Source organism: Rossellomorea oryzaecorticis (genome assembly GCF_038405515.1).
GTDB lineage: Bacteria > Bacillota > Bacilli > Bacillales > Bacillaceae_B > Rossellomorea > Rossellomorea oryzaecorticis_A.
Genome location: NZ_JBBYAF010000012.1, coordinates 57,672 through 100,731 on the forward strand (window position 1 = coordinate 57,672; position 43,060 = coordinate 100,731).

The window sequence follows — 43,060 nt, forward strand, 5'->3', positions numbered from 1 at the left end:
TGAATCCCATTTCACCTATGGCTGTATCATTTATGTACATATGCCTGACACCGAAAATCATCGAATGCGACATCACACCCTTCATCGAGGCCCTTGCATGATAGCCAACAAAAAAAGCACCTTGGAACGTCTCATCCAGCCCTTGTACCATAGAGAATGGCTTTACGCCGCCAGATATCAACTTCGTTTCAGGGTGCAGCTTTTCAATCAACAGATTGTTCATTTGAGAATGGCTGTCATTGACCAACACATTGCTGCAGCCGCTGTCAAAAGAAGCCTGGATGACAGCATTGGCTTCTTCTGTCATGATGATTCTTCCTCGTTCGTAATTATGCTTCGTCGAATCCACATGAGTATGATCAACCAAACCCGTGATTCCTTCCATATCCACTGACATGTAGATATTCATATACATATCACCTCCTTTACGAATTAATAGTTTAAATTTTCTCACTATTATAGGTATTATTTCAGAATATTTCAATAACATTTCAATTAAAAAGGAATATATTCCTAGATTTTAATAATACAGGAAATTAGACTTACTTATTTTATGTCTTCTGTTTGGATTGAGTAATTTGGAACTATGTTGTTGTGGAATAACACTCTAGGTTACCTGCATATTTTTGTTTTCTTGGTCATTCTGATTCCTTATACTTAGTTGAAATGATCATTTCCATAATTTATACAACGCATCTTTTCTCCTATGAAACAAAACTAAAAAACACTATATAAAGACGAACAATTTCAGTGTAGTCTCTTAATACCGCTAATGATTTCCGTGCAAGACTTCGCTTTCCGCGGGTAGCCCGTGAGCCTCCTCGTCGCGTTCGCTCCTGTGGGGTCTCACATAAGCTACTCTTCCCGCAGGAGTCTTCGTCTTGCACTCCAATCAACCGCTGGAAAGTGCTAAAATCACTTTACATATTAAAAAAAACTAAAAACCCGAACTAATTCGCCTACTGAAAAGCAAATTAGTTCGGGTTTTACTTAGACTAAAAAACTTTTGTCCCAGCCTCAAGCCCAACAATGTTTCTACGAAGCCTTTTGTTCTTTAAATACAATTTGCGACTCCCTTTTTCGGACCGTATTGAAAAATACATTCAGGACAATGGCTGTCAGGCTCCCTGCCACGATTCCATTATCCGTCAGGATCCTGATGCCCGATGGCATTTGAGCAAATAGTTCGGGAACCGCTGTGACTCCTAATCCCATCCCGATTGAGCATGCAATGATCAGCAGGTTTTCCTGGGAAGAGAAATCCACATGACTGAGCATCTTAATGCCATACGCGATGACCATTCCGAACATGGCGACCATTGCACCGCCGAGAACAGGTGCCGGGATGATAGTGGTCAATGCCCCTATTTTGGGAACAAGCCCGAGGATCACAAGGAAGAATCCGGTTAAATAAATGATGTGATTTTTCTTTACTCCCGAAAGCTGGATAAGTCCAACATTCTGTGAATAGGTGGTATAAGGGAAAGCATTGAATATGCCGCCGAGGACGATGGCCAACCCTTCCGCCCGGTAGCCTCTTGCCAAATCCTTTTCAGCTACCTCTTTTTTACATATATCTGCTAAGGCAAAGTACACACCTGTTGATTCGACTAGGCTTACCATCGCCACCAGAATCATCGTCAATATGGCCGAAAGTTCAAATGTCGGCATCCCGAAGTAAAAAGGCTGAGCCATATGGAACCATGCAGCGCTTCCTACTTCACCGACATCGACCATCCCCATAAAGGATGCAGCGACAGTACCGATCACCAAACCTGCCAAAATCGAAATTGAGCGGATGAATCCTGTGAAGAACTTGTAAAGAACTAAAATGATCAAAAGTGTACCGAATGCCAATGACAGATTCGTCAAGGAACCGAAATCTGCACTGCCCTGACCGCCAGCCATATTGTTCATGGCCACGGGAATCAGGGTGATCCCGATGATGGTCACAACCGAGCCCGTAACGACAGGGGGAAAAAATCGAACCATCTTGCCAAAGTACTTACTGATAAGAACCACGAACACCCCAGAGACAAGGATGGAGCCGTAAATGGCTGATATGCCGTACTGACCTCCGATGGCAATCATCGGACCTACGGCTGTGAAGGTACAGCCCAGCACGACAGGAAGGCCGATACCGAAGAAGCGGTTTTTCCATACTTGGAGAATCGTTGCAATCCCGCACATCAAGATATCAATCGACACAAGATACGTGAGCTCTTCCCCTGACAGACCCAATGCCCCTCCTACGATTAACGGAACAATGACAGCTCCTGCATACATGGCCAATACATGTTGAATTCCCAAGGATACGTTTTTCATGATAGATTCGCCTCCGCTGCTTTATCTTCTTTAAATTTAATACGCCCAGCTTCCAAAGACTCGATTTCTGCCAATGAATCAACCCGGTAGCCTTTCTGTCGGAGGTTTCCCCCTCCATCCTGAAAGGATTTTTCTATGACGATACCAACACCGGCAACCTCCGCACCGGCTTTTTCTGCAAGGTCGATTAGGCCCCAGGCAGCCTGTCCATTTGCTAAAAAGTCATCAATGATAAGAACTCTATCACCTTCATGTATGTATTTGCCTGATACAGAAATTGTATTCTCTTCCTTCTTCGTGAAGGAATACACCTTTGAAGTGATCAATCCTTCCGACTGTGTAAGGGATTGGCGTTTGCGTGCAAAAATCATCGGAACCCCAAGCTTAAGTGCAGCCATCAGTCCCGGAGCAATACCCGAAGATTCAATGGTCAATACCTTTGTAATCGATTCATCCCCGTATCTTCCAGCGAATTCTTCGCCAATTGCATCCATCAATTGGGGATCTACTCCATGGTTTAAAAACGAATCCACTTTCAAGACAGAATCCGAAAGTACGACTCCCTCTTCACGAATTTTCTTTTTTAATAAATCCATTTATTCCTGCTCCCTTCAGACTCGTTTCTGATATAATCCTAATAAAAAAACCTAAAGACCATCGTACTCATAGACTGAGTGAACAATGATCTTTAGGTATAGTGAAAAAGGCAAAGAAAGCCACACAAATATCCCTGTAATCCATCGCTCACCCATAGTCGAACGATTTACGGTCATTCGGTAGAAACTTGCAGGCCTTATCCCCGCGATTATATGAGTGAATGTTTAGTTGATTACCGTTAGTATAAAGGGTATGTATGTGGTTGTAAAGAAAAACCCCATACATTCTAATGAAAATTTAAGTTTTTGTTCGTGTTTTAACCATGATTACTTTCCTGTTATTTGATTGCACACCTATTAGGACCGATTTCCATTTCACGCTGCTTGTCATCATCAGGGGTTATCTTACCCATATTGGTTTCCCTGATTTCCTGATATGCATTCGGCTGGGGTGGAAGGTCCTCACTGACTGCTTTCCTGAACTCACTTTCATACTCGATGTTCAAACCATGATTTTCTTTGTACAAAACCCCCAGCTTCTCAGCGACGCTGCCGTCTTCATTCATTTCCTTAATCGTCATGAAATGGGCCGGAAGCACGGTTAAGTCAGCGTCTAAAGGCTTATATTTCTCATACAAAGTGTTACGCAGATCATCAGCCCAGTCACCGGCTTTACCTGCAAGATCCGGACGTCCAATCGAGTCGATAAACAAGATGTCGCCCGTCAATAAATAAGAGTCATCAATTATCAGGGAGGTACTGCCGATGGTGTGGCCAGGAGAATATAATGGATGGATGGTAATCACTGCATCGCCAATTTCGATGTCATTCCCTTCTACCAGCGGGGTGAAGTCAAATGTCACTTCCTCAGCATCCTTAGGAGGAAGAAAATACTCACCACCGGAAGATTCGGCCAATTTTCTGCCTCCGGAAATATGATCCGCATGCAGATGGGTATCAATCAGGGCTTTGATTTTCTGGCCTTTTTCATTTGCAAAGTTTTCAAATACTTCTGTCATTCTGGTTGTATCCACCACAGCCGCTTCTCCATTAGATTCAATAAAGTAGGACAGACAGCCTTTCCCTATTCGTACAAATTGATAAATCGTGCCGCCACTCTTTAAATCACCGACTTTGATCGGCTCTAAATGTTCACTCCAAGCTTGCATGCCGCCCTCAATGGAATAAACATTATCATAGCCGTGTCCGGCAATTTGTTCCGCTGCTTTTTTTGAAGAGTTTCCTTTTGAACAAATCACATAGATTGGTTCATCTTTTGGTAAATGATCAACAATAGGATCAATACCGTCCACCAATTCAGTATAGGGGGTATTGAGAACTTCAATAGATCTCCCTTCAACTTTCCAATCATTAAAATCTCCCTTTTTTCGGACATCAAGAATGAACGCTTTTTCATTTTTTATGACTTTTTGTGCTATTTCTTTTACTGATATTGATTTTACAGACACGAGAAAAACCTCCTTGATGGTAAATATTCCTGAAACGTTATGTTGTGCAGACATCAGCAGAAACCAAATTTTTTACCAGGGAACAAAAGTTGAAATAAAAAAAAGGAATGCATATAAAAGTAGCATTCCCTTTAACCATGGCATTATTAAAATCTATTCTCACAAAAATCCCGCTTTCATTTAAAATTCCTCACTCTTCGGCAATTTCAGATGTGTGATATAAACCGGTGTCCAATTCCCCGGTCACTTTACTCGTAATTAATCCCGATGTCATGGCCCCGCTGACATTCACAGCAGTCCGCCCCATATCAATCAGCGGTTCTACAGATATCAGAAGACCTGCAAGCGCGATGGGAAGGTCCATGGCAGATAATACGAGAATGGCGGCAAAAGTGGCTCCTCCACCGACACCCGCAACTCCGAATGAGGATATGGCTACTATCAGGATAAGGGTCGAAATGAACGAAGGAGTCAATGGATTGATCCCGACAGTCGGTGCAATCATGACAGCAAGCATGGCAGGGTAGACTCCTGCACATCCATTTTGGCCAATCGACAGTCCGAATGATCCAGAAAAGTTGGCGATCCCATCTGAAACGCCCAGCTTTTTCGTCTGAGTATGAATGTTCAACGGCAGGGTACCTGCACTGGATCTCGAAGTGAAAGCAAACGTTAAAACGGGAAATACTTTTTTCACATACGTTACAGGGTTCAGTCCTGAAATTGTCAACATAATCAGATGAATGACAAACATGATGAGCAATGCAATATAGGAAGCCACTACAAATTCACCCAGCTTGGTGATGGCATCGAAATCACTTAAAGCCACCGTCTTTGCCATAATCGCCAACACCCCATATGGAGTAAGCCTCAATACCAATGTGACGACTCTCATGACAACGGAATAGACGGAATCGACCATTCTTTTAAAAAACGAAGCAGCTTCCGGATCTTTTCTTTGAGCTCCAAGATAAGCGACTCCTATAAAAGCAGCAAATATGACGACTGCAATCGTTGACGTAGCACGCTGACCTGTAAAGTCATAGAACGGATTCGCAGGGAGCAGTTCGAGTATTTTCTGCGGGTAGCTCTGTCCTTCCAGGGCCGAAGCCCGTTCTTCCAGCTGTTCCCCTCTAGCCGATTCTGCGTCACCTTGTTCGATCTGGATGGCTTCCAGATCAAATGCTGCAGTCGTCGCAATTCCTACAGCCGCCGCAACGGCCGTCGTTCCAACCAGCAGGCCGAGTATCAACACAGAAATCCTCCCCAGATTGTGGGATTGTTTCAGCTTAGTAAAAGCAGAAATGATCGATATAAAAACCAGAGGCATGACAATCATTTGCAGAAGCTTTATATAGCCGCTGCCAACGATATTATACCACTCGATCGACTGAAGTAAATTTTCATCACCGGGATCATACAACCACTGCAGGATGAAGCCAAATACGATGCCGAGACCAAGAGCAGTGAACACCCTCTTAGAAAACGAAACCTTCCTTTTTTGTAAATAAATTAAAACACCAATAAGAACAATAAACATCAGAAGATTCAACAACACGACCCAAACATTCATCATAAAACCTCCTTTTTCCGGGATGTAATGACTTGCTGGCCAAAGGCTTAATGTATTGTATGATGCATATGAACAAGATATGATGGAAAAAGCCCGCCACTCTAACGCGTTAATGCATCGAGGGACGGGCCTTCTTGATCATTCAACTGAAATAGCGGTGATAGAGTGATTTTGCTTCCGTTACATCTTTTGTTCCATGGATGAGTGCGCGCCCGTCCCGAAATAGGACAATACGATGCTTGCCCGTTTTACAGGCAATAAGATATGCATTCTTCTCGACACGTTCCATGTGGTATTCCATCTGGTCTGCCAAACGTTCAAGGTCCACCGCTTCCGTTCGTGCTGGACGGATCTGGACAGCATCCCTTCCGCATAATACGGCCGATTTAAGCTGGTTTTCATATTGAAGGTATGGGTAGCGGGGGTTCTCACCGCAAGAAGGGCAGTTCGGTTTCTTCAACGCACGGACATTGACAGAGCTGTGTTCATTTCTCCACACATCGAATGATGTAAGGGTGTGACGGACTGCATTCAAGTCCCCTGTCAATATTTTTAATGCTTCAGAGACTTGATAGGAAACCACCATTGATACAGCAGGTGAGATGATTCCTGATGTATCACATGTCATACTTTGAGAAGGAATGGTCTCCATCATGCAAGTCAGGCAAGGTGTCATCCCGGGGATGAAGGTATGGGTAATTCCATAGCTGCCTGCGCATCCGCCGTATATCCATGGTATGTCTCTCTTAAAAGATACATCATTGATCAGCAGTCTGGTATCAAAGTTATCTGTGCCGTCAATGATGAGATCCACGTCTTTTGTCATTCTTAGTAAGTCATTAGGCCCGACATCCATGATATGTGCTTCGATTTCAACTTCTGAATTGATTTTTCTCAATTGTTTCTTAGCAGCAGCAGCCTTAGGGAGCCGCACTGATGCATCCTTCTCAGTGTATAGCTGCTGCCTTTGAAGGTTGCTCCATTCCACATAATCACGGTCAGCAATCGTCAGTTTACCGACTCCTGCCCTGACAAGTGCTTCTGCGTTTCCTGCACCAAGTGCTCCCGCCCCGACCACAAGCACATGCTTGGAAGAAATACTTTTCTGGCCGCTTTCTCCAATCGGGGCAAATAACTGTTGTCTGGAATACCGTTCATTCATCAGCTGACGATACCCTCCATCGGGCTGCTTGCCGAAGCATAAGGCTTTTTGGGGATCCTGCCTGCTTCAAACCCCAATCGTCCTGCTTCAACAGCTAGCTTCATCGCACCCGCCATTTTAATGGGATCTCCCGCTGCGGATACAGCGGTGTTCAATAGTACACCATCCGCACCAAGTTCCATTGCATAGGCCGCATCCGCAGGAGAACCGATGCCTGCATCGACGATCACAGGCACTGTTGATTGCTTGATAATGAACCGTAAATTGATAGGATTTACTATACCCTGCCCTGAACCGATGGGAGAAGCACCCGGCATGATGGCGTGAGCACCCGCTTCTTCCAATCTTCTTGCAAGCACGACATCATCTGACGTGTATGGAAGAACCGTAAACCCTTCTTTCACAAGTTCTTCCGTCGCCTTTAATGTTTCAATAGGATCGGGAAGGAGTGTTTTCCCGCATCCGATGACCTCCACTTTGATCATGTCACACAATCCTGAAGCCCTTGCAAGTTTTGCATGCCTTACCGCTTCCTGTGCGGTTTTGGCCCCAGCTGTATTGGGAAGGAGTGAATATTTTTCTTGGTCCAGCTGTTCCAGTAGGTTTGGCTGACTTTCTTCAAATATATCCATCCTTCTTACAGTAAACGTCAGAATTTCCGTTCCTGATTCCTCTACTGCTTTTTTCTGTGTGTCAAAATCAGGATATTTACCTGTCCCCAGTAATAACCGTGATTTAAACTCATATTTTCCTATCTTTAACACTTCATCCGCCTCCTACGAAATGAACGAATTCAATAGAATCCAATTCTTTGATAGTCTTTGTGTCATATTTTTCTTTCTCTGTGATATTCCCATTCACTTCTACAATGAGAATACGTTCACTCAATGAATAGTGATTCACAAGGTCTGTTAAGGTCGACAGTGTATCTGGAATTTGTACAATCTGACCGTTAATTCTTACTTTCACTTTTCAACATCCTTTCATCAATATCACCCAGCCTGAAGAGAGGGGATATTTCCTTTCCTTCCATCAATTCAGCCATCATGATCCCTGTCAGGGGTGCCAGCAGAATTCCATTCCGGTAATGTCCTGAAGCGACCGACAGACCTTTCCAACCTGGCACTCTCCCTATTTTTGGAGCAGTCCCTGCCGTTTTCGGCCTGACTCCGGCCCAGGCTTTTTCCCAACGCCCATATATAAGATCCGGGAGAAGTTCAATGGCTTTATTCATTAATCCGTTGAGTCCCCCCACTGTAATCGATTCATCAAACGTATATGGGTGTTCAGTGGCACCAACCAAAAGGTGATTCCCTTGTTTTGGAACAAGATAACAGCCTTCTGTGAAAATCGTCCTTTTAATTTTTGGAGCTTCCAGAACGACAGAGAAACACTCTCCTTTGACAGGATACCCGCTGATATCGACCCCTGCAGTACTCAAAATCTCGCCGCTCCAGGCTCCGCCCGCGACAATGACCTCACTCGAGTAATAGGTATCATGCCGCGTCATGACCCCGTTGCAGCTGCCGTCGTCCCGAAGTAAACCGATCACTGGGGAGAAATCTTTCAGTTCTGCACCCAGCCGCACTGCAGAACTTGCCAGTGAAAGAGTGAGCTTCTGTGCAGACACATTACCGTCTTTGTCTGCATAGAGTCCTCCCTTATTCCGCTTTGATAATCCTGGTTCAAGTCTTGACACTTCTTCTTCAGGAAGCCACACTGCATCTTTACTTACATCTGCCAGCCTCAGTAAAGCGCTTTGATCCGAATCAGTGAATGCGAGCTTGATCATTCCATTTTGAGTGAATTCAAAGTCAATTCCGCTTATTTCCCGTAATTCTTGCGAGAGTGCAGGAAACATATCCCGGCTCTTGATGGCAGCCTTCAATAGTTCTTCATTGTCATTGAACTCAGTATGAACACCGAGCATCCCGGCAGCAGCCGAAGAAGCCTTATGACCGATTTTGCCCTTTTCGAGGATCAGCACCTTTTTCTTTCTTTTTGTTAATTGATAAGCGATTGAGCATCCGATCACTCCGGCTCCTACAATGATGACGTCATAAACCTTTTTCAACATTCCTCACCCCTGTCAAGCTGTATTCGATATTCTTTTGCCGATCTTACCGGATCCATTGCAAGGAATATCCCGGATAGGACGGCTATACCGGCAGCACCTGAATCGATGATATCCTCTACATTTCCTGGTTTTATGCCACCGATTGCTATGACAGGGACATTGACGGCATTGACTAGTTCCTGGATTTTCATCGTTCCCGTGCCTGGCTTGCCTGCTTTGGAGGGGGTGATGAATACATTACCATATAAAAGGTAATCCGCTCCTTTCTCCTGTAGATATATCCCTTCATCTATCGAGTGAACGGATGCCCCAATTGTCATGAAAGGGAACTTCTTTTTAACCTCTGAAGCTCTTAAACTATGGTGAGAAAGATGTGCACCTCCAGCCCCTTCTACAACTGCAACATCCACTCTGTCGTTGACGATTATCCTGTCTGCCGGAAAGCCTCCTCGTACTAATTTTCTTAGCGCCGTATCTATTTCGCGTGCTGTCCAGCTCTTTTCCCTGATATGTAGAAAATCGACGTACGGCTCAATAGTCAAGGAAATGCGGATCATTTCTTCTATTCCTTGTTGACCGGTTGTAATAGCGTGAAGCTGCTTCTTCATTAAATCGCCTCCTTCCTAACCCTGATAACGTACATCCTCAACAGGAAAAATCGGATATGTACCCGAAGCATAGTAACTGATCATCACCATGGCCATGATCACTACTAAAAACAATCCATCTACCTTCGAAAAACCGATGTGGTAGAAATATGTCCTCTTCCCGCTGCCGGAGAAGCGTTTAGCCTCCATGGCCACAGCAATCCGATGCGCACGCCTGATGCTTTGTGCAAGAAGCGGAAGAGCGTAAGACCGGAATGTGAAAAAAGCTCCGCCTACACCATTTTTGTGATTAACCACCCGGACTTTCACCGCATTGCGGATGGTTACGAATTCTTCTGCAATGATCGGCAGCAGCCTGAACCCCGCCATGAAGCTGTAAGCGTATGCAGGTTTCAGTTTCAATTGCTGCATCAATGAATAGAACAGCATGACCGGACGGGTGGAAAGCGTGAACAACAACCCCAGCAAAGCAAAAACGAAGGCCCTGAAACCTATGTGGAGACCCCGGTAAAAGCTTTCTTCTGAAATCTGGATGAGTCCCCACTTCACCCAGATGACGTCTCCTTTACCAAACATAATCATCGAAGATGCCGTAGAGGCGAACACAAGGATGAAAGGCAGCAAAAGGAGGGATTTGACTTTCACATTATGACCGGAGAACAACCAGAATAATAAGAAGGAAAAAGCAGTTAAATAAACAAGCATATTCAATCGATGGATCAGCAAAATCAAGATAAACAAGATGACCATGATGATGAGTTTGAGGCTTGGATTGATTCGATACAGCCACGTCTCCTTCGAGACGAAATCGAAGTTCATAGGATCCCCTCCTTGGCTTCATGCGGTCTGTAACACAGTTCATCCTTCACCAATTCACCTTCTTCGATCGTCCATATCCTGTTGGAAACGAACCTTGCAATATTCTCATCATGCGTCACCATGAGTATGGTAGAACCATGAAGCTGGAACTCCTTCATCATCTCCAGCAGCTGAAAGGTATTTGCCGCATCCTGTCCGAACGTGGGCTCATCCAACAGAATGATATCCTGACTGATTGAAATCGAAGCAGCAACACTCAGCCGCCGCTTTTGCCCCATGGATAACTGATATGGATGCTGATGGCGATGTTCTTCCAGATTGAACCGGTGCAGAATGTCTTTTACTTTTTCCTCCATCAATTCACCGCTGCTATTTTTCTGTTTCAGGCTGAATTCAATTTCATCAAAAACGGAGTTAGCAACGAATTGAAACTCAGGATTCTGAAAAACGAATGTACAACGTTCAGGAGTTTTTTGTTGTTGAACCTCATGACCAAATAGTTCGTATCTCCCTGTCGTTTTAATAAATTGCATCAAACCGTGGAGAAAGGTGGACTTACCTGCCCCATTCCTTCCCAGGATCGAAATCCATTCCCCTTTTCTGACAGAAGCACGGCCGATCGTTAATTTAGGATGTTTATTAAGATATCCCTTGAAATGTTCAAGCTCCATGGCCAATTCGCCCGGCAGCTCATCTTTAGTCGGAAGGGGAAATGACTCTATATACTCCTCCCATGCTCCCGGATACCATACTCCATCTTCCTTGATGACTTCTTTGTTTTCTTTTATAACTTCTTCAGGTTTTCCATCGGCAAGTATTTCTCCATGCTTGTTAAAGAGGATGATCCGGTCGACTAAGTCGACTACGTGCTCCAGTTTATGTTCAACGATCACCACCGTTTTATCCTTGCTGATATGTTTGATCGTTTCCCAGATTTCCACTGTACCTGCCTCATCCACCAATGCAGTTGGTTCATCTAAAAATAACGTGTCCGGCTCCATCGCGAGTACTGCTGCAATGGCAAGCCGCTGTTTCATTCCCCCTGACAGTTCGGAAATCCGGGTATGCGGATGCGGCAGGCATAATCCCACTTTCTGCAGGAGCCTCCGTATTTTATCCTCCATTTGTTCTCTGGGTACATTCAGGTTTTCAAGGACAAATGCGATTTCCTCATCCACATAAGGCATGCAGAACTGTGCATCGGGATCTTGAAATACATATCCCCAGGAGGAAGGATAAGTAATGGCGGATGCTTTCATGGGTACCTCATAAGAATGCGGGATCAAGCCGGCACATACATTGAGCAATGTGGATTTGCCGCATCCGGAAGGACCAAGCAGCAGGACCTTTTCCCCTTTACCGATTGAGAGTGACAGATCTTTAAATATGAAATTTTTTTCACCTGGGAACTTCAACCTCAGTTTTTCAATCTTCAATTCCATCCACTCCTATCTGTCAAGAGCTTCGTAATCTTCCTTTTCTGCCGGTCTGACAAGGTTTGTCACCCCCGTTTGCTCTAAAGATTTCACAAGATAGAAAGCCCCCACTCCCGCAATCAGTACAGAACCCAGCAATCTTGCCCCCAAAAATAAAACTAGATTCCAAACTGCAAGATCTCCGATATAGCCTTTGTACATATCCATCAAGATTGAACCGATTGCAGACATCACGGCAGCCAAGCTTATGATAAAGAGGCTGTTTCGCTTGTATCCTGTAACGAAAAAAACGGTTTCAGCAAACAGCCCTTGAATGATACCGAACAGCAGCACCTCAAGTCCCCACTCCGACCCCATGAGGAATTCCCCGGATGAAGCGGCAATTTCAGCGAGCAGTGCGACTCCCGGCTTACGGATGATCAGGAAAGCGACTGTCGCAGCCATGAACCACATCCCATAAATGAGCTGATCAGCATGCAGACCGAACGGCTTTATCATGTTGTACAGCGGTCCCCAAATTTTATAAATGACACCGAATCCGATTGAGAGGACAACCGTAACAAGAATATCCGTCAATCTTAACTTAGTCATTTAATTCACCTGCTTTCCCGCGTGTAACAGATGATGTTCAAACGGCCATGTCTCCAAGGAATAGGCCATTTCCCAAAATTGAAGTTCGTATATGCTGCTTATCATAAACAACTCTTTCATATTGGCTTTTTCTTCATCGGATGCCTTTTCTGCTAACTGGTCCAAACGATTGATCTGCTCTTTTACCAGTTCCCCGAACCACTCTCCGCCGTAAGCGGCAATCCACTCGCGGTAAATGGTCTCATTTGGAGAACAACATTTCAGACGCTCACCGACTTCATGGTATAGCCAATAACAGGGTAGAATTGCCGCGAGGATTTCACGAAGCCCTCCAAATTGTGCTGCCCTGTACATATGAGAAGTATACGCATATGCGGTCGGAGCAGGCTTGAACCGCTTCTTTTCTTCCTCTGTGATACCCAATTGGACTGAAAACGTTTCATGCAGGGATAATTCTGCTTCATTTGTACCCTGGGCGTGGGCTGCCATTCTTGAAGTCGTATGTAAATCTGGTGCTTTAGCGGCACCGTGCGCCTGAACCCTGGAAAAATGAGATAGATAATAGGCATCCTGCTGCACATAGTAGCGGAATTTCTCAAGTGGAAGTGTGCCGTCCCCTATCCCTTTTACAAAAGGATGATTGAAGCTTGCTTCCCAAATCTCATTCACTTCTTTCCTTAATTCTTTTGAAAATGTCATCATTGACTCTCCTTTTCCACGACGACCCATTTACAAGGGGAACAAAAAAGCCACTTTCCATTACGCAAAAAGCGAACAGAAAGTGGCTTGAAAAGGCAGTACATCAGAGAAGATATGTAACCTTCAAACACCACTTCCCTACGCTGGTCTCAACCAGATCAGGTTCAAAGGGTCTTAAAGTTACACTTTAATCTCAGCCTAAACGAAAGGCACCCCTAGTGGATCGTCATATGTAATTTTGAATTCGATGTAATCGTAACATGTCATTTTTTCTTGTCAATCTTTTTTTTCATATCCCAATACCCCGCATAGTTAAAAAAACCAACAAATACGGGTATCAGAAGCTCGATTTTTTTCTGAATGTTTTATGATAGTGTATGTTGTTATTTAAACCAGCCTTTTTCTTTGGAGTGAGTAATGGCTTCGATTCGATTTTTCACTTCTAGTTTATCGAGAATGGTTGAAATATAGTTTCGTACAGTACCTGTCTTCAGCATAAGCTCATCAGCTATTTCCTTCGTATTCTTTCCATCAGCCACAAGTTCAAGGACTTCTTTTTCCCGATCAGTCAAAGGATTTTCTTCACTGTACATATCATCCATCAGTTCAGGGGCATAGATCCTTTTCCCTTCCATGACGAGGCGGATCGAGCTTGCAAGTTCTTCACTCGGGCTGTCTTTTAATAAATAACCTTTGACACCGGCTTTTATTGCCCGCTGGAAATAGCCTGAACGTGCGAAAGTAGTCAGAATGATGACTTTGCAGCTTTCTCCTTTTAATTCTTCTGCTGCCTCCAGCCCGGTCTTCTCGGGCATTTCGATATCCATCATGCAAATATCAGGCTGCAGGCGGCGGACCAGTGACACGGCTTCTTCACCATTGCTTGCCTTACCAACAACCTCCAGATCATCCTCTAAATTAAGCAATGAGCCTAAAGCTCCAAGCATCATCCGCTGATCTTCTGCAATTACAATGCGAATCACGTCATTCCCTCCCTATCTGTTTGATCACTTTAGGAACTCTCATAATCAATGTCGTTCCATTATCAGAAATGATTTCGAGTGTTCCATTTACAAAATCGAGACGTTCTTCCATCCCTCTTAATCCGCTTCCTTTAGACAAGTCCTTGTCCTTAAGTAAACCGATGCCATTATCTTTTACCTTTATCGTCAACTCATTTTCATACTCATCAATGGTTATTTCGCATGTATCAGCTTTACTATGCTTTACGACATTTGTGACCGCTTCTTTTAGACACATGCTTAAAATATTTTCAAGAAAGAGCGAAGTATTCGGTAAATTGGATGCATCTTCTATAATCAATTCTATTTCTGCGGCTTTTAGGATCTGCTTAATCCTGACAATTTCATCTTCCAAACGGATGCCCCGCATTTGAGATACCATCGTGCGTACCTCTGTCAATGCAGTTCTGGCTGTCTGCTGCACGTCTTTCAATTCCTCTTTTGCCTGCTCGGGGTCTTTATAAATCAATTTTCTGGCTAAGTCACTTTTTAAGCCTATGAGAGACAGCTTTTGTCCTAATGTATCATGCAAGTCACGTGCAATCCGCTGTCTTTCCTCCTGCTTCACTAGCTCTGCGATCCGCTTATTAGCATCCTCAAGTTTTTCTTCGAGCCACCCTTGTTTATTGCGATTGTAGATATTAAAAGGCAGCAGAATCACACTGATCCAAATAATCAAGATAAACGGTATTTGAGAAAGGAATAGATCTTCCTGCTCAACAAATTTATAATTTATGGAAGCGGTTGTAAGCACTAAATGAATGATATACAGTGTCAAGAAAGCAATCCGGTTTTTTATATTACCGTTATAGTAAGCAATATAAAATGCAAAATAAACAAAATTAAACTGAATCGTCATCGTTATGGAAATCGCGATTAAAAAGGATGTCCATAAATAAACAGGCCATTCCTTGGACAGGAACGCAAGCCTCAAAAAGATAAAAAATAAAACAGTCAGTGTAATCCCAACAATGATTTCAATCGTTGAAGAAGATTGAAAGATAAAATAAAAAGGCAAAATACTGATAATACTCCATATATACGGGGAAATCCCTGAGCTTTTCTGAATTTTGATTAACTTATCTGGAAGATGCACAATCGATACCTCTTTTATATAAACATTTGATGTTATCTTACCATATCCCTTATCAAACTTATGTATAAAAAGCGCATACAAGTCCTTCGAGGAACAGTATACGCTTATATTAATTAAGCTCTTTTCTCATGGCGTTAATATTTCCGGTTTTGAATCGCGATCTGTTTCAACATAAGTTCATGGGATTTCTTGATGATATCTGTCAAAACATCACCTTTGTATATTCTGCCTATCTTCGTTTTTTCTTGATAATATTCTACAATTTCATCTAATTGCTGAACTGTTTCTTTTTCAATTCTAACATTCAACTGAATTCTATTACTGGTACTCATTCGCTGTAAAACCCTCCAAGTTTCTAGTGCTATAACCTGCTAGCATTTATCTATCATCATTATATCATACACTATCAATATGATACACTACCTATGTTATCAACGATTTCAGTGCAAAACAAAAAAATCTCTTTATTATTTGGACTAATTAAATTATTATAATTTTAGTTTTATACTTCCATGAGATACATTCATTTGAACCTGAAAGGAACTTGATATTATGAAAAAGAAAACTTCCTTAGTAATGTATCTTAGCTTATATCTCATATTCATTTTAGTTATTGTAAACATTTCTCAAAATGAAAGCCGATTATTATTTTCTTTCATCCTTCTTTCACCTCTACTTGCTTTATCACTCTTGGGATTCATGCATCTGTCTACCTCCCCTGATAAGACAGGAATCTTTCATGAAAAAGACAGCGAAAGTCCATATAAAAGATTGATAGACAATCATCCAGATGGCATCCTAATTCACGAAAAAGGAAAAATTTTATATGTGAATCCTATTGCTTTAAGTTACGTTGGGTATGAAGAGAAAGAGGTATTGGGTAAAACGCTATTGGATTTCACACCTGCTTCTTCACACGATAAAATCCTTCGAAGAGAAAAAGAGATTTACTCATCCAGTCAAGAAATACTGTATGAATTAACAGAATATGAACTTACCACTAAAAAGGGAGAGCCCTTTTTTATAGAATCCAAAGCGATCTCATGCCAGTTTAACGGTAAACGCTGTGTACAGCTGGTACTTAGGGATATAAATAAGCGAAAAGAACAAGAAGAATACTTGAGGGCATCCGATAAATTGGCTGCGGCAGGCCAAATGGCTGCCGGGATTGCACACGAAATCCGTAACCCCCTGACAAGTATTAAGGGGTTTGTGCAGATGCTTCGGGAGTCACCTGAAAGCACTCACTATTATGAGGTGATCTTGAATGAAATTGACCGGATAAATCAAGTGACAAATGACTTTTTATTTCTTGCCAAACCTCAGGGGAAGAACTTCATCACCAATAACTTAAATGAATTGTTATATGAGGTAATTGAGCTTATGGAGCCCGAGGCTGCACTGCATAATATTAAATGTGATCTCGCACTTCGTGAAGAAGATAATCTGATATTATGTGATAAGAATGAACTAAAGCAGGTATTCATAAACCTTATGAAAAACTCTATCGAAGCTATGCCTTCAGGCGGTCTTATTAGCATCAATATTATTAAATATCAACATACACTTACAGTGAAAGTTAAAGATACCGGCAACGGAATTCCTAAAGACAAATTAGCACATATTGGTCAGCCATTCTTTACATTAAAAGAAAAAGGGACCGGCCTTGGCATTATGACGACGTTGAAAATCATAGAAAATCATAAAGGAAATTTCAAGATCGACAGTATAGAGAATAGTGGAACCACTATCACTATTACTTTCCCCCTGGTCAATCATCACAAACTGCATAGTCGACCTGCCAGCGTGTAAAACATGCCTTATTATAGAATAACCCCATCAACCTTACCGCGGCCAATGGGGTTTTATTCATTATTCTTGAGTAATATGTGTTTTGCAATAATCCAGGAGTAAAACTTCTTCATCCTCTTCTAATTCAAAATCAAGGATCGATTCAGTATTTCTCTCTATGATTTGATGCTGTACAATTCGAGTTTCAGGACCATTAGGAACATAGATTGCTTTTATATATAACCCTTGCTCCGAATGGAGCTCATCATCTTCAGGGACTTCAATTGAAAGCAGTACTTCATAACGGCTCCCCACCAAAATACCTGTAGGATCTTTAAGTTCTTCCACTGTATGACCAGTAATAATCATTTAAATAATATCTTCCTTTCGCTTTGCATATCCCTCAATTATACACCTGTTCAATAAAAATGAAAACCTGCTTTACCTTTTTGATAGGAATCGAACTTATCCTTCGCTATAATGATAGGCAAGAGAACGTTTAAGGAGCGACTGAGATGAATAATAAAGAGATTGAAGACAAGATCATTTCTAACTATCAAAAAGATGAGAACATGATGATTCTCGTTTTTGCCCAGTGGTGTGTAAATAACGACCTTGACCCGGCAGAAGTCTATAAAAAAGCCTATCCTAAACAAGGGAACAATCCCGCACTTCAGCAAGGAATCGACCTGACGGTGCCAAAAGAAGAATCTGAAGAGATCCCTGACTCCACACTTCTTGGGGTACTTTCATTATTCGGCAATACAGACCTTGCAATGGTGGTATCAGAAGAAATAAACAAAGAAGCAAAAAGAAAAAGATAACCCGCGGTATAAGCACCTCCTTAAAAATGGAAGTGCTTTTCCTTTATTTCTTCTCTGCTGTTTCTTCGATCAGTTCTAAGAGGTATACATATATATTTTCAATCGCATCCCTCAAGGACATATCCTCCTTATATGAAGGAAGATCATTTATCGAGATATTCACATCCCATAATCCATCCTCGCCATTAAAGAGAAGATCATACGATTTCTCTCCTTGCAGGGTACGGTCAAGAAAAGCTTCCATTTCTTTACGGTATTTTTTTTGCAGTTTCAACCCGAACATTGCGTCATAATTGCCGAATACATCATCTTTTTCCAGCGTCAGCCCATCGATTCGAATCGCATCGAACCAATCCGCCTCAAGGAAGATATATTCATTTTTGTGAGAGTTTAAATATCCCAAGAGCTCCTTCAAAAACGAAACAGATTCTTTCTTAATCAGTTCATCAGTTTCTTTTTCGCACCGCTCGATTGATAATTCATCAAAGCTCAGCTTTTCTTTTCTCATATTTGTCCTCCTGTTCATAAAAATCCAATTCCAAGTATACCGGACAATGATCACTTCCCAAAATACTGGAATGAATATCAGCATCTATTATACAAGATTCCATCCGCTTGGATAAAATGAAATAATCAATCCTCCAACCGATGTTCCTCTCCCTTACCTTGCTCATATAAGACCACCATGTATATGATTCGTCTTTCTCAGGATATAAATACCTGAAAGAATCAACAAAACCTGATTCAAGAAAAAGAGTCATTTTCCCTCTCTCCACATCTGTGAATCCGGAATTTCCGCGATTGGAGCGGTCATTCTTGAGATCTATTTCCTTATGCGCAACATTCAAATCCCCACATAAGATTACCGGTTTTATCCCATCAAGTTTCAGGAGATAGTGTCTTAGATTATCTTCCCATTCCAGCCTTTCATCCAGTCTTGATAAATCTCTTTTTGAATTCGGAGTATATATATTTACAAGGTAGAAGTGATCAAACTCCAGCGTAATGATTCTGCCCTCAGGTTCCCGTTCATCCTCCTGAAAACCATATGAAACAGAGAGGGGCTTTATTTTAGTGAAAACCGCTGTACCTGAGTACCCCTTTCGTTCTGCGTAATTCCAGTATTGCTCATATTGGGGAAGATTCAATTCTATTTGTCCTTCTTGCAATTTCGATTCCTGAATACAGAATATATCTGCATTTACCTCATTAAAATAATCCAGAAACCCTTTTTTTACACATGCTCTAATTCCATTCACATTCCAAGAAACCAACTTCATCGTAATTCAAAAAACTCCTTTAACTATTAAAATTCCTTTTAATATAGTAACATAACAGAATTAAATTTTATTATTATATTGATATAACATCATGTTTTTGGATTATTATATTAGAATAATTTCGATATTTTCAAAAAGAAACCATGCAAATTACTTTCCTTTGCATGGTTTCCCTTATTATTATTTAGATTTTTTGGAACGGAATACCGTTTTATTACTTGATTTCTTTGATTTGGGAACGCTTTTCTCTTTTCCTGCTTTTTGTGATGATTCTAATGATCCTTTTGAAACCTTTTGTTTACTACTCTTTCCTGGACGCTTACTGTAAAATCCTTCGTCCTTTATATTTTGTTGATCATCACGTTTTCTTTTTGAGTTTTTTTGTGCTGAAGAAGACCCTTTTCTTTTATTTTTTTTCTTTTTGGAAGTAGAATTCTCTTTATCTTTAAGGGATATTGTATTCCCTAGATTTTGTTTTTGAATTCTTGTTTGTAAATCACTTTCGATCTTGTCGAGTAAAGGTCTGTCTTCAGATGTGTAGAGAGTATATGATAACCCTTCAGCACCCGCTCTTCCTGTCCTGCCTATTCGGTGGGTATATGTTTCTGTGTTTTCCGGAATATCATAATTGAATACATGCGATACGCCTTCAATATCAAGTCCCCGTGAAGCCACATCGGTTGCAATCAGCAGCGGGACATCACCTTTTCTGAAAGCATCCATAATTTCTTCACGTTTTTCCTGTGGAATATCCCCATGAAGCTCACCTGCATGTATCCCTTTTGATTTTAGTACTTGAAATAACTTTGAAACCCTGCGCTTAGTACGGCAGAAAACCACCGCTTTTTCCGGCTTGAATGCTTCCACTAATTGAATAATCGTTTCTTGTTTTGCTTTATCGATTGTGAAAATCGCATATTGATTAATCGATGAAGGGGCTGCTTTTTCATTGATTTCGATTGTCTCTGCATTTTTCATATATTTATTTGAGAGCTTTTTAACAGGTGCAGGCAGGGTAGCAGAAAAAAGCATCATCTGCCTTGACGAAGGGGTTGATCTGATTATTTCTTCTACTTTATTAAGAAATCCGATTTGCAGCATCTGATCTGCTTCATCTAAAACAAAAAACTTCACATGGGAAAGGTCAAGATTCCCTCGTTTGATCTGATCAAGGATTCTTCCGGGTGTCCCCACGATAAAATGAGGGTTCTTCTTCAGTTCTTCAACTTCTTCTTCATGACTTTGTCCACCGTACATGGCTAGGACGCCAGTCTTCTTTTGTTTTTTGGTCAGCTGTTTTAGAACATCTGCGATTTGAATGCCAAGTTCTCTTGTAGGGGTAACGATAATTCCTTGAATATGGTTACCCTTCATTTGACTTCTTTCAATTATAGGCAATGCAAATGCATATGTTTTTCCTGAACCGGTTTGTGCTTTTGCCATTACATCGTTCCCTTTTAGTAAAACAGGTATCACTTGTTCCTGTATTGGGGTCGGGGACGAAATTCCCATCTGTGACAGAGTATGCTCCATCTCTTTTGAAATCCCTAAGGATATAAATTTACTCAAATGTAGTTCCTACTTTCTTTCGCTCAATTGGATCGTTCGCTTATTAATATTGAAGGTTTCATTCCAAAAAAGCAACTAGTAAATCATATGAAAAAAAGAAGGAGCCGCAGCCGACTCCATCTCTAGAATATCTTTTGTAAAAGTAAAATGACTCCTGCCAGGAGCCACAGCCACATTCCCGGTCATATCGGCGGGATATAACGTTTGCGGGCTTTCCTTGACGAAATGCTTCAGGTTCCGTTTCCACAATTCGATTTCTTCCAACCCACGATCTTCATCCTTTCTCCAAGTAATTAAAAGTGTACAAATAAATCTGCAGAACTGCTTTCATTAAGCACCCATTTAATGGGAACCTGCTCTGCAGGGTAGTTCAAATCCACCTCCTCATGATAATCAGCATCGACAATATAAAAGCGTACTCCGGATTCTGCGGCTATACCAAGTAATTCTTTTATAGTAGGCGCATGAAAAGAATTCAATGCCTCCGATAAATATTCAATTCCTTTCGATGGCTTGGGAGTATAATGATTATCCAAAATGTTGACACCATCCCTCGAGAAGGCCAGTATGACATCCGCACCGGACGACGCTGCTCCAACTGCTATATTTAACGGGGGATAAACAGATTCCAATTCATCATGTGATGCGAGTACAACAACTTTTCTGTCAGCCATACGGTACCACTCCCTTCAAAAACTTAATACTGCGTCTGCTTTATAGGCAATTTCAAGAAAGGTGACGACTCCGGCCAGTTCCACTCCATCTACTAACTCTAATCCATCGGCGATAAGAACATTCATTTGACACCCGTAAAGCTGGATTCCCGATGAAAGAGCTTCTTGAAGCAGCAAGTTCATATCCACTCCGTGGGATCTTTCAATTTTCTTTGAGTAATGTTTACCGAGTACATACGCCCCATCCAAATCGAAGAATATCATTACTTCATCGCCATTTCCCTTCCGTTTGAGGCCTTCTTTTATAACATAGGGTGCATTGGAACTTAGAGTGACAAAGTAGACCCATCTCTTCATAAGGATCCCTTCTTCCATTAAGATATTGTTCAGTATTACAGTTAGAAAAAAGAGCTACTGGAAAAATCCAATAGCTCTCTTCTTCTGTCAATTTTCATTAGAATGTTAATGTAACATCCGCATCTTTAGCAAATTCCAAGAATGTTACTGCGCCGCCTACTTCAATTCCTTCTACAAACGCGTCCTTATCCAACCCCATTACGTCCATTGTCATTTGACATCCGATAAATCGAACACCCATTTCTTTGGCCATTTCCACCAGCTCAGGGATGGATGGTACGTTTGCGTTCGAGAATCCCTCTTGGAAATGCTCTTTTCCTTCTGGCATTGGAAGCTCTTGATGTGCATCTTTATGAATCAGATTCAAGCCTTCGAAAGTGAAGAAAATCGCTACCTCTTGATCTGTTGCCGCTGCTGCGGTTGCAATATTATAAACCTTATATGCATCAAATAATCCACCATTACTTGCGATGATTGCTACTTTTTTAGTCATATCTTATTTCCTCCTATTGATTGATTAATGTCATAATTTTATCGGGATCCTATCCCTTCACCCTTAATACCTATTGAGGTATTATTTTACTTAAAAAAATTATTCAACGTTACCTTCCCACGCTAACATGCCGCCAGACATATTGATCACGTTAAAACCTTGGCTTTCCAAGAGTTGAACTGCTCGTCCGCTTCGACCACCTGAACGGCACACCATGATGTATTCCTTCGACTTATCCAATTCCTTCATTCGTGATTCAATTGATCCAAGTGGAATATGCTTAGCTGTAGGAATTTTACCTGCAGCCACCTCATCATCTTCACGAACATCAATAATGTTTGGTTTTTCATTTTTTAATAATTCTTCTACTTCTTTTGTTGTTAATTCTTTCATTGGCAAATCCCTCCTGAAAGTGTGATAAATCACTCTTTAAATGATATCTTAATTAAATAATATACCTATAAGGGTATTTTGTCAACAGTATGTATTGGTCACACAAAAAATCACGCGGCTTATCCGCGTGATTCTATTCTAATTTTCTTTAGCAATGGAAATTAACTCGATGTATATTTCTTCTTTTATTTTATTGACCTTGTCAAAGTCCATCGCCTCAATATAGATGGCTTCGAGACTTTCACGGAGTGCCTTGGCTTCACTCAAATACGAAATAGCCTCTTTCATTTTATCTTTATAAGCCTTTGTGGTTCTTGCGATATCTTCTTCAAATTTCTCATCGGTTCCCGGTGTGATGCATCGTTCATACATATCGATGATTTCATCACTTTCACGATCTGGGAAGTATTCATGCGGTGCGGTACTGTCAAATATCGCAATACCCTGCTCGCGAATGATGACCATATCTAAACTGTTCGGATCGAACCCGCAGTGGTAGATTTCAACATCAAACCCTTTTTCCTCACCTGCTGCTGCAATTTTCTTTAGCATGGTGGACTTCCCTGAACCTGCACGTCCCTTAATGAAATACCTATTTTCAACATCCTGTGTCAAATTTTGTATATGATCAACAGCCCCATTAGGCGTAGCTGCACCAAGGAATCGGTGAACCACTTTTGCTTCCTTATCAAGAGAACTTTCCCGATAAAATAACGAAATCAATTCTTCTGTTAATTGATTCGCTTCTTTGAAATCCATATTTGAGATGTAGATTTCTTCAATGTCATCATGTGCTTTAAGTGCCTCGGCAAAGGTATCATAGGCGTCTTGGAATTTCCGTGTGATCTGAACATTCAAGTCGAGGATTTCTTCCTTTTTCTTTGCCAATTCATCTGAATTCCACGCAGCACCCAGATTCACGTATTCTTCGATCACTCCGGGTGCTTTCGGTTCGATGATATGAGGTGCAGTCCCATCAACAATCCCAATTCCCGATTGAGGCAATATCACCCCATCAATCGATTGATTATCTGATGCGCAATGTAAGTACTCTACTTCTAATCCTTTTTCCTCGAACCTTGCTCCGATATCCTTCATCAAGGAGGATTTCCCAGTCCCCGGCCCCCCTTTGAGAATAAACAAACGATTTAATCCATCCAATACAGAATCATACAAACTATAAAAGCCTTTCGCCGTATTTCCTCCTGCATAATAATGCCGTACAATCCCTGACATAAAACCACCCTTTCCTTTCCATCTATTAATACATATGATAAAAAGAATTAATGGGTGAATGACCAAGAAAAGCGGAGGCGGCTCGACCTGGGACGACAAGCATAAGGCGAGCCAGCCATAAAGGCGTTCTTTGCCTTTTTGGCTGGCTTGAATTATGACCTCGAGTCCCAAGCCGCCGGAGCTGGACAATCGAAAAGCGGAGTCGGCTTGGCATAAAAACAGACAGCAGAATAAAATCTGCTGTCCCGTCAATTTTATTAATCATCTCCGTTTAAGAAGTCACCGATTCCCCCAAGTATACTTCCTTCTCCAGTGGATTTGCCCCCTCCAGGAGCGTTTGCATAAATCCTTTCCGCAAGACGACTGAATGGGAGAGATTGGATCCATACCGTACCGGGTCCCCGCACTGTTGCGAAGAACAGCCCTTCTCCTCCGAGGAAAGCCGACTTGATTTTGCCTACATACTCAATGTTATAATCAACATCTTTCGTCATGGCAACCAGACAGCCTGTATCAACTCTCAACAATTCCCCCGGCTTCAGTTCCTTTTTATGTATGGTACCTCCGGCATGCAGAAATGCCAGGCCGTCTCCTTCAAGTTTTTGCATGATAAAACCTTCTCCTCCGAAGAATCCCGTCCCTAGTTTCTTTTGAAAATCAATGCCTACAGCAACGCCTTTCGCAGCACATAGAAATGCATCTTTCTGACAGATGACCTTCCCTCCTAATTCACTTAAATCAACAGGGATGATTTTACCCGGATATGGAGCTGCAAAAGAAACATGTTTCTTACCGAGCCCCTCATTCGTAAATACGGTCATAAATAAACTTTCCCCAGTTAACAGCCGTTTTCCAGCGCCTACAAGCTTACCAAGAAATCCATTTCCCTTTCCTTCTTGTGCCCCGTCTCCAAAAATGGTTTCCATGCCGATGCCATCATCCATCATCATCATGCCTCCCGCTTCAGCGACGGCACTTTCTCCAGGATCAAGTTCTATTTCTACAAATTGCATATCATCTCCATGCAATTTAAAATCGATTTCATGTGAGTTCATGGATAATCCTCCCTATAAATAGTTTCAAGTTCATTATACTGAATTTATTCGTCAAATGGGGTTTTTATCCTTTTGGAAGCAAAAAAAATACTCCATTGGAATTAACCAACAGAGTATCATCCTAATATGGATTGTGGATGTTTTTTCCGTAGAAGATTTCATCCATCTCCATTTTTAATTTTTCGGTAATCTCTTTCTCTTCTTCCTTTTCAAGCTTTTCCTTTGAATATCCGAACAGATAATTATTTAAATCAAAATCTTTTAATTTGCATTTTGTGTGAAAGATATTCTGAGGGTAGACATTGACGTCAATCATGTCGTACTCATCTTTGATTTCTTCGGGTATATAATTTTGTATGGAATTTATATCATGATCGATAAATAATTTACGCCCGCTTATATCCCGGGTAAAACCTCTTACGCGGTAATCCATCGTCATGATATCAGTATCAAATGAATGAATCAGATAATTCAAAGCCTTAAGTGGTGAAATCTCACCACATGTCGATACATCAATATCCGCCCTGAATGTGCTGATACCTTCGTGCGGATGATATTCAGGATATGTGTGTACAGTGATATGGCTTTTATCCAGATGCATCGTAACAGAAGAAGGCAGCGGTCCGGGTGATTCATCAAAATGCTCTGTTGGAACCTCTACAATTGGACCTTCTGATACGAGAATCGTCACACTTGCGCCTTGGGGGACGTAATCTTGTTTCGCGACATTTAATACATGGGCACCTATAATATCCGATACATGGGTCAGGATCTTCGTCAGACGTTCGGCATTATATTGTTCATCAATATATTCTATGTAAGCTTCCCGTTCTTCTCTCGTTTTCGTGTAGCAAATATCATACATATTGAAGCTTAAAGATTTTGTGAGGTTATTAAATTCATGCAGCTGGATTCTTTCTTCATGTGTTAGTTTCATCACTATTTCCCCTTTATATTTATTTCAAAGACTGGAATGGAATCTACTTTTTATGTTACCCATACTAAACTATACTAAAACAGGTAACTGGGATTGAAAACCTTTCAATTTGGGTAAACACAAACGAAAAGTTTTCCTTTCGTTTTTCATCCTGGATTTTTTGGGTAAAATGAAGGATAGAATGGAGTGTTTATCTTGAAGCGATTACTGTTGCTTATCGTGATCATATTTATAGCATACGGTTCAAAGCCGGTTTGGGAGGAAAGAGTACACGCTACCGGTTTGGAATCTATGCTGTCTAAAATAGAAGAAATGAAAAACAGCCCAAAAGTACAGGACGCCTTTGAACAATTTTACAATGATGTGAACCTGCTTTTGATCAAGTTTGATGAGTCTTTCAGGGATTTAGAAGATAATGCAAAAAATAATACACAGGGAAAAGATATTGATAAACCATCCTTATCTGCTCCTGATAGCCAGGTTTTTTCTATACATAATATCGAACTGGGCGATTCCCGAACTGAAGTGGAAAAAGAGCTTGGAAAACCACAAAGAAATACACTCAATGAATACGGAGTATCCTGGCATACTTATCATGAAAACTTTCAAAATTTCCTTATGGTTTCTTATGACACAGAACAAAAAGTAAATGGTTTATATACCAACCAAGACATACTGACGTCTTCAGCCGGAATCAAAATGGATAGTCCAAAAAAAGCTGTTCACAGCCAGCTTGGTGATCCATTGGACAAAATACGAAAAGGTCTGACTGTTTACCAGCTGCAGAACAACGGTGAACACGACGTTTTTCAGGTGGATGGCAGCTATGTCACCGTATTTTATGATAAACATGAAAAGGATTCCGTGACGGCAGTGCAAATAATTGATGAAAACCTAGAACAAAATAAGCAAGGGTTTTATACGGAACCTTCTCCGGAACTTAAAGAAGGATTTGAACTTCAGTTGTTTGATCTTACCAATGCAGCGAGAGTAAATCATGGCTTGCATCCACTTACTTGGAACGACCAGGTCAGGGAAACTGCCCGGAAACATAGCTTGGACATGGCAGATCACAATTATTTCAGTCATACTAATCGTGAAGGGGCATCGCCTTTCGAGCGTATGGAGGCAGATCAGGTTGCATTCAGGACTGCCGGTGAGAATTTAGCTTATGGACAGATGAGTTCCATATTCGCTCATGAAGGGTTGATGAATTCTAAAGGTCACAGAGAAAATATCCTGCAGACACATTATGAATACCTGGGGATTGGCGTTGCCTTCAACGGGGATTCACAACCTTACTTCACCGAAAATTTCTTTAGTCGATAACTCTGATAAAAAAGCAAGTGAGGGTAACGGGACCCCCACTTGGTTTTACTTGTTGGTGAAACTTATTTATCATTATTTTGAACAGCACAACCATTGGCATCACACAACATATCGGACTTTCCCTCCACCGATTGGAGTGGAGGAACACCATTTTCTTCTTCCCACACTTTTTCCAGAGTACGTTCGAATACTTCAGGAGGCTGAGCACCTGAGATTGCATATTTACGATTAATGACAAAGAAAGGGACACCCTGCACGCCTAACTGACGGGCCTCACTTTCATCATATCGAACTTCTTCTGAGAAACGGGAACCAGCTAACACCTCTTCTACTTCTTGAAGATCCAATCCTGCACTTTCGGCAATAGAAAGAAGGGTTTTTTCATCTCCAATATGTCTGCCATCAACAAAATGTGCCTTTAACAGGCTTTCTGTCAGAGCAAGATCCACCCCTTTAGCAGCAGCATACTTGGTTAATCTATGAGCATTGAACGTATTTGTCGGAATGCTGTGGTCAAAATTAAACTTGATTCCAACCTCCGTCCCATGCTCCATGACACCCTTTGTCATATTTTTGGCTTGCTCGATTGAAGTCCCGTATTTTTTTGAAAGAAGCTCATATACATTCATATCAACGTCAATCGCAGCATTTGGATCAAGTTCAAAACTCTTGAACTCCACTTCCACATTGTGCTGAAACTTATTCAGCGCTTCTTCAAGTCTGCGTTTCCCTACATAACAGAAAGGACATACAAAGTCAGACCATACTTCTATCTTCATACTTGTCACCTCTTTTTGATAATCTATTGGATATCTTAACAAATCTCGATATAACAAGCTTTAATTTTGCTCTGGTTATTTGCTCCTTCTTCTATTATCCCGTCTTTTACGGCCCATAGCATGACAGCGGTCACAAATAGGAAATCCAAAGTTAGGCGGCAGTTTCTTTCCGCATTGCTTACACTTCTTCGAAATTTCCTTTACTTCCGTTCTTAAGCTCTCATGTACCCCGTCTGCAATTTCTTCTCTGGTACGCTCCCAATAATAGGCTTCCGTCTGTCTGCCTAATCGATACAGTAACAATAGGTGCAGCCCGACCGCTTTGTATGAAATTTCTTTTTGCTCCAGATTCTTATTCTTAATATCCGGTTCCGGAAGCTCCTCATTATTAACAATCGCATACATGGAATCTAACCATTGCTGGGTCAACCTGTTTTCTTTTTTTGAAAATGGCAGATGCAAAAATCCGTATAAATCTTTGAGAGAAAGTTTCGCTTCAATTTGAGTGCCTCTGATGAGATCATACAATACTTTTTCTTCTGCTAAAGACGCTTTTTCTGTACCGTAAGGGCTTTTAAACCGATCCCATAATTCAAAAAACGTATCTAAATCATGATAGTAGCGTTGAAACCGTTCAAACACATTGTTTGTCGGTGCAATCGCAAATGTTTGCAGAGAGGGATCTTCCTGCTTTAACAAATGGGCCATTTTTTTAATATCCTTGGTAAAAGCGACCCTCCCAACATCATAGATGCCTTTTCGGCCAGCTCTTCCTGCGATTTGCTTGACTTCCTGAGAAGTGAGCAGTCTTCTTCTTGTCCCATCAAATTTATCATTTTCGAGAAATACGATCCTTCTGATCGGCAGATTTAATCCCATTCCGATGGCATCTGTGGCGACAATTACCTTAGTTTTCCCTTTTATAAATTGCATCATTTGTTTCTTTCTGGTTTCAGGCGGCATACTTCCATAAATCATACTGACCTTGTGACCATTGTTCTGCAGCCTCGATGCTGTATCCAATACTTTTTTCCTTGAAAAACAAACGAGTGCATCTCCCTGGCGTGCATGTTTTAACTTGAATTCCTTTTCTTCAACTTGTAATGGTATCTCTCTTTCATAATTGTGTATTTCAACCTGATCTTCTCCGACTAATTCCAAGAGGAGACTGCGTACGTTCTCGCTTCCGATAATATGGACTTCCTTCGCTCCCGCCTTCGTAATCGCCTTATACCAAGAAAAACCTCTATCCTGATCTGCCAGCATCTGTGCCTCATCAATCACGACCACTTCATATTCGTCTTTTTCATGGAACATTTCAACGGTGCATGAAACATGCCTTGCGTAATCGACTTCTTTCTCTTCTTCCCCTGTTTTAAGGTTGCAAGGCACTCCGTCACTGTTCAACTTGTCAAAAACTTCAAGTGCCAGCAAACGTAAGGGGGCAAGGTAAATCCCACTCTCTGCTCCCTTCATCCTGTTTAGTGCCTTATGTGTTTTTCCAGTATTGGTTTCGCCGATATGAAGGACATATCTGATACCCCCTCTGTAAGAAGGACTGTATTCCTGACCAAAAATATCTTCTAGTATCCGGTCCTCTTCTTCTTGTTCACGTTTTAACGCAGCTCTTTCTTCCGCTTTGCGTTCTTCTCTCTTTGCACTTGCCTGCTTAAATAAGGAAAGGTGTGCATCTGCTTCAAAAGGCATGCCTGCAAGTTGTATTAAATCGATGACATACTCCTCCTGAATCCACTTGAAAAAGAGTGGCTTTTCCTTAAGGAAAATGGGCTGTGCCCATTTAATCAAGCGCTCTTGAGAAAGCTCTTCACCGAAAATATCCTTATAAGAAACAAGAATATCAGCAGGAAGATTCTCAATTGCAAAAGAAGAGATTATATGTTCTGTATAATACGAAATAAACCTTTCATATGGGTAGTAATACGTTTCATATTCCCACAAATTCCGCTCCCATTGTTCACTTTTCTTATGAATCGACCCTGTAAATTCCTTTAGGAAATCTGAAACCGTTTTAAACACATGGCTGCTGAGAATCCCTTCTTCTTCTAACTTATCCTCAAGTGCACAAGGCTCTATTTGTTTATATTTCGGCTTTGTATTCATATCACTTATCAGCTTTTTAGCGAATACATATCTAAGTTCTATATACCAATTTAGCTCCTGCTCCCCCACTTTCTGTTCAAGGAAGTATAGGATTTCTTTTTGAACGCCTTTTCTTTGGGAAGCCGTTACCTTTTCTGCCATTTCTGTGACATAACGCTCCCTCGCCTGTCGATGACGCGTTTTCCATTGTTGTTCATCCGGCGCATTTTCCAAAACCCATTCTTTCACAGGAAAAGGGTGTTCGTTCCTTATTTCATTTCGAAACATCTTATTCATAAGCTTTTTATCTATGCCTTCAACTTCATATCCTTTATTTCTAAGAAATGCTTTTTTATGACTTCTAAGCACATTATTTGTTACTTTATTAATCCAAGTATTCAACCATATTTGCTGAAAAAACATACTTCTTTCAGAAAGGTAGTCCCCGAAAGAAGGACACGTCTCATATGCTTCCAGAAAATGAGTAATATCTTCTTCTATTTTAACTTTCGTTTCTTCAATCGCCTTCTCGCGGATAGCCTCAAGGTTTTGCATGGAATGACCCCTTTTTCTTCTTTCTGTTTATAGTGTATGTACTTTTTCATAAGATTTATCATCACTGTTATGTGTTCCTATCATGATGATCATGCCCAACCTATATCTTAGCATAATTGCGGTTTTATCTTCGACTCAATAAAAAGAACCAACGGATTTTGCTCCATTGGTTCTCCTTCGGCCCTAATACCGGGCTGAATATCGTTTTTCAATTTCAGTGACAACATTATTTGTTAACTCTCTTGTCATTTCAGGAACAGTCTTTTCTATGATCGGACTTAGCATTTTGGCCATGGAGCTGTACGAGTTTATGGAAAGTTTGCCTTTGATTTTTGTCTGGGACACCGAGACTCTTTTTGCTTCAAAAGAACCGTCCCCTGAAAATTTCTCGTTAAGTCCTGTCAAGGTAAATGTTACCCTATTTGGCTTTATCCACTCTTTAATCTCTACCTTTGCATGCACCTTTTTCTTGAGCAGACCTGTATCAATTCTAAATTTCCATTCGGATACTTCCTCACTGATGATTTTATGATCCAAGTATCCTGGTGCTAACGGTGCCCAATGATCCATGATGCTGACGAAGTCCCATACTTCGTCGATTGATGCTTCTACCACATCTTCATGAAATCCATTCCCCATCTGGAGCGCCTCCTTAAATTAACCTGCAGCCATCATGCAGTGGTCATTCTATGAAATATGGACATCAAATATGTACAGAAGCTAAAATTGCTTAAGTAAATCCAACAGTTCAGTCAGTTCCTTTAATTCATAGTCAGGGATGACTCCTTCAGGCTTGTGTTCATGTCGATTGATCCATACATTTTTTATCCCTGCTCTTTTCGCACCGAGAATGTCTGTCTTGAGATTGTCTCCTACCATGATCACTTCATCTTTACTTAGAGAAAGTCTATCTAGTGCATGAATGAACATTGCGGTATCAGGTTTCCCCCGTCCGATTGAACCGGAAATAACGATTTCTTCAAAATAGGGAACCAGCTCCTGTGTCATTTGTAATTTCAATTGTTGTAAATGAGGAGATCCATTCGTCATGAGAACTAATACGTAATCGTCCTTTAACATATTTAAAATATGGAAGGTGTCGGGATAAACAAAAGGATGCTTTTTCCTTTCAATCCTGAATCGCTCAGCTAATTCCTTGCCCAGAGCATTGTCATCAATCCCCAGACTTTGCAAACCGTTTGTCCAGGCTTTTTCCCGATAAGCAGGAACGATTTCCCGCATCTTCAAAAATTGCTCATGATGCTCATCGATGAAATCACCCCATAATCCTTCAAAAGGATTAATACCGATCATCTGAGTGAATTCATACGTTTCATACGAGGAATACAATTCCCTTGCAGAAGTTCTAACTTCACGTTCTAATCTGCCTGGCTCGATATCCACCTTAGTACCGGCATACTTGCATGTTTCATCAAATGCACATTGTATACTTTTTGAATCCCATAATAACGTATCATCTAAATCAAAGAATATAGCTTTAATCATTCACTGCTCCTCCCGTCTCATTACCTTATCAATAGATTACAAGCTGCCTTCGGTTTAGTAAAGGGAACAATTAGAATAAAAAGAAGAAATAATAAAAAATCAGTTAATATTAATGAAAATAGGGAAAATAAAAATACATCAAATCAACTAATCGAGAGGTGAAGAAAAACATGTGGATTGTTTACACTAGTATTGCACTTGTTGCTGCTGCCCTTATCATGCTGACGATAAGTGTGGTGAAAACTTTGAAAACCACCCGTCCTGCCATCAATTCAATCAATCAAACGGTTAACAACATTCAAACGAACATGGATCATGTCACTGCAGAAACCGACCAGCTGCAAACGACACAAGGGGAAATTCAGCAAGATATCGAAAACAAAAAGAGTTCAATCATGTACACAGTTGATGAAGCAAAACAAATTCCTAAGGTTGCAAAGGAATTTGTCAAAAGTATGAAGAGGTAAAGGACATCATCCTGATATATTTCAGGATGTTTTTCATTTCCTCTTGTTCACATAATAATATTATGATTTTTTTATTTTGACCCTCCCTATTACATGAGTGGTGACTAATAAAACTGCAAATAAAAATAGGCTGAAACGAAGTATAGTCTAAGTAAAGCCCGAACTAATTTGCCTTCAGAGAGGCAAATTAGTTCGGGCTTTTTATAGTTTGCACAAAACGTGCGATAAGTTTTAGCTTGTTCCAGCGGTTGATTGGAGTGCAAGACGAAGACTCCTGCGGGAAGAGTAGCTTATGTGAGACCCCGCAGGAGCGAACGCGACGAGGAGACTCACGGGCTTCCCGCGGAAAGCGAAGTCTTGCACGGAAATCATTAGCGGTGTTCAGAGGCTGCACTAGTAGTTTTTTAGTTTTGTCCTTGGCTTCTTTTTATATTACAACAGCCAGCATTATGGGAATCGTTACTATACTCATCAAGGTAGTGACAAGCGTACTAGTCGAAACAAGGTCAGGTTCTGTATTGAACTGCAAAGAAAACATTGTTGTATTCGCAGCAGTCGGCATACTTGCCAAAATAATTAGAATCGAACCGAGCATCGGGGAAACAGGAAGAAAGGAAACGACAACAAGAGCAATGATTGGCGAGGCCACCATCCTCATGATTATGATAAAAGATAAAGCACTTCTTTCTACCTTTTTCCCTCCGAGGGTAGCCAACTGCATACCAAGCACCACCATGATTACAGGAATCGTTGCTTGTGAAATTAAATCGATGGTCTGATTTAGGAACACCGGGACATCCAGATGCAGCAATTGAAAAATCAATCCCAGGAATGCACCGTGAAGAATCGGCATTTTGACAATCTTCATCCAGATCTCACGGGAGTCCCTTGTTTTATCACTGCCGCTGACCGCATAATACAGACCGATTGTATTCATAAGAAACGACTGAATAACCATCATAATGACGGCATAGCGAAAACCAATCTCCCCAAACGCAAACAGAATCACAGGTACTCCGTAGTTGCCGCTGTTCATAAATACTCCGGAAAGAATCATGGCTGAGACTTTCGGTTTTGAATAATGTTTTATTTTAGCCACTATTTTAATTGAAATGATTAAAATCAAACAAAGAACTATACAAAAGAGAAAAATATAAAGATAATCCATATTCAGTTCATTCTCGAAAAATGTCTTGAATGCCAGAAATGGATACATTAAATATATGGCCATTTTTGAAATTGAATTGATTTCGAACCCAAGTTTCTTTTGTCCGATATATCCAATAGCAAAAACTAGTAAAGCAGGCAAAACTATCAATATGACGTTCATAATTTTCCACCACAATCCAATGAAAATGAGATAGGCTTGACTTCTGGAGTCAAGCCTTAGTGTATCATATTTACAGCAGAGGTATAATTAATCCGGCTAATAATAAGATCAAAGCGCCGCCTAAGCGTGAAGAAATTTGTGCGAATGGCATCAGCTCCATTCGCTTTGATGCTGATAGTACGGCAACATCTCCTGTGCCTCCCATATTCGCCATGCATAATCCTGCCGTGATCGCAGCTTCGATTGGATAAAAGCCAACCAGTTTTCCAAGGAGTCCCGCCCCGATGATTGCACCGAGAACCACTCCCAATACCGTTAATATATATTGAATAGTCAGTGCTTCAAGAACCGTGTTCAAGTCGGTATAAGCAACTCCGATTCCAAACAATAAGGCAAAAGTCCAGTTACTTGCTACAAATTGATACCATTGACTTGCTCCTTCTACAACATTTTGAGGAATCATATTTGAAATCTTTGCGGCAGCCACAAGAATGATCATGATGGCATATGGATGGAGCGGCAGCACAGTGCCAAGCAAAGTCCCGACTGCAAAAAATGTCAATGCAGCAAGTAAACCGACTCCCATCTTTTCTACATTATACTTCTGCTTCGTTTTTTCATATGTGAAGCCTTTCATCAATTGTCCGTTTCCACTTAATGAAGGAACTTTCTTTCCGATCATATCCAGTACAGAGGCTAAAATGATTGCGAATACGTTTCCTAATGCAAGAGCAGGTACAAGCATTGAAATATAGTAGCTTGGGTCATTTCCCATCATCTCAGAATAGATTTGACTCATAGGGACAGCTCCTGCCCCCATACCGCCGCCCATGATTGGCATTGTGATGACAAGAATGGCTTCTTGCAGCGTAAAACCGACAAGTGATCCAAGTAATCCGGCGATGATGACAGCTCCTGCTACAGCTCCAATAATGGGCAGGAAATATCGCAGCCCCACTTTTACAAGCACTTTCGAATTCATTCCTAGAATGCTTCCTGTAATTAATGCAGCAATATAAAAATTCAGAAATCCTCCAGATTTCATAAAGTCTGTCATTGAGGTGACCGTTGCTTCTGGAAGTAATCCCGCATATACCATAAAAGCAGAACCAAATATCGCAATGATTGCCCCTCCGCCCAAGAACGTTTTCACAATTGGCGTCCGGTCTCCTGCCCAGCCTAACAATTCACCGAGCACCATCATGACAAGAAGGGTTCCGATCATTCCACCTGGAAGATTTCCAGTATACAAGCTTACAAGAGTGATTCCTGTAAAAACTAGAAACCAGAGAATCGGCATGTTGAAAATTTGTAATGATTCTTCCTTGGCGAATGTAACTTTTTCTTTTACTTTCTCATCCTTATATGCAAGTGTTGATGTTACTTGTCCCATCTTAATCATCCCCTTATTCGTGTTATAAAATCATGATACTGAACAATCTTCACGTAATCGCTTTCAATGTATATCCATCTTATGAAAACGCTTCATATTTTTAAAGATTTTGAAACTATTGATTACCTTTTGAAATTAAAAAAAGCAGCCGTTGGGCTGCTTAAAGATAATTTTGAAGTCTTGAGTTGTTCGATTTATTATACGTATACTGATATACCGGCCTTCCGATTCCATAAACAAGTGTTTCATCCACTACCCCGATGTCTTTCATGAACTTAAGATACTTTCTAATCGATACCCGCGAAATTGTCGTTACTTCAGCAATTTCATCTGTTGAGAAAGACTCATCTCCAAAGCTCAAAATTTCATTGAAAATCGCAGATAGAGTACGGTGCGTTAATCCTTTAGGAAGTGCCGCTTTGTCATCAGTTTCTTGTGCATCTTTTTGTAAAAGTAAATCCAGTTCCTTCTGATCGACGGTTGATTGTTTTTGAAGCATTTGTTTACTTTGTCGATAAGATGATAAAGCTTTTTTGAACCTTTCAAATTCGAAAGGTTTAATTAAATAGTCAACTACTCCCATTCGAAGAGCTACTTGTATGTTCTCTACTTCAGAAGCAGCCGTGATAAGAATGACATCTGTTTCACGCTGCTCCTTCCTTATCTGCTCCAATAAATCCATACCGGTTTGATTCCCGGGCATGTAAACATCCAGTAAAATTAGATCAACCTCATACATTTTCAATTTTTCTTTGGCATCTTCAATGGAATTCGAAATACCCATCAATTGAAACCCTTTTATATCCTTTAAATAGTTTTGATTAAGCCTTGCCACCATTGGGTCATCTTCCACTATTAACACCCTAATCATTCATCTTCCCCTCCTTATATATTACTTGTGCAATCATTGTCGTCCCTGAGCCTTCCTTCGATTCAACATGAAGGTTCCCACTCAGTTTATCCAGCCTTTCTTTCACTAAAAAAAGCCCGTAGCCTCTCCCTTCTCCTTTTGAGGAATATCCTTTGATGAAAATTTCTTCTATCATTTCCTCCGGGATTCCTTTTCCGGTGTCCGTTATGATCAGTTCAAACACGTCATTCTGATAAGATAATTCCATAAGCACTTCTTTTTCATCACATTCCGCTGTGGCTTCAATGCTATTGTCCAATAGATTCCCAATCACCGTGATTAGTTCGTGCGACACGGCGGGGTCCCTTGGTTCTGGGATGAAATCGTGACAATCAATCGTTAACACAACGTTCTTTTCTCTCGCATAGCTCAGTTTCCCCATAATAAATCCCGCTAGAACAGGATCTTTCACTTTAGAAGACACAGTGGTCACTTCATCCAGCCGAAAAGAAACAAGCTCCTTTATGTAACGGTTTAACCTAGTATAGTCCTTCATCTTCTCCAAGCCTAGAATTACATGCATTTTATTCATAAATTCATGTGATTGCGCCCGAAGCGCTTCTGCATAAGATTTCACCCCGGTCAGCTGTTCTGCCAGATGGTTCACTTCCGTCTTGTCCCGGAAGGTAGAAATGGCGCCTACGACTTCATCGTTCACAATTAATGGCACACGGTTTACTAGTATAGATACTCCATTGATCGTTTGCTCTTCATTCAATTCAGGTTTCCCTGTTTCCATGACTCTCTCCAATTTGGTTTGAGGCATGTATTCTTTAATCGGTAAACCGACTGGATCGCTGCTTAGTCCGGCTCGATTGAATATCTTCAGTGCAGATTTATTCACTAATGAAATCGTCGTATCCTTATTTACGGCCACGACTCCTTCATGAACCGATTGAAGCATTGTATTCCGTTCTTCTAATATTTTCGCAATCGTAATAGGCTCCAGCCCAAATAGTATTTTCTTTATGTACCTCGCAATAATAATGGCTCCAATGACTCCTACAATTATCCCAATGATGGATCCCGCTAAAATGTTCCGGTGACTTTGATTTAGCGCTTCTTCCACCCTATTAAGAGAAATCCCTACAGCTACTGCTCCAATTTGTTGGTCATCTTCATTATATACAGGGGAAAAAGCCCTGACCGATTTACCCAATGTTCCTTCTGATATTGAAAGACTTTCCTTACCTTCCAACACTTCTTTCTCATCCCCGCCGACAAAGTGTTTGCCGATCCGTTCTGGATTAGGATGAGATTTTCGTATACCATCCATATCCATCACAACTACAAATAAAACTTCCGCTGATTTTTGAATATCAAGAGTGTATTCTTGTATTCGATTTTCACTTTCCTCTTCCTCTAAACCATTTTTTACAATCGTTGAATGGGCAACCGTTCGGGAAACGATCTTTGCTTTTTCTTCAATCGAAGATTCTATGTTTTCATTAATCGTCCTTGATATGAGCAAGTCGGTTAGCACAAGGGATACCAGTACAACGATGCAAACAAAGAGTATGATGATTGTACTCAGTTTAAGCTGCTTCTTTTTCACAGGAGTCACTCCAGGTTTTTTAGTATGATTATTCATTTTACATGATTTTTTGAGGATAGACAGACCTATATAAATACAAGGGGGACCACTATGGGGTTTTTAAAAATGAGTTGAGAACTTCTTTTTAGTATAATCATTTACAAGGGGTCTTCTCTACATATAAAATCACATGTAAGTTGCTATGATACACTTCAATATTCCACAGGAGGTTTCAAAATGAATAAGTGGGCATTTGTTTCTGATTTTGACGGCACGATAACTAAAAAGGATTTTTATCAAATCGTAATTGAGAAATACTTTAACGAGGGGGAAAAGCTTTATAAGCAATGGAAATCGGAAGAAATAAAGGATATCGATTTTTTGTCTGCTGTCTTCAGCTCAATTAATCAAGAGGAAGATATTATCATGGATGATATAAAATCCATTGAGATAGACGAGCATGTCCCTGAATTTATTAAAAAGGTGCAAAAAAACAATGGGGATTTTTTCATATTAAGTGCTGGAACCGATTATTATATTCAACATCTGCTGAATCACTATGGTATAGAATGTGTAAAAGTATTTTCAAATGAAGGTTATTATAAAGATAAAAATGTTCATTTGAATATTGACAGCGGCCACCCCCATTATTCAGAAAGATATGGAATTGACAAAGAAAAAGTGATAACAGAACTACATAAAGAATATGAAATCGTCTTCTTTGCAGGAGACAGTGAACCCGATTCTCACCCGGCAAAGGCAGCGGATTTAACTTTTGCATTTGGACAGCTTCAACAACTTTTAAAAGAAAAGTCACTTTCTCATATTGAAGTGAACAGTTTTAAAGAGATTGATGAATACTTACAAAAAGACGGTCGATTTCTGGCTTGATTATTTCAGGGTCACAAAACTTTGCGATTACAGTTCAAAGATAGTATACTTGTAGATGCCTCTCCCGAACATTCGCTTGTTGCGGGACACTTAACCACTGTACGGACGGGGGAGGCCTCGTCTATAATATTAAAGCTTCAATGAATTCCTGATATTACAGGAACGCGTTGAAGCTTTTTTTAATAATGAAAATGAAGGTGAACCACTCTGCACAAGTTTCACGCCGGTAGTTATTACCATGGAAAACAATGATAAAAAGCCAGCCCTCATTAGAGAACTGGCTTTATCATTAAAAGGTTAGAGCCACATTTGCCGTAATGTTAGATAAGAAAGTTTTAAACCACCACTCCTCAAAGTGGGTGTTTGCAGAAGACTTCCTGTCGTCCTCTATCGTGGAGGCATGACATTCCGGCTTCGATATAAAACTCCCTGTTACAGTTTAAAGGTTAAAACTTCGTTATGATTACGTACAACGCAGCTTGTATTTATATATTATATGATATCCTCATAAATTTCAACCTTCATAACTTCAATTTAGATAATTATGCGTCGTATACTTCAACTTTCTCCATGACATCACCATTTCTCATTGACTTCACACTATCGATTCCTGAAGTCACTTTACCGAAAACGGTGTGAACACCATTCAAATGCGGCTGTGGTTCATGGACGATGAAGAATTGGCTCCCCCCTGTATCTTTGCCTGCATGTGCCATTGATAGGGATCCTTCTTCATGCTTATGAGGATTACCTTCAGTTTCACATTTAATCGTATAACCAGGTCCGCCCATCCCATTTCCATTCGGGCATCCTCCTTGACTCACGAAGCCAGGAATGACGCGGTGGAATGTCAACCCGTCATAAAAACCCTCTTTTGCTAATTTTTCGAAGTTTTCTACTGTTCCAGGTGCTTCATTCGGGAATAAATCGAATTCGATCTTTTCTCCTGTTTGAAATTGTATGTATCCTTTTTTCGCCATTATCAACACTCCTAATCATAAATAAAGTCATTCATATTTTATCACTGAAGATTTCTATTGTCACTTCAAACACTCGACAAACCCATCTTGCTTACCTCACCAATCATTTCAGTTTATAGTTATCACAATTCCCAACGAACAAACATTGATGGTTAAAGTCGTAAACACTGATCAGTCTATATTTTGTCATGAAAGTATATGGCGTAAGAATAGATTAGTAGTAGCCATAATCATAAGGAGGATACTACTGTGGCAGAATTGCTAAACGGAATCATCATTCATCCTCAATTGACGATTCTTGTTCCCGCTCTTTGGGTATTAGGTTTTGCACTAAAGAAAACCCCTCATATCCCTGATTGGTTGATCATTTGGATTTTATTAGTGGTAAGCGTAGCGGCGAGCGGCTTTGTATTGGGATTTGACTTTAACGGGATTGCAAATGGATTCATTTGCACTGGGGCAGCCGTTACAACCCACCAATCCATCAAACAGACTTTTTTTGAACGACTGAATGATCAGGACAAAAGAAAAAATAATAAAAATGAGAAATAGTGCAACAAAAAAGGACCGTATGAATACCTTCCTCCTTCATAATAGGCGGGTATTTATTCGGTCCTTCTATTACTATTCAGTCATCGTTTCAATAAAAGCTCTCATGTAGTCGGGTAAGTCAGGCGGTCTGCGACTGGACACGATATGACCATCAACGACCACAGGCTCATTCACCCACGCGGCCCCGGCGTTTTCCATATCATCCTTGATACCCGGTGTACTGGTAACCTTAACTCCGTTTAAAATTCTTGCAGAAATCAATACCCAGCCGGCATGACAAATTTGGCCGATCGGCTTTGTATTTGTATTCATCTCTTTAACCATATTAATTACTTCAGGGAATCTCCTTAATTTATCAGGAGACCATCCTCCAGGAACTAATATGGCATCATAATTTTCCGGATTGACTTCATCAAATGAAAAGTCGGAAACAATCGGCACTCCATATTTCCCGATATATTCTTCATCTGCTTTCTCCCCGACAATATGTACTTCAGCTCCTTCTTCCCTTAAACGAAGGACTGGGTACCACAGTTCCAGATCTTCAAAATCTCCACTTACAAGCTGTATAATTTTTTTGCCTTTAAGTTTCATTTAGTCATCCCTCCCATGTTTCCTATTGTGCTAACTATACAGGATCTTTGCAAGTAATCAACCTTAATTGTAAGGACTATACTTCTTTATCGCTTTAATGATGGACTTGGTTTGGATAAAGGAAACAATGGTTGCTATTACTGTCATCATCGCTCCAGTTATATATATGAGTGAAGCTAATTGTTTTCTTTTAACTTTTCTCATGCTATCACCTTTCTCAGTGGGAATACTTAATCTAATGGTATTATGCCAATAATTAGAAAGAATATTTACGAAATCTTACTCTTAAAGATTCCCTCTTTTACATTTATTGGATCTTAAAATATGTTTAAAGGAATAGATGAGGGGAATATAAAAAACAAAGAAACATAAAAGATGCATTTTCTAGGAGGAGAATATATGAAAGTAAATAAAACATTATTAGTTGGTGCTACTGTAACTGCAGGGTCTTTAGGATGGTTGCTCTCTTCTAAAGAAAACCGGAATCACCTGCATAATATGAAAGAAGGATTCATGACGAAAATCAAAAAACGCAAATCAGAAGATCTGCCTGTTGAAAAAGGCGGAAATCCAGATCCTCAAAATATTGAAGACAATTCAATGGTCAGTGAAGGTGCAATGACTTCCGTTCAATATTATAATGAAAAGAAACAAGGTTAACGAAAGAAGCAGGAAACCCCTGCTTCTTTGTTTTATTAATTTAATAACAAAAGATACATACTTACGAATATGAGAATGACCATCGCGACGATCGACATAAAGATAATCACTGCATTGGCGGATGTGAAGGTCTGCGTGTTGATATGTCTGCGGGCACGATAATAATTAATTGTTGCCCCGATAATTAAGAACAGGCCGATCACTATGCTGACTCCGCTGATTAAAAAAGTGATTTGCCCTTGAAATTCATTCTCCTGAGGAGACGTGTAATGCAGACTAGTTGTTAAGAAACCTATACCCAATATCGCAATAGATGTCCTGATCCAGGCTAAATAAGTCCTTTCATTTGCCAAATGCTGCTGGATATACTTGGATTCATTCGTTTCTTTCATCATTCATCATCTCATTTCTTTTGGAACTATAATGATTCATTACTATAATTACCTTGTTTATTATGGAAAAAACAAAAAAGGACTGATTATTCAGCCCTTTTATGACATTATTATTGAAGTTGACCTTTCCATGCAGACATTCCACCATCCACATTCACTACTTTAAAGCCTTGATATTCAAGAAACCTGACAGCTTGACTGCTTCTCCCCCCAGATTGACAGACTACGAAATATTGCATGGCCTTGTCCAATTCATTCATTCTGAATTCCAAAAGTCCTAAGGGGATATTATTGGCACCCGGAATTTTCCCTGTTTTAACCTCGGCTGTTTCTCTTACGTCAATGATAGGAAGCGCCTCTTCATTTTCCAGTTTCTTTTGTAATTCTACCGGTGTGATACTATTCATTCTTATCTCCCTTTCTCTAAACGTTTAATTCGACCAGGCACTCATTCCGCCCCTGACATTAGTGACAGATGTAAAACCTGAAGAAGAAAGAATATTACCTGCTTTAGCACTTCTCATTCCACTCTGACAAATAACCACTACTTCTTTATCCTTTGACAGCTTGTCCAAATTCTTATGAAGCGTATTCAGCGGTATATTTTTAAATCCTTTTATATGTCTGCCTTTGAACTCCCCTTGGGTACGAACATCAATAAATTGTGTGGATGGGTTCCCTAGTTTTTTCTTTAATTCGGCGGTGCTGATTTGTTTGATATTCTTTCCTGGTTTCATTCTTCTGGCATATAAAAGAATTAGTATGACCAGGATCGCTAATCCGATAAATTCCAATGAAAACACCTCTTTATATTTATTATAAGTACATTATATACCCTGTCGGGTATTTGGTCAAATAGTTTTCAAAAAGTACTTTCCGAATGGTTTGTTATACACCGCTGTTGATTTCCATGCAAGACTTCGCTTTCCGCGGGCGGCCGGTGAGCCTCCTCGTCGCATGCGCTCCTGCGGGGTCTCACCTGTCTCGCTTTTCCCGCAGGAGTCTT

General features: G+C 40.7%; 49 protein-coding genes, 1 other RNA gene and 2 riboswitches (1 of these 52 running past the window's edge). Of the genes, 7 read left to right on the top strand and 43 right to left on the bottom strand.

What is annotated here, in order from left to right; all coding sequences use genetic code 11:
- The 18 genes from AAEO50_RS08090 to AAEO50_RS08175 all read right to left on the bottom strand — a co-directional run.
- Nucleotides 1-409 carry the beginning of a M55 family metallopeptidase gene (locus AAEO50_RS08090; protein ID WP_341982316.1) on the bottom strand. It extends 416 nt beyond the left edge of the window, so 409 of the gene's 825 nt are visible here — the first part of the coding sequence; it begins with the start codon at nt 407-409; its stop codon lies beyond the left edge, outside the window.
- A gap of 295 nt (nt 410-704) precedes the next feature.
- Nucleotides 705-896, bottom strand: coding sequence for a hypothetical protein (locus AAEO50_RS08095; RefSeq protein WP_341982318.1), 192 nt, complete (start codon nt 894-896; stop codon nt 705-707).
- Between the two features lie 139 nt (nt 897-1,035).
- On the bottom strand, nt 1,036-2,325 hold the full coding sequence (locus AAEO50_RS08100) for a nucleobase:cation symporter-2 family protein (protein ID WP_341982320.1): 1,290 nt from the start codon (nt 2,323-2,325) through the stop codon (nt 1,036-1,038).
- The gene (locus tag AAEO50_RS08105) at nt 2,322-2,921 is read right to left on the bottom strand and encodes a xanthine phosphoribosyltransferase (protein WP_341982322.1); all 600 of its coding nucleotides are present in this window, start codon (nt 2,919-2,921) and stop codon (nt 2,322-2,324) included. The genes AAEO50_RS08100 and AAEO50_RS08105 overlap by 4 nt, the downstream gene beginning before the upstream one ends.
- A gap of 135 nt (nt 2,922-3,056) precedes the next feature.
- Nucleotides 3,057-3,158, bottom strand: a riboswitch (purine riboswitch).
- Between the two features lie 101 nt (nt 3,159-3,259).
- Nucleotides 3,260-4,390, bottom strand: a complete 1,131-nt coding sequence (locus tag AAEO50_RS08110) for an MBL fold metallo-hydrolase (RefSeq protein WP_341982324.1) — start codon at nt 4,388-4,390, stop codon at nt 3,260-3,262.
- A gap of 190 nt (nt 4,391-4,580) precedes the next feature.
- Entirely contained in the window at nt 4,581-5,963 is a 1,383-nt protein-coding gene (locus tag AAEO50_RS08115) for an L-cystine transporter (protein WP_341982326.1), read from the bottom strand.
- A 142-nt stretch (nt 5,964-6,105) separates the two neighbouring features.
- A complete protein-coding gene (locus AAEO50_RS08120) occupies nt 6,106-7,125 on the bottom strand; it encodes a MoeB/ThiF family adenylyltransferase (protein ID WP_341982328.1) in 1,020 nt (339 codons plus the stop codon).
- Entirely contained in the window at nt 7,125-7,889 is a 765-nt protein-coding gene (locus AAEO50_RS08125) for a thiazole synthase (protein ID WP_341982330.1), read from the bottom strand. Before AAEO50_RS08125 ends, AAEO50_RS08120 begins: the two co-directional genes overlap by 1 nt.
- A gap of 1 nt (nt 7,890) precedes the next feature.
- Nucleotides 7,891-8,094, bottom strand: coding sequence for a sulfur carrier protein ThiS (gene thiS, locus AAEO50_RS08130; protein WP_341982332.1), 204 nt, complete (start codon nt 8,092-8,094; stop codon nt 7,891-7,893).
- On the bottom strand, nt 8,078-9,199 hold the full coding sequence (gene thiO / locus AAEO50_RS08135; RefSeq protein WP_341982334.1) for a glycine oxidase ThiO: 1,122 nt from the start codon (nt 9,197-9,199) through the stop codon (nt 8,078-8,080). Before thiO ends, thiS begins: the two co-directional genes overlap by 17 nt.
- Nucleotides 9,196-9,810: a thiamine phosphate synthase gene (locus tag AAEO50_RS08140; protein WP_341982336.1), complete on the bottom strand. Its 615-nt coding sequence runs from the start codon at nt 9,808-9,810 to the stop codon at nt 9,196-9,198. The genes thiO and AAEO50_RS08140 overlap by 4 nt, the downstream gene beginning before the upstream one ends.
- A 15-nt stretch (nt 9,811-9,825) precedes the next feature.
- A complete protein-coding gene (locus AAEO50_RS08145; RefSeq protein ID WP_341982338.1) occupies nt 9,826-10,629 on the bottom strand; it encodes an energy-coupling factor transporter transmembrane component T in 804 nt (267 codons plus the stop codon).
- A complete protein-coding gene (locus tag AAEO50_RS08150; protein ID WP_425383171.1) occupies nt 10,626-12,065 on the bottom strand; it encodes an ABC transporter ATP-binding protein in 1,440 nt (479 codons plus the stop codon). Before AAEO50_RS08150 ends, AAEO50_RS08145 begins: the two co-directional genes overlap by 4 nt.
- 12 nt (nt 12,066-12,077) lie before the next feature.
- Entirely contained in the window at nt 12,078-12,656 is a 579-nt protein-coding gene (locus tag AAEO50_RS08155) for an ECF transporter S component (RefSeq protein ID WP_341982342.1), read from the bottom strand.
- On the bottom strand, nt 12,657-13,355 hold the full coding sequence (tenA, locus tag AAEO50_RS08160; protein WP_341982344.1) for a thiaminase II: 699 nt from the start codon (nt 13,353-13,355) through the stop codon (nt 12,657-12,659).
- 118 nt (nt 13,356-13,473) lie between these two features.
- Nucleotides 13,474-13,582: riboswitch (TPP riboswitch) on the bottom strand.
- A gap of 156 nt (nt 13,583-13,738) precedes the next feature.
- Nucleotides 13,739-14,338 carry a response regulator transcription factor gene (locus AAEO50_RS08165; protein ID WP_341982346.1) on the bottom strand — a complete coding sequence of 200 codons (600 nt, stop codon included), beginning with the start codon at nt 14,336-14,338 and terminating at the stop codon, nt 13,739-13,741.
- A gap of 1 nt (nt 14,339) precedes the next feature.
- Nucleotides 14,340-15,473 carry a sensor histidine kinase gene (locus AAEO50_RS08170; protein ID WP_341982348.1) on the bottom strand — a complete coding sequence of 378 codons (1,134 nt, stop codon included), beginning with the start codon at nt 15,471-15,473 and terminating at the stop codon, nt 14,340-14,342.
- Between the two features lie 134 nt (nt 15,474-15,607).
- Complete coding sequence (locus AAEO50_RS08175; protein ID WP_341982350.1) at nt 15,608-15,805, bottom strand: hypothetical protein; 198 nt, start codon at nt 15,803-15,805, stop codon at nt 15,608-15,610.
- Between the two features lie 220 nt (nt 15,806-16,025).
- Between AAEO50_RS08175 and AAEO50_RS08180 the strand changes: the two genes are divergently transcribed.
- Nucleotides 16,026-17,285 (top strand): ATP-binding protein, encoded by a 1,260-nt coding sequence (locus AAEO50_RS08180; protein WP_341982352.1) that lies wholly within the window; start codon nt 16,026-16,028, stop codon nt 17,283-17,285.
- A 60-nt stretch (nt 17,286-17,345) separates the two neighbouring features.
- Here AAEO50_RS08180 and AAEO50_RS08185 read toward each other — a convergent pair whose 3' ends face one another.
- Nucleotides 17,346-17,633 carry a DUF6509 family protein gene (locus AAEO50_RS08185; protein WP_341982354.1) on the bottom strand — a complete coding sequence of 96 codons (288 nt, stop codon included), beginning with the start codon at nt 17,631-17,633 and terminating at the stop codon, nt 17,346-17,348.
- A gap of 146 nt (nt 17,634-17,779) precedes the next feature.
- Here AAEO50_RS08185 and AAEO50_RS08190 point away from each other — a divergent pair, with 146 nt between their 5' ends.
- Nucleotides 17,780-18,088 carry a hypothetical protein gene (locus AAEO50_RS08190; RefSeq protein ID WP_341982355.1) on the top strand — a complete coding sequence of 103 codons (309 nt, stop codon included), beginning with the start codon at nt 17,780-17,782 and terminating at the stop codon, nt 18,086-18,088.
- A 43-nt stretch (nt 18,089-18,131) separates the two neighbouring features.
- On the opposite strand, the gene AAEO50_RS08195 is transcribed toward AAEO50_RS08190, so the two are convergent.
- The 10 genes from AAEO50_RS08195 to speD form a co-directional block, all read right to left on the bottom strand.
- Nucleotides 18,132-18,596 carry a branched-chain amino acid aminotransferase gene (locus AAEO50_RS08195; protein WP_341982357.1) on the bottom strand — a complete coding sequence of 155 codons (465 nt, stop codon included), beginning with the start codon at nt 18,594-18,596 and terminating at the stop codon, nt 18,132-18,134.
- The gene (locus tag AAEO50_RS08200; protein WP_341982359.1) at nt 18,571-19,368 is read right to left on the bottom strand and encodes an exodeoxyribonuclease III; all 798 of its coding nucleotides are present in this window, start codon (nt 19,366-19,368) and stop codon (nt 18,571-18,573) included. Before AAEO50_RS08200 ends, AAEO50_RS08195 begins: the two co-directional genes overlap by 26 nt.
- 180 nt (nt 19,369-19,548) lie before the next feature.
- Nucleotides 19,549-20,937: a DEAD/DEAH box helicase gene (locus AAEO50_RS08205; RefSeq protein ID WP_341982361.1), complete on the bottom strand. Its 1,389-nt coding sequence runs from the start codon at nt 20,935-20,937 to the stop codon at nt 19,549-19,551.
- A gap of 293 nt (nt 20,938-21,230) precedes the next feature.
- Nucleotides 21,231-21,611 (bottom strand): peroxiredoxin family protein, encoded by a 381-nt coding sequence (locus AAEO50_RS08210; protein ID WP_341982362.1) that lies wholly within the window; start codon nt 21,609-21,611, stop codon nt 21,231-21,233.
- A gap of 15 nt (nt 21,612-21,626) precedes the next feature.
- Nucleotides 21,627-21,968: a DsrE/DsrF/DrsH-like family protein gene (locus tag AAEO50_RS08215; protein WP_341982364.1), complete on the bottom strand. Its 342-nt coding sequence runs from the start codon at nt 21,966-21,968 to the stop codon at nt 21,627-21,629.
- A 97-nt stretch (nt 21,969-22,065) separates the two neighbouring features.
- Nucleotides 22,066-22,461 carry a DsrE/DsrF/DrsH-like family protein gene (locus AAEO50_RS08220; RefSeq protein ID WP_341982366.1) on the bottom strand — a complete coding sequence of 132 codons (396 nt, stop codon included), beginning with the start codon at nt 22,459-22,461 and terminating at the stop codon, nt 22,066-22,068.
- Between the two features lie 99 nt (nt 22,462-22,560).
- Nucleotides 22,561-22,854 carry a rhodanese-like domain-containing protein gene (locus AAEO50_RS08225; RefSeq protein ID WP_341982368.1) on the bottom strand — a complete coding sequence of 98 codons (294 nt, stop codon included), beginning with the start codon at nt 22,852-22,854 and terminating at the stop codon, nt 22,561-22,563.
- 138 nt (nt 22,855-22,992) lie between these two features.
- On the bottom strand, nt 22,993-24,090 hold the full coding sequence (locus AAEO50_RS08230) for a PRK06851 family protein (RefSeq protein ID WP_341982370.1): 1,098 nt from the start codon (nt 24,088-24,090) through the stop codon (nt 22,993-22,995).
- Nucleotides 24,091-24,347: 257 nt separating this feature from the next.
- Nucleotides 24,348-25,145, bottom strand: coding sequence for a TIGR00266 family protein (locus tag AAEO50_RS08235; RefSeq protein ID WP_341982372.1), 798 nt, complete (start codon nt 25,143-25,145; stop codon nt 24,348-24,350).
- Between the two features lie 121 nt (nt 25,146-25,266).
- Nucleotides 25,267-26,082 (bottom strand): adenosylmethionine decarboxylase, encoded by an 816-nt coding sequence (gene speD, locus AAEO50_RS08240; protein WP_341982374.1) that lies wholly within the window; start codon nt 26,080-26,082, stop codon nt 25,267-25,269.
- A 186-nt stretch (nt 26,083-26,268) separates the two neighbouring features.
- On the opposite strand from speD, the gene AAEO50_RS08245 reads away from it, so the two are divergent.
- A complete protein-coding gene (locus AAEO50_RS08245) occupies nt 26,269-27,411 on the top strand; it encodes a CAP domain-containing protein (protein WP_341982376.1) in 1,143 nt (380 codons plus the stop codon).
- Nucleotides 27,412-27,473: 62 nt separating this feature from the next.
- On the opposite strand, the gene AAEO50_RS08250 is transcribed toward AAEO50_RS08245, so the two are convergent.
- The 4 genes from AAEO50_RS08250 to AAEO50_RS08265 all read right to left on the bottom strand — a co-directional run bounded on the left by AAEO50_RS08250 (nt 27,474) and on the right by AAEO50_RS08265 (nt 32,351).
- Nucleotides 27,474-28,190 (bottom strand): DsbA family oxidoreductase, encoded by a 717-nt coding sequence (locus tag AAEO50_RS08250; protein WP_341982378.1) that lies wholly within the window; start codon nt 28,188-28,190, stop codon nt 27,474-27,476.
- A gap of 75 nt (nt 28,191-28,265) precedes the next feature.
- On the bottom strand, nt 28,266-30,845 hold the full coding sequence (locus tag AAEO50_RS08255; protein WP_341982380.1) for a helicase-related protein: 2,580 nt from the start codon (nt 30,843-30,845) through the stop codon (nt 28,266-28,268).
- 183 nt (nt 30,846-31,028) lie between these two features.
- Nucleotides 31,029-31,484, bottom strand: a complete 456-nt coding sequence (locus AAEO50_RS08260; RefSeq protein WP_341982383.1) for an SRPBCC family protein — start codon at nt 31,482-31,484, stop codon at nt 31,029-31,031.
- Nucleotides 31,485-31,565: 81 nt separating this feature from the next.
- Nucleotides 31,566-32,351 (bottom strand): HAD family hydrolase, encoded by a 786-nt coding sequence (locus tag AAEO50_RS08265; RefSeq protein WP_341982385.1) that lies wholly within the window; start codon nt 32,349-32,351, stop codon nt 31,566-31,568.
- Between the two features lie 170 nt (nt 32,352-32,521).
- Here AAEO50_RS08265 and AAEO50_RS08270 point away from each other — a divergent pair, with 170 nt between their 5' ends.
- The gene (locus AAEO50_RS08270; protein ID WP_341982387.1) at nt 32,522-32,818 is read left to right on the top strand and encodes a DUF948 domain-containing protein; all 297 of its coding nucleotides are present in this window, start codon (nt 32,522-32,524) and stop codon (nt 32,816-32,818) included.
- 427 nt (nt 32,819-33,245) lie between these two features.
- Here AAEO50_RS08270 and AAEO50_RS08275 read toward each other — a convergent pair whose 3' ends face one another.
- The 4 genes from AAEO50_RS08275 to dcuS form a co-directional block, all read right to left on the bottom strand.
- Complete coding sequence (locus tag AAEO50_RS08275) at nt 33,246-34,148, bottom strand: AEC family transporter (RefSeq protein ID WP_341982389.1); 903 nt, start codon at nt 34,146-34,148, stop codon at nt 33,246-33,248.
- A gap of 70 nt (nt 34,149-34,218) precedes the next feature.
- The gene (locus AAEO50_RS08280) at nt 34,219-35,541 is read right to left on the bottom strand and encodes a 2-hydroxycarboxylate transporter family protein (RefSeq protein WP_341982391.1); all 1,323 of its coding nucleotides are present in this window, start codon (nt 35,539-35,541) and stop codon (nt 34,219-34,221) included.
- 160 nt (nt 35,542-35,701) lie between these two features.
- Nucleotides 35,702-36,412 carry a response regulator gene (locus AAEO50_RS08285; RefSeq protein WP_341982393.1) on the bottom strand — a complete coding sequence of 237 codons (711 nt, stop codon included), beginning with the start codon at nt 36,410-36,412 and terminating at the stop codon, nt 35,702-35,704.
- Nucleotides 36,405-38,042, bottom strand: a complete 1,638-nt coding sequence (gene dcuS / locus AAEO50_RS08290; protein WP_341982395.1) for a DcuS/MalK family sensor histidine kinase — start codon at nt 38,040-38,042, stop codon at nt 36,405-36,407. Before dcuS ends, AAEO50_RS08285 begins: the two co-directional genes overlap by 8 nt.
- Before the next feature lie 180 nt (nt 38,043-38,222).
- On the opposite strand from dcuS, the gene AAEO50_RS08295 reads away from it, so the two are divergent.
- A complete protein-coding gene (locus AAEO50_RS08295) occupies nt 38,223-38,876 on the top strand; it encodes an MtnX-like HAD-IB family phosphatase (protein ID WP_341982397.1) in 654 nt (217 codons plus the stop codon).
- 296 nt (nt 38,877-39,172) lie between these two features.
- Here AAEO50_RS08295 and ssrS read toward each other — a convergent pair.
- Together ssrS and AAEO50_RS08305 are read right to left on the bottom strand one after the other, a co-directional pair.
- Nucleotides 39,173-39,360: non-coding RNA, 6S RNA (ssrS, locus tag AAEO50_RS08300), on the bottom strand.
- A 58-nt stretch (nt 39,361-39,418) separates the two neighbouring features.
- On the bottom strand, nt 39,419-39,856 hold the full coding sequence (locus tag AAEO50_RS08305; RefSeq protein ID WP_341982399.1) for a peptidylprolyl isomerase: 438 nt from the start codon (nt 39,854-39,856) through the stop codon (nt 39,419-39,421).
- Between the two features lie 249 nt (nt 39,857-40,105).
- On the opposite strand from AAEO50_RS08305, the gene AAEO50_RS08310 reads away from it, so the two are divergent.
- A complete protein-coding gene (locus AAEO50_RS08310) occupies nt 40,106-40,408 on the top strand; it encodes a phage holin family protein (protein ID WP_341982401.1) in 303 nt (100 codons plus the stop codon).
- Nucleotides 40,409-40,480: 72 nt separating this feature from the next.
- Here the strand turns inward: AAEO50_RS08310 and AAEO50_RS08315 are convergent, their stop codons facing one another.
- The gene (locus AAEO50_RS08315; RefSeq protein WP_341982403.1) at nt 40,481-41,002 is read right to left on the bottom strand and encodes a type 1 glutamine amidotransferase domain-containing protein; all 522 of its coding nucleotides are present in this window, start codon (nt 41,000-41,002) and stop codon (nt 40,481-40,483) included.
- A 399-nt stretch (nt 41,003-41,401) separates the two neighbouring features.
- Here AAEO50_RS08315 and AAEO50_RS08320 point away from each other — a divergent pair, with 399 nt between their 5' ends.
- Nucleotides 41,402-41,662 (top strand): hypothetical protein, encoded by a 261-nt coding sequence (locus tag AAEO50_RS08320; protein WP_341982405.1) that lies wholly within the window; start codon nt 41,402-41,404, stop codon nt 41,660-41,662.
- Between the two features lie 35 nt (nt 41,663-41,697).
- Here the strand turns inward: AAEO50_RS08320 and AAEO50_RS08325 are convergent, their stop codons facing one another.
- The 3 genes from AAEO50_RS08325 to AAEO50_RS08335 form a co-directional block, all read right to left on the bottom strand.
- Nucleotides 41,698-42,054: a DUF202 domain-containing protein gene (locus AAEO50_RS08325; protein WP_341982407.1), complete on the bottom strand. Its 357-nt coding sequence runs from the start codon at nt 42,052-42,054 to the stop codon at nt 41,698-41,700.
- 110 nt (nt 42,055-42,164) lie between these two features.
- On the bottom strand, nt 42,165-42,461 hold the full coding sequence (locus tag AAEO50_RS08330; protein ID WP_341982409.1) for a rhodanese-like domain-containing protein: 297 nt from the start codon (nt 42,459-42,461) through the stop codon (nt 42,165-42,167).
- Nucleotides 42,462-42,485: 24 nt separating this feature from the next.
- Nucleotides 42,486-42,848 carry a rhodanese-like domain-containing protein gene (locus tag AAEO50_RS08335; protein ID WP_341982411.1) on the bottom strand — a complete coding sequence of 121 codons (363 nt, stop codon included), beginning with the start codon at nt 42,846-42,848 and terminating at the stop codon, nt 42,486-42,488.
- Nucleotides 42,849-43,060 lie beyond the last annotated feature (212 nt).

Excerpts from the sequence above, each read along its gene's own strand:
- AAEO50_RS08270 (WP_341982387.1), top strand. The coding sequence starts at position 32,522 with ATGTGGATTGTTTACACTAGTATTGCACTTGTTGCTGCTGCCCTTATC.
- AAEO50_RS08115 (WP_341982326.1), bottom strand. The coding sequence starts at position 5,963 with ATGAATGTTTGGGTCGTGTTGTTGAATCTTCTGATGTTTATTGTTCTT.
- AAEO50_RS08315 (WP_341982403.1), bottom strand. The coding sequence starts at position 41,002 with ATGAAACTTAAAGGCAAAAAAATTATACAGCTTGTAAGTGGAGATTTT.
- AAEO50_RS08215 (WP_341982364.1), bottom strand. The coding sequence starts at position 21,968 with ATGAAGAGATGGGTCTACTTTGTCACTCTAAGTTCCAATGCACCCTAT.
- AAEO50_RS08255 (WP_341982380.1), bottom strand. The coding sequence starts at position 30,845 with ATGCAAAACCTTGAGGCTATCCGCGAGAAGGCGATTGAAGAAACGAAA.
- AAEO50_RS08105 (WP_341982322.1), bottom strand. The coding sequence starts at position 2,921 with ATGGATTTATTAAAAAAGAAAATTCGTGAAGAGGGAGTCGTACTTTCG.
- AAEO50_RS08100 (WP_341982320.1), bottom strand. The coding sequence starts at position 2,325 with ATGAAAAACGTATCCTTGGGAATTCAACATGTATTGGCCATGTATGCA.
- AAEO50_RS08220 (WP_341982366.1), bottom strand. The coding sequence starts at position 22,461 with ATGACTAAAAAAGTAGCAATCATCGCAAGTAATGGTGGATTATTTGAT.
- AAEO50_RS08275 (WP_341982389.1), bottom strand. The coding sequence starts at position 34,148 with ATGAACGTCATATTGATAGTTTTGCCTGCTTTACTAGTTTTTGCTATT.
- AAEO50_RS08285 (WP_341982393.1), bottom strand. The coding sequence starts at position 36,412 with ATGATTAGGGTGTTAATAGTGGAAGATGACCCAATGGTGGCAAGGCTT.
- AAEO50_RS08190 (WP_341982355.1), top strand. The coding sequence starts at position 17,780 with ATGAATAATAAAGAGATTGAAGACAAGATCATTTCTAACTATCAAAAA.
- AAEO50_RS08175 (WP_341982350.1), bottom strand. The coding sequence starts at position 15,805 with ATGAGTACCAGTAATAGAATTCAGTTGAATGTTAGAATTGAAAAAGAA.
- AAEO50_RS08325 (WP_341982407.1), bottom strand. The coding sequence starts at position 42,054 with ATGAAAGAAACGAATGAATCCAAGTATATCCAGCAGCATTTGGCAAAT.
- AAEO50_RS08230 (WP_341982370.1), bottom strand. The coding sequence starts at position 24,090 with ATGTCAGGGATTGTACGGCATTATTATGCAGGAGGAAATACGGCGAAA.
- dcuS (WP_341982395.1), bottom strand. The coding sequence starts at position 38,042 with ATGAATAATCATACTAAAAAACCTGGAGTGACTCCTGTGAAAAAGAAG.
- AAEO50_RS08225 (WP_341982368.1), bottom strand. The coding sequence starts at position 22,854 with ATGAAAGAATTAACAACAAAAGAAGTAGAAGAATTATTAAAAAATGAA.
- AAEO50_RS08260 (WP_341982383.1), bottom strand. The coding sequence starts at position 31,484 with ATGGGGAATGGATTTCATGAAGATGTGGTAGAAGCATCAATCGACGAA.
- AAEO50_RS08195 (WP_341982357.1), bottom strand. The coding sequence starts at position 18,596 with ATGAGAAAAGAAAAGCTGAGCTTTGATGAATTATCAATCGAGCGGTGC.
- AAEO50_RS08305 (WP_341982399.1), bottom strand. The coding sequence starts at position 39,856 with ATGGCGAAAAAAGGATACATACAATTTCAAACAGGAGAAAAGATCGAA.
- AAEO50_RS08250 (WP_341982378.1), bottom strand. The coding sequence starts at position 28,190 with ATGAAGATAGAAGTATGGTCTGACTTTGTATGTCCTTTCTGTTATGTA.
- AAEO50_RS08120 (WP_341982328.1), bottom strand. The coding sequence starts at position 7,125 with ATGAATGAACGGTATTCCAGACAACAGTTATTTGCCCCGATTGGAGAA.
- AAEO50_RS08155 (WP_341982342.1), bottom strand. The coding sequence starts at position 12,656 with ATGACTAAGTTAAGATTGACGGATATTCTTGTTACGGTTGTCCTCTCA.
- AAEO50_RS08235 (WP_341982372.1), bottom strand. The coding sequence starts at position 25,145 with ATGAACTCACATGAAATCGATTTTAAATTGCATGGAGATGATATGCAA.
- AAEO50_RS08185 (WP_341982354.1), bottom strand. The coding sequence starts at position 17,633 with ATGATTATTACTGGTCATACAGTGGAAGAACTTAAAGATCCTACAGGT.
- AAEO50_RS08145 (WP_341982338.1), bottom strand. The coding sequence starts at position 10,629 with ATGAACTTCGATTTCGTCTCGAAGGAGACGTGGCTGTATCGAATCAAT.
- AAEO50_RS08180 (WP_341982352.1), top strand. The coding sequence starts at position 16,026 with ATGAAAAAGAAAACTTCCTTAGTAATGTATCTTAGCTTATATCTCATA.
- AAEO50_RS08140 (WP_341982336.1), bottom strand. The coding sequence starts at position 9,810 with ATGAAGAAGCAGCTTCACGCTATTACAACCGGTCAACAAGGAATAGAA.
- tenA (WP_341982344.1), bottom strand. The coding sequence starts at position 13,355 with ATGACATTTTCAAAAGAATTAAGGAAAGAAGTGAATGAGATTTGGGAA.
- AAEO50_RS08280 (WP_341982391.1), bottom strand. The coding sequence starts at position 35,541 with ATGGGACAAGTAACATCAACACTTGCATATAAGGATGAGAAAGTAAAA.
- speD (WP_341982374.1), bottom strand. The coding sequence starts at position 26,082 with ATGAAACTAACACATGAAGAAAGAATCCAGCTGCATGAATTTAATAAC.
- AAEO50_RS08200 (WP_341982359.1), bottom strand. The coding sequence starts at position 19,368 with ATGAAGTTGGTTTCTTGGAATGTGAATGGAATTAGAGCATGTGTAAAA.
- AAEO50_RS08210 (WP_341982362.1), bottom strand. The coding sequence starts at position 21,611 with ATGGCTGACAGAAAAGTTGTTGTACTCGCATCACATGATGAATTGGAA.
- AAEO50_RS08330 (WP_341982409.1), bottom strand. The coding sequence starts at position 42,461 with ATGAATAGTATCACACCGGTAGAATTACAAAAGAAACTGGAAAATGAA.
- AAEO50_RS08265 (WP_341982385.1), bottom strand. The coding sequence starts at position 32,351 with ATGATTAAAGCTATATTCTTTGATTTAGATGATACGTTATTATGGGAT.
- AAEO50_RS08320 (WP_341982405.1), top strand. The coding sequence starts at position 41,402 with ATGAAAGTAAATAAAACATTATTAGTTGGTGCTACTGTAACTGCAGGG.
- AAEO50_RS08295 (WP_341982397.1), top strand. The coding sequence starts at position 38,223 with ATGAATAAGTGGGCATTTGTTTCTGATTTTGACGGCACGATAACTAAA.